Annotated in this window: 46 protein-coding genes (1 of these 46 cut by a window edge); 17 read left to right on the top strand and 29 right to left on the bottom strand. The window is 56.6% G+C overall.

Going from position 1 to position 57,671, the window contains the following annotated elements:
- Nucleotides 1–41 precede the first annotated feature (41 nt).
- The 10 genes from EAW52_RS04415 to EAW52_RS04370 form a co-directional block, all read right to left on the bottom strand.
- A complete protein-coding gene (locus EAW52_RS04415; protein WP_372238883.1) occupies nt 42–1,718 on the bottom strand; it encodes a glycoside hydrolase family 5 protein in 1,677 nt (558 codons plus the stop codon).
- Nucleotides 1,719–2,601: 883 nt separating this feature from the next.
- Nucleotides 2,602–3,363 (bottom strand): SDR family oxidoreductase, encoded by a 762-nt coding sequence (locus EAW52_RS04410; RefSeq protein ID WP_122041551.1) that lies wholly within the window; start codon nt 3,361–3,363, stop codon nt 2,602–2,604.
- A 735-nt stretch (nt 3,364–4,098) separates the two neighbouring features.
- Nucleotides 4,099–5,031 carry an ornithine cyclodeaminase family protein gene (locus tag EAW52_RS04405; RefSeq protein WP_122041550.1) on the bottom strand — a complete coding sequence of 311 codons (933 nt, stop codon included), beginning with the start codon at nt 5,029–5,031 and terminating at the stop codon, nt 4,099–4,101.
- Nucleotides 5,032–5,121: 90 nt separating this feature from the next.
- Nucleotides 5,122–5,838, bottom strand: coding sequence for an ABC transporter ATP-binding protein (locus EAW52_RS04400; RefSeq protein WP_122041549.1), 717 nt, complete (start codon nt 5,836–5,838; stop codon nt 5,122–5,124).
- Complete coding sequence (locus EAW52_RS04395) at nt 5,835–6,710, bottom strand: ATP-binding cassette domain-containing protein (protein ID WP_122041548.1); 876 nt, start codon at nt 6,708–6,710, stop codon at nt 5,835–5,837. Before EAW52_RS04395 ends, EAW52_RS04400 begins: the two co-directional genes overlap by 4 nt.
- Nucleotides 6,707–7,984 carry a high-affinity branched-chain amino acid ABC transporter permease LivM gene (gene livM / locus EAW52_RS04390; protein ID WP_122041547.1) on the bottom strand — a complete coding sequence of 426 codons (1,278 nt, stop codon included), beginning with the start codon at nt 7,982–7,984 and terminating at the stop codon, nt 6,707–6,709. Before livM ends, EAW52_RS04395 begins: the two co-directional genes overlap by 4 nt.
- Nucleotides 7,985–7,988: 4 nt before the next feature.
- On the bottom strand, nt 7,989–8,903 hold the full coding sequence (locus EAW52_RS04385) for a branched-chain amino acid ABC transporter permease (protein ID WP_010795894.1): 915 nt from the start codon (nt 8,901–8,903) through the stop codon (nt 7,989–7,991).
- Between the two features lie 99 nt (nt 8,904–9,002).
- Nucleotides 9,003–10,124, bottom strand: a complete 1,122-nt coding sequence (locus tag EAW52_RS04380; RefSeq protein WP_010795895.1) for a branched-chain amino acid ABC transporter substrate-binding protein — start codon at nt 10,122–10,124, stop codon at nt 9,003–9,005.
- A gap of 279 nt (nt 10,125–10,403) precedes the next feature.
- On the bottom strand, nt 10,404–11,684 hold the full coding sequence (locus EAW52_RS04375) for an FAD-binding oxidoreductase (protein WP_122041546.1): 1,281 nt from the start codon (nt 11,682–11,684) through the stop codon (nt 10,404–10,406).
- Between the two features lie 177 nt (nt 11,685–11,861).
- Nucleotides 11,862–13,352 carry an aldehyde dehydrogenase family protein gene (locus EAW52_RS04370; RefSeq protein WP_122041545.1) on the bottom strand — a complete coding sequence of 497 codons (1,491 nt, stop codon included), beginning with the start codon at nt 13,350–13,352 and terminating at the stop codon, nt 11,862–11,864.
- A 147-nt stretch (nt 13,353–13,499) separates the two neighbouring features.
- Here EAW52_RS04370 and EAW52_RS04365 point away from each other — a divergent pair, with 147 nt between their 5' ends.
- Complete coding sequence (locus tag EAW52_RS04365) at nt 13,500–14,399, top strand: LysR substrate-binding domain-containing protein (protein ID WP_122041544.1); 900 nt, start codon at nt 13,500–13,502, stop codon at nt 14,397–14,399.
- A gap of 83 nt (nt 14,400–14,482) precedes the next feature.
- Here the strand turns inward: EAW52_RS04365 and EAW52_RS04360 are convergent, their stop codons facing one another.
- Nucleotides 14,483–14,842 (bottom strand): DUF5064 family protein, encoded by a 360-nt coding sequence (locus tag EAW52_RS04360; protein WP_162997583.1) that lies wholly within the window; start codon nt 14,840–14,842, stop codon nt 14,483–14,485.
- A 259-nt stretch (nt 14,843–15,101) separates the two neighbouring features.
- Between EAW52_RS04360 and arcD the strand changes: the two genes are divergently transcribed.
- The 4 genes from arcD to arcC are packed head-to-tail and all read left to right on the top strand — an operon-like array spanning nt 15,102 to nt 19,786.
- Nucleotides 15,102–16,526: an arginine-ornithine antiporter gene (gene arcD, locus EAW52_RS04355; RefSeq protein WP_122041542.1), complete on the top strand. Its 1,425-nt coding sequence runs from the start codon at nt 15,102–15,104 to the stop codon at nt 16,524–16,526.
- 14 nt (nt 16,527–16,540) lie between these two features.
- Complete coding sequence (arcA, locus tag EAW52_RS04350) at nt 16,541–17,797, top strand: arginine deiminase (RefSeq protein ID WP_122041541.1); 1,257 nt, start codon at nt 16,541–16,543, stop codon at nt 17,795–17,797.
- Nucleotides 17,798–17,834: 37 nt separating this feature from the next.
- Nucleotides 17,835–18,845, top strand: coding sequence for an ornithine carbamoyltransferase (locus EAW52_RS04345; protein ID WP_122041540.1), 1,011 nt, complete (start codon nt 17,835–17,837; stop codon nt 18,843–18,845).
- Nucleotides 18,846–18,856: 11 nt separating this feature from the next.
- Entirely contained in the window at nt 18,857–19,786 is a 930-nt protein-coding gene (gene arcC, locus EAW52_RS04340; RefSeq protein ID WP_122041539.1) for a carbamate kinase, read from the top strand.
- Nucleotides 19,787–19,841: 55 nt separating this feature from the next.
- On the opposite strand, the gene putA is transcribed toward arcC, so the two are convergent.
- Complete coding sequence (gene putA / locus EAW52_RS04335; protein WP_122041538.1) at nt 19,842–23,819, bottom strand: trifunctional transcriptional regulator/proline dehydrogenase/L-glutamate gamma-semialdehyde dehydrogenase; 3,978 nt, start codon at nt 23,817–23,819, stop codon at nt 19,842–19,844.
- Nucleotides 23,820–24,257: 438 nt separating this feature from the next.
- Here putA and EAW52_RS04330 point away from each other — a divergent pair, with 438 nt between their 5' ends.
- Nucleotides 24,258–24,695, top strand: a complete 438-nt coding sequence (locus EAW52_RS04330) for a MarR family winged helix-turn-helix transcriptional regulator (protein WP_256680812.1) — start codon at nt 24,258–24,260, stop codon at nt 24,693–24,695.
- A gap of 15 nt (nt 24,696–24,710) precedes the next feature.
- On the opposite strand, the gene EAW52_RS04325 is transcribed toward EAW52_RS04330, so the two are convergent.
- From EAW52_RS04325 to EAW52_RS04265, 13 genes are all read right to left on the bottom strand, one after another.
- Entirely contained in the window at nt 24,711–26,129 is a 1,419-nt protein-coding gene (locus EAW52_RS04325) for a sugar porter family MFS transporter (RefSeq protein ID WP_122041536.1), read from the bottom strand.
- A 266-nt stretch (nt 26,130–26,395) separates the two neighbouring features.
- A complete protein-coding gene (locus EAW52_RS04320; protein ID WP_122041535.1) occupies nt 26,396–28,132 on the bottom strand; it encodes an acyl-CoA dehydrogenase family protein in 1,737 nt (578 codons plus the stop codon).
- Nucleotides 28,133–28,141: 9 nt separating this feature from the next.
- The gene (locus EAW52_RS04315; RefSeq protein ID WP_122041534.1) at nt 28,142–29,389 is read right to left on the bottom strand and encodes a thiolase family protein; all 1,248 of its coding nucleotides are present in this window, start codon (nt 29,387–29,389) and stop codon (nt 28,142–28,144) included.
- Between the two features lie 9 nt (nt 29,390–29,398).
- The gene (locus EAW52_RS04310; RefSeq protein ID WP_122041533.1) at nt 29,399–29,920 is read right to left on the bottom strand and encodes a DUF3237 domain-containing protein; all 522 of its coding nucleotides are present in this window, start codon (nt 29,918–29,920) and stop codon (nt 29,399–29,401) included.
- Nucleotides 29,917–31,815, bottom strand: coding sequence for a feruloyl-CoA synthase (locus EAW52_RS04305; RefSeq protein ID WP_256680732.1), 1,899 nt, complete (start codon nt 31,813–31,815; stop codon nt 29,917–29,919). Before EAW52_RS04305 ends, EAW52_RS04310 begins: the two co-directional genes overlap by 4 nt.
- Before the next feature lie 123 nt (nt 31,816–31,938).
- A complete protein-coding gene (locus EAW52_RS04300) occupies nt 31,939–33,390 on the bottom strand; it encodes an aldehyde dehydrogenase (RefSeq protein WP_122044717.1) in 1,452 nt (483 codons plus the stop codon).
- Between the two features lie 108 nt (nt 33,391–33,498).
- Complete coding sequence (locus EAW52_RS04295) at nt 33,499–34,329, bottom strand: p-hydroxycinnamoyl CoA hydratase/lyase (protein WP_122041531.1); 831 nt, start codon at nt 34,327–34,329, stop codon at nt 33,499–33,501.
- A gap of 103 nt (nt 34,330–34,432) precedes the next feature.
- Nucleotides 34,433–35,065 (bottom strand): DUF3237 domain-containing protein, encoded by a 633-nt coding sequence (locus tag EAW52_RS04290; protein WP_122041530.1) that lies wholly within the window; start codon nt 35,063–35,065, stop codon nt 34,433–34,435.
- A gap of 9 nt (nt 35,066–35,074) precedes the next feature.
- A complete protein-coding gene (gene mhpT, locus EAW52_RS04285; protein WP_122041529.1) occupies nt 35,075–36,322 on the bottom strand; it encodes a 3-(3-hydroxy-phenyl)propionate transporter MhpT in 1,248 nt (415 codons plus the stop codon).
- 28 nt (nt 36,323–36,350) lie between these two features.
- Complete coding sequence (locus EAW52_RS04280) at nt 36,351–37,808, bottom strand: alginate export family protein (protein WP_122041528.1); 1,458 nt, start codon at nt 37,806–37,808, stop codon at nt 36,351–36,353.
- Between the two features lie 453 nt (nt 37,809–38,261).
- Nucleotides 38,262–39,404, bottom strand: a complete 1,143-nt coding sequence (locus EAW52_RS04275; RefSeq protein WP_122041527.1) for a polysaccharide lyase family 1 protein — start codon at nt 39,402–39,404, stop codon at nt 38,262–38,264.
- A 260-nt stretch (nt 39,405–39,664) separates the two neighbouring features.
- The gene (locus EAW52_RS04270; protein WP_122041526.1) at nt 39,665–40,804 is read right to left on the bottom strand and encodes a polysaccharide lyase family 1 protein; all 1,140 of its coding nucleotides are present in this window, start codon (nt 40,802–40,804) and stop codon (nt 39,665–39,667) included.
- A gap of 167 nt (nt 40,805–40,971) precedes the next feature.
- Entirely contained in the window at nt 40,972–42,117 is a 1,146-nt protein-coding gene (locus EAW52_RS04265) for a polysaccharide lyase family 1 protein (RefSeq protein ID WP_122041525.1), read from the bottom strand.
- 472 nt (nt 42,118–42,589) lie between these two features.
- Between EAW52_RS04265 and EAW52_RS04260 the strand changes: the two genes are divergently transcribed.
- On the top strand, nt 42,590–43,810 hold the full coding sequence (locus tag EAW52_RS04260; RefSeq protein WP_122041524.1) for an RtcB family protein: 1,221 nt from the start codon (nt 42,590–42,592) through the stop codon (nt 43,808–43,810).
- 58 nt (nt 43,811–43,868) lie between these two features.
- Nucleotides 43,869–44,888, top strand: a complete 1,020-nt coding sequence (gene rtcA / locus EAW52_RS04255; protein WP_122041523.1) for an RNA 3'-terminal phosphate cyclase — start codon at nt 43,869–43,871, stop codon at nt 44,886–44,888.
- Between the two features lie 52 nt (nt 44,889–44,940).
- On the opposite strand, the gene EAW52_RS04250 is transcribed toward rtcA, so the two are convergent.
- Both EAW52_RS04250 and EAW52_RS04245 read right to left on the bottom strand, forming a co-directional pair.
- Nucleotides 44,941–45,474 (bottom strand): ankyrin repeat domain-containing protein, encoded by a 534-nt coding sequence (locus EAW52_RS04250; protein WP_122041522.1) that lies wholly within the window; start codon nt 45,472–45,474, stop codon nt 44,941–44,943.
- Nucleotides 45,475–45,672: 198 nt separating this feature from the next.
- Nucleotides 45,673–46,560: a manganese catalase family protein gene (locus EAW52_RS04245; protein ID WP_010795923.1), complete on the bottom strand. Its 888-nt coding sequence runs from the start codon at nt 46,558–46,560 to the stop codon at nt 45,673–45,675.
- Between the two features lie 719 nt (nt 46,561–47,279).
- Between EAW52_RS04245 and EAW52_RS04240 the strand changes: the two genes are divergently transcribed.
- The 4 genes from EAW52_RS04240 to EAW52_RS04225 all read left to right on the top strand — a co-directional run bounded on the left by EAW52_RS04240 (nt 47,280) and on the right by EAW52_RS04225 (nt 49,667).
- Nucleotides 47,280–47,951, top strand: coding sequence for a CsgG/HfaB family protein (locus EAW52_RS04240; RefSeq protein ID WP_122041521.1), 672 nt, complete (start codon nt 47,280–47,282; stop codon nt 47,949–47,951).
- Nucleotides 47,952–47,974: 23 nt separating this feature from the next.
- On the top strand, nt 47,975–48,334 hold the full coding sequence (locus EAW52_RS04235; protein ID WP_074821817.1) for a DUF4810 domain-containing protein: 360 nt from the start codon (nt 47,975–47,977) through the stop codon (nt 48,332–48,334).
- Between the two features lie 10 nt (nt 48,335–48,344).
- Complete coding sequence (locus EAW52_RS04230; RefSeq protein WP_122041520.1) at nt 48,345–49,022, top strand: DUF799 domain-containing protein; 678 nt, start codon at nt 48,345–48,347, stop codon at nt 49,020–49,022.
- Between the two features lie 96 nt (nt 49,023–49,118).
- Nucleotides 49,119–49,667, top strand: coding sequence for an RNA 2'-phosphotransferase (locus EAW52_RS04225; protein ID WP_122041519.1), 549 nt, complete (start codon nt 49,119–49,121; stop codon nt 49,665–49,667).
- Nucleotides 49,668–49,722: 55 nt separating this feature from the next.
- On the opposite strand, the gene rtcR is transcribed toward EAW52_RS04225, so the two are convergent.
- Nucleotides 49,723–51,330: an RNA repair transcriptional activator RtcR gene (gene rtcR, locus EAW52_RS04220; protein ID WP_122041518.1), complete on the bottom strand. Its 1,608-nt coding sequence runs from the start codon at nt 51,328–51,330 to the stop codon at nt 49,723–49,725.
- Between the two features lie 387 nt (nt 51,331–51,717).
- Between rtcR and EAW52_RS04215 the strand changes: the two genes are divergently transcribed.
- The 5 genes from EAW52_RS04215 (at nt 51,718) to EAW52_RS04195 (ending at nt 57,002) form a co-directional block, all read left to right on the top strand.
- On the top strand, nt 51,718–52,473 hold the full coding sequence (locus tag EAW52_RS04215) for an outer membrane beta-barrel protein (RefSeq protein WP_122041517.1): 756 nt from the start codon (nt 51,718–51,720) through the stop codon (nt 52,471–52,473).
- Nucleotides 52,474–52,953: 480 nt separating this feature from the next.
- Nucleotides 52,954–53,712: an outer membrane beta-barrel protein gene (locus tag EAW52_RS04210; protein ID WP_122041516.1), complete on the top strand. Its 759-nt coding sequence runs from the start codon at nt 52,954–52,956 to the stop codon at nt 53,710–53,712.
- A gap of 653 nt (nt 53,713–54,365) precedes the next feature.
- Nucleotides 54,366–54,731, top strand: coding sequence for an HdeA/HdeB family chaperone (locus tag EAW52_RS04205; protein ID WP_019366404.1), 366 nt, complete (start codon nt 54,366–54,368; stop codon nt 54,729–54,731).
- Nucleotides 54,732–54,837: 106 nt separating this feature from the next.
- Complete coding sequence (locus EAW52_RS04200) at nt 54,838–56,313, top strand: aminoacyl-histidine dipeptidase (RefSeq protein WP_122041515.1); 1,476 nt, start codon at nt 54,838–54,840, stop codon at nt 56,311–56,313.
- Nucleotides 56,314–56,558: 245 nt separating this feature from the next.
- On the top strand, nt 56,559–57,002 hold the full coding sequence (locus EAW52_RS04195) for a globin domain-containing protein (RefSeq protein WP_122041514.1): 444 nt from the start codon (nt 56,559–56,561) through the stop codon (nt 57,000–57,002).
- Between the two features lie 44 nt (nt 57,003–57,046).
- On the opposite strand, the gene hhe is transcribed toward EAW52_RS04195, so the two are convergent.
- A protein-coding gene (gene hhe / locus EAW52_RS04190; protein ID WP_122041513.1) for a DUF4011 domain-containing anti-phage protein Hhe crosses the window boundary here: on the bottom strand, nt 57,047–57,671 show its 3' end. 4,694 nt of this gene lie beyond the right edge of the window; 625 of the gene's 5,319 nt are visible here — the last part of the coding sequence; its start codon lies beyond the right edge, outside the window; the stop codon is at nt 57,047–57,049.

Genomic DNA, 57,671 nt, shown 5'->3' with positions numbered 1-57,671 from the left:
AACGGGGACTTAAACATCCCCGTTCTGTGTTTCCGGATCGGTTACTGGCTAACTACCGTCAGCGCGTTTGGATAACCAACGGCGGAACCGTTGAGAAGCGTCGTGGTGTCCAGGAAGACGCTCATGTTGCTACCCACCATCTGTACTGATTTGATCTTGTAGACCTGACCATTGGCCAAGCGTACCGAGGCACCGGTCTTGAAGGCCGACGTGTTGGCTGCCGTTGCCGGAAGCGAAATCGCAGCCGCCTTGCGCATGACACCGTTCAGCCAATCAGTATTGGTGAAATTGTTCATCGTACTGGTCGCAACAACGGCCGGAGCGGTTGGCGCAGGCGTCGGTGCGGGTGCAGTTGGGGCTGGCGTCGGCGCAGGGGTAGTCGCCCCCGTACCTGCCGCGTCCGCCACGGTCAGCTTGTTCGGGTAACCCACAACAGCGCCATCCAGTGCCGAGCTGTTTACCCAGACGCTCATGTTGCTACCCACTACCTGAACGGACGAGATTTTGGTTACGAGGCCATTCGCCAGACGCACAGAAGTACCTACCTTGAATGCTGCCGTGTTGCCTGATGTCGCCGCTACGGAGAAGCCTGCTGCCTTTCTGTATACACCGTTGAGCCAGTCTGCATTGGTGAAGTTGTTGATAGCGCTCGAATAGCCTGTGCTGGTTGAAGGCACGGTGGGTGTCGGAGCCGGAGTAGGCGTCGTCGCAACCGGTGCCGTGAACGGGCCAATCGCTGTACAGGTAGTGTTATCGATGTACTTCTTCAGGGTCGGCCACTGAGGACGATCCTGCCCATTGATCGGCTCGACCGACAGGAAGTAGCTGCCCCAGCCTGGACCTGCAGCCCAGTACGTAGCAGGAATACAGTTCTGCTTCAAATAAGCCAGCATGTTGTCCATGAGCAGATTCCAGCGCGGATTGTTATCCGGTACACCGAACTCGCCGATCATGCCCCTCTTGCCATTTTTCTTCAGCCACTCCACGAACGGCTTCACACGCTCGACGCCGTAGTTGGCGTCCAGCTTGTTCACGTCGATGGCGGTGTAGTTACCACCGGCATCCTCGTCAAAGTACGAATGCGCCTGGAAGATCAGGTTGTTGGACGGATCCTTCAGGTTCAGCAGGGAATCGTTCCACCATGGCCAACGGGTCGCTTCGGACCAGCCGTTACCTTCGATCATGATCGGCTTGACCTTGTCCACCGAACGAACGCCATTGATGCCGTACTGAGCCATGATGGGCCACTGGGTCATCGAATCATGCGGCTCGTTCATGATGTCATAGGCATACAGGGACGGCTGGCCGCTCCAGCGCTGGGCGATCAAGGTCATGATCTGCTGGTAGTGGTTGTAGCTCACGTTACCCGTACCAATGATGGTGCCGCGATACATGGTGTAGTTATGCAGGTCCAGGATGATCTTCATACCGTATTTGTTGGCATAGCCGAACGTACGGTCGATCAGCGCGGTATAGGTAGGGTCCAGTGCGCCGCCCAGGGTCGGCTGCAGGCGCTCCCAGATGATGGGAAAGCGGATCAGCTTGATACCCTTGGCGTTCCACTGCTGGAAATAGGATTCAACCGGGAAGATGTAATTGGTACCGTCGATACCCGGCAATACCTGGGCAGCAAAGCCTGCACCTGACAGGTTTAAACCTACCAGATCAACCTGTTCTGCATGTACAGCAGGGCTGGCCAAGGCTACGGCAGCAGCCAACGGAAGAACTTTCTTAAAAAGACGAGTAGCGCTAATTTTATTTAAAACAAAAGAAACTGAAGTTTTCATCTATCCACCAAACTACTAGTGATATTAGGCACAAGCGCTTCCATAGCCCAGCATTTAAGGGCTAGCGCCAAAAGACACGCTTTCACGTTGAGTTGTATCTAGGCCGAGCCAATAAGTGGCACGGGATTAACTTCATCCTTACGAATGAACTTCCCTGCACTCAACCCTGAGCTATGGAAAGTATTTGCCGGTCAAAACCAGCAGCAACAATAAACAGCGTATTAACCGTTATTGTCGGGCATTGCACTCTTATGAACTTTCTACAAGATGCAAAAAGTTCAGTCGGCAATGAAATGCCAATACCAGGAATGGCGATGAAAACATTCTTCTTTAAGCTAATTAACTGTGCCTTACTAATAACTCTTAAACTTAATAAGACTTCAAAAGTTGAATGTTCCCGGTGACCCTAACGCGGCGTCACGTCAGTACTTATTCAAGGGGCGTGCCAATTACCAAGAAACAGGCCAGCCAAAGCGATGACCGTTCGTCGCCCGTTTAATTGAGCGCCTCAAGGAAGGGGTTTAGCGAGGAGATGGGAGAAAAGAAGATAACCGGTTACTAAGGCCATTGAGCCGCAACCCATGATGGCATTATGGTTATTCCTGACGCTATTACTGCGTCATCATTCTGGCATTCTGCTCCTATGTGTCAGAATGCTGACTCCTTGCCAGCATGAGACGAAAAGCTCTTCCAAGAAGACCTTGAGCGTATAAGCTCTCAAGCATGGGACACGCCAATAAGCGGCGCTATATCGTTTCAGCTGTATCGACAGCTACCGTAGACGGCAGAGACATACTCTGCCGTCATTATGCTGTCACTCGCTTCGATGAATATTGAACCCGTTCCAGGCTTGGCAGGTCGCCATAAGCTCGATCCGATTGATATTGACATGCTTGGGCTGGTTCAAAGCCCAGTGGATCGACTCGGCGATATCATCAGGTGTCAGTGGGTCAGTTCCGGCATATACGGCGTCGGCCTTGCTCTTGTCGCCACCAAAGCGCACCACGGAGAACTCAGTCTCGGAAAGCCCCGGCTCGATGTTGGTCACACGGACGCCTGTGCCCTGCAGATCGCAGCGCAGGTTCAAGGTAAACTGTTTGACGAACGCCTTGGTAGCGCCATAGACATGGCTACCCGGGTACGGCCAGTTACCGGCAACCGAGCCCAGATTGACGATGCCAGCGCCCGCACCGTAAGCAATCAGTCTGGGTAATAACAAGCGCGTGCAATACAGGACACCTTTGATATTGGTATCGACCATGGTGTCCCAGTCATCCAGATCGCACTGCTGAGCGGGTGTAGTACCCAAGGCCAGCCCCGCATTGTTGACCAGACCACGCAGGGTCGAAAACTCTTCAGGCAACCCGTTGACTGCCGCCTCGACAGCTGCACGATCCCGAACGTCCAGCACAATCGGATGCACCTTGGTGTGCGCGGAAAGCTCTTCTGCTAACGCGCTCAGGCGATCCTCGCGACGGCCAGTAATGATCAGGGACCACCCATCCTTGGCAAAGCGGCGCGCAGTAGCCGCGCCAAAGCCGGATGTTGCGCCGGTAATGAACAAAGTCGAAGTCATCGATGCAGCTCCTTGAGGTCGAAAGGAAATACCCGGAGAGTAACGCACTCTTTGTCGCTTGAGGCGGTACAGTTATAGCGAAACAGCTCTAAAATCAGCTATTGGCATCCTGGTTGTTTTTTGATCAACCTTTCAAGAGCCAGACAGTATAAGGGCTGTGTACAACCATTCAGATGTTATTCACAGGCTTGCTCGCGTTAACCGTGCATAACGTTGAACCCAGCGATTTCTGCATGAAAAACCTGGCGTAGCGACCCTCGGAGCGTGGATAAACAGACGCACTCCAGCGTTGATCATTTTTTGAGCATGCCTCTAGAGAGACGGTGGTACATGGCGTCTGGCCATGTACTCCAAGGTTATACACAACCTTGCTCGCCGAAAACGTGTATAAAACCAGCATCCTGCATTTAAAAATAACCGCTCATTTTTTAACCAATTCTCGCTAAGCCTTGCCACATGCGGCTTGCATGGAGTCTTCCAAGTGTTATCAACAGGCTTGCTCATACTATTAGTGGGTATGTTGATAACTATCTGAGAGTGGTTACTACTGCCCTCTGTATGATTGATCAAAAAGTAACCATCTATCTGTAAGCCTTATATTTTAAGGGCAGCAGACAGGTATCCTAGGGTTATCCACAAGGTGCTCCACGTGTAACGTGGGTAAGTCAGGGCCTTGCCCAATAGAGCAGACTTTAACTGCTAACACATGGCACTAAAGGGTGTTGTTCACACAGGTCACATGTTATGCAGTACGTACTGCGCAGCCAGCAAGTCTTCTACCGCATAGCCTACGGATTTGAACAAAGTAATTTCCTGATCATCGCTGCGTACGCCATCCCCTTGCAGAACGTGCCTCAATTCTGTGTTGAGATCGCTTTCCTGGATCACGCCATCACCAAGTGCGAACAGTAAATCGCCCGCCTCCTCCAAAGCACCCTCGCGGGTATCCACTACGATGCGTGCCCGCGCAACGGCTGCTGAATCGGTCTCACGCATAGAGGGAAGAAAGGCACCGACCAGGTCCAGGTGGCAGCCGGGGTTGAGCCACTCGCCCAACACCAGCGGCTCTCGAGAGGTGGTAACACACGTAACCACATCGGCATGCCCTACGCTCTGCGCCAGGTTATCGCTTGCTGAAATCGGATAGCCCTCCCCCTGCAGGCGCTCAGCAAGGGCTTTGGCCTTGCTGTAATCACGCCCCCAGATTTCGATCCGGCTGTAATCACGCACAGCCGTATGGGCACGCACCATATGGGCAGCTAGCGTTCCCGTACCTACGATGGTCAGGCTCAACGCATCCCGCCGGGCCAGATAGTCAGCCGCCAACGCCGATGTGCAGGCGGTACGCCGAGCCGTCAGTTCCGAGGCTTCCATCAAGGCCAGGGGCTGGCCTGTCACATCATCAAACAAGGCAAACACTGCCGCAACCGAAGGCAGATCGCGTTGGCTATTTTCCGGAAACACAGTCACCAGCTTGACGCCAATGCCCTGCCCTTTCTGCCAGACCGGCATGTTCAACAGCGATGCCTGTCCCTCGGGTAGCGCGTAAGCCTGCCGGTTGGGTGCAGTGCCAGGGTGGGCCAAGCCACTGCGAAGCGCATCGATCAGCCCGGCATAATCCAGAACAGCGGCCACCTCGGCATTGGTGAAAAAGCGGATGGATGACATGCGAACTCCCCTGTTGGAAAGACATACTCGACGGCACGCGGCAACGGCCTGCGTCAGTACCATGGAGCCTGACGCAGGCTGAACGGCGGCTTAATGGCCGCCCAGGTAGGCTTCGCGCACCTGAGGATCAGCCAGCAGTTCCTGGCCGCTGCCCGTCATGCGGATCTCTCCCGTCACCATGACATAGGCCCGGTTCGATAACCGGAGCGCATGGTTGGCATTCTGCTCGACCAGAAAGATCGTCATGCCGGCCTGCGCAAGCTCACGCAGGATCTGGAAGATCTGCTTCACCACGATAGGCGCAAGCCCCAGGCTCGGCTCATCGAGCAGCAGCAGCTTGGGTCGGCTCATGAGCGCCCGGGCGATAGCCAGCATCTGCTGTTCGCCTCCAGACATGGTCATGGCTCGCTGGTTACGCCGCTCCTTGAGGCGCGGAAACAGCTCGAACATACGTTGCATGTCCTCGTCCACGTGCTTGGTGCCGATGGGGATAGTGCCCATCAGCAGGTTCTCTTCCACACTCATGTCAGGAAAGACGTGCCGCCCTTCCGGTGATTGCGCGATACCGTTGGAAGCAACGAAATGGGCGCTTTTCTGGGTAATTTCCTCGCCTCGGTAGATGATCTGTCCGTTACGCGCCCGCGGCTGTCCAAAGATGGACATGAGCAAGGTGGATTTGCCCGCCCCATTGGCACCGATCAGGCTGACCGTCTCGCCCTCATTGATGTGCAGCGAAACGCCCTTGAGCGCCTGGATCGGCCCATAAAATACGTCGACGTTTTTGAATTCCAGCAAGGGTGTAGTCATGCCACTTCCTCCTCATCCGCGCCAAGGTAGGCGGCAATGACCTTCGGATTGTTCTTGATCTCGTCCGGCAGGCCCTGGGCGATCACGTTACCGTGATCGAGCACGACGATATGGTCGGAGATGCTCATGACCATGCCCATGTCGTGCTCGATCAGCAGTACGGTGATGCTGTGCTCGTCACGCAGGTGTCTAATGATGGCCGACAGCTTCTCGGTCTCGGCAGGGTTAAGACCCGCAGCTGGCTCATCCAGACAGATCAGTTCCGGTCGGGTGCACATGGCGCGGGCGATCTCCAGACGGCGCTGCTGACCGTAGGACATTTCCCCAGCAAGGCGGTTGGCGCACTCGGTCAGCCCCACCACCTCCAGCCAGTAAAAGGCTATATCGAGTGCCTTTTCCTCTGCACGACGAAAACCCGGCGTGTTGAAAACGCCCGCTAGCAGGTTGCGGTTGATCCACATGTGCTGGGCTACCAGCAGGTTCTCGACCACGGACATTTCCTTGAACAGGCGAATGTTCTGGAACGTCCGCGCAAGGCCGGCACGGTTCACCAGGTGCGTCCCGCCAAACATCTTGTACCAGAGGCGACTGCCGAACTGGGCAGGGTTGACGAAATCGGTGGGCTGAAACGGCTCCCCCATGATTCTGCCCACGTCCGTTTCGCGCCCGTCAGCATTGCTCAAGACGATGCGACCATCGGTGGCCTTGTAGAATCCGGTCAGGCAGTTGAAGACTGTAGTTTTGCCCGCCCCGTTGGGACCGATCAGGGCAGTGATGGAATGGCGACGAATGCTAAAGGCCACATCGGAAAGCGCCTTGATCCCGCCGAAACGCATGCCCAATCCGTCAACGGTAAGAATGTTGTCGCTCATGGCGCTACTCCCTTGCGAATCGCGAATCCACTGCGGCTGATGCGGATCAACCCGCGAGGACGCCACATCATCATCACGACCATCAACACACCAAACACGAGCATGCGGATGTCGCCGAACTCACGCAGCACCTCGAACAGCAGCGTCATGACAAAGGCCGAAATGACCACCCCGACGGTCGAGCCCAGGCCGCCGAGCACCACAATGGCCAGCACCAGAACGGACTCGAAAAAGTTGAATGACGCCGGATTGATAAACCCTTGGTAGGTGGCAAAGAAAACCCCGGCAATCCCGGCGGTGGACGCACCGATCATGAAGGCGGAAAGCTTGACCAGAACATGGTTAAGGCCCATGGCGCGGCAGGCGATCTCATCCTCGCGCAACGCTTCCCAGGCACGACCAATAGGCATGCGAGTAAGGCGATGCTTGATATAGAGCACCAGTAGCACGATGAGGAATAGCACGCTGTAGATGAAGATCATCGTGGCGTTGGGGTTGTAGGAGATTCCCAGCAGCTCATGGAGAGGCACGCCGCCCTCCTTGGCCCGCCGACCGAACTCAATACCAAAGAATGTCGGCGACGGTGCTGAAATTCCATTAGGGCCGTTGGTGAACTCCAGCCAGTTGTTGAGCACCAGACGGATGATTTCACCAAAGCCCAGGGTCACGATGGCGAGGTAGTCGCCGTGCATCCTGAGCACCGGAAAGCCAAGAATTGCCCCAGCTACCGCAGCCATGACTGCAGCAAGGGGAATCATCGTCCAGAAGCCCAACCCCAAGTATTGGTAACCCAGCGCCAGCCCATAGGCACCGATGGCATAAAAGCCGACATAGCCCAGGTCCAGAAGACCGGCGAGCCCGACCACGATGTTCAGCCCCAGGCCAAGCAGCACATAGATCATGCAAAGGATGACCACGGTCAGCCAGTACTTGGTGGCTAGGAAGGGAAAGATCAGCGCGACCAGAATCACGATAGGCAGGATGTACCGCAGATTCGACTTGTGTCCGGGCGGCAGCACATGCACGCCCCCATCGTTGCGCTTGAACGACTCGATCCAGGTACGTCCCTTGGACGTCTGGCCGAACAGGCTGAGCAGAAAACGCCCCGCCATCACCACCGTCACCATGATGCCGACACGCTGAGGCTCCAGGTTGAAGCCATAACCGTCGAGCACAATACCTACGATGGGCCCGAACAGGATGAGCGAGACCAGCCCGACCATGAAGGTATCACGCAGGATGACCTTGAAATCGAAGGAAGAAGTCTGGGTCATAACATCACACCTTTGCCACGTGCGGCTTTCCAAGCAGCCCCTGGGGCCGGAAGATCAGAATCAGCACCAGTAGCGAGAAGCTGAAGACATCCTTGTAGTCGCTGTTCACAAGACCCGCGAATTGCGCCTCCGACACGCCCAGAATGATGCCGCCCAGCATGGCGCCCGGCAACGAGCCGATGCCGCCTAACACCGCCGCGGTAAACGCCTTGATACCAATGATGAAGCCGGCGTAGAAGTCGAACGTGCCGTAGTTCATGGTAATCAGTACACCGGCCAATGCCGCCATCGCAGCACCGATGATGAACACGTACGAGATCACCCGGTCGGTGTTGATGCCCAGAATCTGCGCCATCTTGCGATCCTGCTGAGTCGCGCGACACATGCGGCCCAATGTGGTCTTCTGGATCACATAGGTCAAAAGGCCCATGCCCACAATGGACGCAACGATGATGAAGATCTTGGTATAGGTGATGATGACAAAGCCTTCACCGATATGCAGGCGCAGCGCCCCATCGAGCAGCGTTGGTACCCCTTGTTGGCGAGCCCCTTGGGCCAGCTGCACATAGTTCTGCAGGATCAGCGACATCCCGATGGCCGAGATCAGCGGCGCAAGGCGGGTAGAGTTACGCAGCGGTTTGTAGGCGATTCGTTCGATTGCCCAACCATAAAGGCTGGTCACCACTACACAGAAGATAAGCGTGCCTAGGATCAGCACAGGAAAGGAATGCAGGCCGAAAAAGCTCAACAGGGCAATACCGATGGCTGCCAGATAGGCAGACACCATGTACACATCGCCGTGAGCGAAGTTGATCATGCCAATGATGCCGTACACCATCGTGTAACCGATGGCGATCAGCCCGTATACCGAGCCCAGGGTCAGGCCGTTGATGAGTTGTTGCAGGAAGATACCGTCCACGATGTCGTTCTCGCGCAAGCGGTTGAGTAAAGACGCGCCAGGACATCACCTCCGGCTTGGTCAGCCGGAGGTGAAAGACGCATGAACGCAGAAAGGGAATCAGGGCAACTGGTTGTATTTGCCTTTATCGTCCCACTCGTACATTACGTAGTCGGAGACTTTGAGGTCGCCCTTGCCATCCCAGGACTTTTCACCCAGAACGGTAGGAACGGTATGGCTCTTGAGCCATTCGGAGGCGGCTTCGCCATCCGTGCTGCCGGCGCCCTTGAAGGCAGCCGCCACGGCTTGCAAAGAGGCATAGGAATACAGCGTGTAGCCTTCCGGCTCATAACCCGAGGCGCGCAGCTTATCGACTACGCTTTTACCGGCCGGGCTTTTCAGCGGATCGGCACCAAAGGTCATCAACACCCCCTTGGTATATTGCGGGCCACCGGCGGTCGTTACCATGTCAGCCGAGACGATGCCATCACCTGAAACAAATTTGGCGTTTACGCCCTGCTCTCGCATCTGGCGGACCAGCGGGCCGGCTTCGGGGTGCAGACCGCCAAAGTAGACGACCTCGGCCCCAGAGGAGCGAATCTTGGTTACCAGGGAGTTGAAGTCCTTCTCACCGCGCGTCAGGCCTTCATAAAGCACTTCCTTCACGCCGCGCTTGGCCAGCTGAGCTTTCATGGCATCTGCCAGGCCTTGGCCGTAAGCATCCTTGTCATGGATAACGGCCACTTTTTTTGCCTTTAGCGTATCCACAATGTAGTTGGCTGCCACGACTCCCTGCTGGTCATCACGGCCACACATACGGAATACGCCTGCCAGACCGCGCTCGGTAATCTGTGGATTGGTTGATCCAGGCGTGATGGAGATTATTCCTGCCTCATCGTAAATCTCTGACGCTGGCAGCGTATTGGAGGAGCAGAAGTGGCCGATCACCGCCTTGACTCCTTCGGAATCGACCAAACGGTTAGCCACCGCTACCGCTTGTTTGGGCTCACAGGCATCGTCGCCCTGTACCAGTTTGATCTTTTCACCATTGATACCACCCGTGGCGTTAATGTCCTCAGCCGCCAGTGTTGCACCTTTCCAGAACTGCTCTCCGTAAGCGGCGTTAGCGCCAGTAAAGGGACCTGCAACACCGATGATGATATCGGCCTGAGCCAAAGCGGAAAACGAAAGAGCTGAGCCAATTGCGAGAGCCAGAATGCCTTTTCTGTAAATCGTCGACATGGGAGATTTGCTCCAGAGGGTTAGGTTGGCCCTCTCAAACCAGCAATCCACATGCCAGCGCTCTGATATCGTTAAAAATCTTCAAAATCATAGGTTTTTTTGAAAAATCAGAGGATTTTGCAAGAAATCGGCGAAATGCTCCGCTAGCCTGCGACTAAAGCAGCGCTTGCCTATGTGTAAGGTCACTCACGAAACATCGTTCAGGACAGCGAAACGGCCTAGATGCACTGTCCTGATCTTGTCATCCTCACCTCTTGCACCAATAAGTAACACTACGAGTTACACCACAATTCGCAAACACTGCCCCGCGTGGTAAAGACTAAAACCTGCTTCGTAGAGCGGGCTTCGCCATTGCCCTACCGGGTTGTGATCCCAGGGGACAAAGGGCATCGGTAGCACTTCGCTGTCACCGCTGCACAAGTAATGGGCAAAGGCCTTGCCTACAACGGTACCGGTCGTTACACCGCGCCCGTTATAACCGGTCATGGCGAGCAAACCGGGTGCCGGTTCGAACAGGCGCATCAGATGATCAGGCGTAAACGCGATGCATCCTGTCCAGGTGCATTCCCACTCGACCTTGCCAAGCGCAGGAAAATAATGCTGCTGAATGCGATCAGCCCAGGCCTCGATGAACCAGCCCGGACGGCTCGCCATATTGCCCAGGCTGCCTAGCAGCAAGCGTCCCGCTGCATCGCGCCGGATACTGCTGAGCACCGTGCGGGTATCCCAGGAGCCCTGCGCGCCGGGCAGGATAAAATCGGCTTCAGGCCCCAGCGGCCTGGAGGCGACCTGATAGTAATACCCCGGAAAGAATTGATTGCGCAGGGTAGTCCACTCGCCTTCGGTATAGGCGTTGGAAGCGATAAGCACCTGCTCGGCCAGCACGGCCCCCTGCCTCGTCACGACGCACCACTGTGAGCCCTGACGCTCAAGGCGAGTAACCGGTGACTGCTGATGGAGCTGAACGCCCTGCGCTAATGCCGCGCGGGCCAGCCCAAGGCTGTAGCCCATCGGGTTGATCGTGCCGGCACGGCGATCCAGCAGCGCGCCGGAGACATGGGCGGTGCCACAGGCCTCGATGCAGGCAGTACCGGTCAGCAATTCAACCGGTGCGCCCCGCCGTTGCCACTGCTCGGCACGGCGTTGCAGGTCAGCAAGACCCTTGCCGTTATGCGCCATGTGCAGTGTGCCCTTGTGCTGCGCCTGGCAATCTATGCCGTGGCGCTCGATCAGGGAGAAGACCTCATAGGGTGCGTTCCCCATGACCTTGAGCAGCTTTTCCCCTACCGCGGGCCCCAGCGTAGCGACCGCCTCGTCCGGCGGAATCCACATACCGGCATTGACCAGTCCGACGTTACGGCCGGAACCGCCATGCCCCACTTCATAGGCTTCCACCACTACCACACGCCTGCCCTGCTCCGCCAGGTGCAGGGCCGCCGAAAGCCCCGTAATGCCTGCACCGATGATGCAGACATCAGCCCTGGATTCGCCTTTCAAGGGTGGTGCATGGAGGGTATTAGGTGACAGGGTTTCCCACAGACATTGCTGGCGGAGCGGCATAGGTATTCCTTCACACAATGACGATATGAACCGTTAACCTTGAGGGTGAGGGTTTGGATGGGTATCGCCAGGGCCCAACCCATCCTACGACCGTACCGGCAGTCCCGCATCAACACCCTACAAAACTACCCGGTAGGGTGGATTGAGCGCAGCGATACCCATCACTTAAATCCCACCTCAATCAAACACGATCCCCTGCGCCAATGGCAGCTCGCGGGAGTAGTTCACCGTGTTGGTCTGGCGACGCATGTAGCTCTTCCAGGCATCGGAGCCGGACTCGCGGCCGCCGCCGGTTTCCTTCTCGCCGCCAAAGGCGCCCCCAATCTCGGCGCCGCTCGGGCCGATATTCACGTTGGCGATGCCGCAATCACTGCCCACCGCAGACAGGAAAGACTCGGCCTCGCGAATGTCCGTCGTGAAGATGCAGGACGACAAGCCTTGTGGCACCGCATTGTTCATGGCAATGGCCTCGTTGAACTCACGGTAAGTCATCACGTACAGGATCGGCGCAAAGGTTTCAGTCTGAACCGACTCGCTCTGCTCGGGCATCTCGACGATAGCCGGAGAGACGTAGTAACCGTTCGGGTACTGGTCCGCCAGTTGGCGCTCGCCTCCAAAAACAATACCGCCCTCTCCTTTGGCCTGTTCCAGACTGCCTTGCATGGCCTGGAAGCTTTGCGCATCGATCAGCGGGCCGACCAAGTTACCCTCTAGCGGATGGCCAATGCGTACCTTGGCATAAGCAGATTTCAAGCGAGTCACCAGCTCATCTTTGATCGACTCATGGGCAATCAGGCGGCGCAGTGTAGTGCACCGTTGACCGGCCGTACCCACAGCGCTGAACAGGATGGCGCGAACTGCCATGTCCAGATCGGCACTGGGCCCAACGATCATGGCATTGTTGCCGCCCAGCTCCAGCAGCGAACGGCCAAAGCGAGCCGCTACACGTGGCCCCACTTCACGGCCCATACGGGTGCTGCCGGTGGCGCTGACCAAGGCCACGCGTGGATCATCCACCAGCGCTTCACCGCTAGCACGGTCTCCTACGATGACTTGGCTCAGGTAGTCCGGTGCATCGCCAAAGGCTTTGACGGCGCGCTCAAACAGCGCCTGACAGGCCAATGCCGTCAGCGGCGTTTTTTCCGAAGGCTTCCATACCACGGAGTTACCGCAGACGAGGGCCAGGGCGGTGTTCCATGACCAGACCGCCACCGGAAAATTGAACGCACTGATCACGCCCACGACGCCCAGCGGGTGCCAGGTTTCACGCATGTGGTGACCGGGACGCTCAGAGGCGATCGTCAGGCCATACAGCTGACGGGACAGGCCAACGGCGAAGTCGCAGATATCGATCATTTCCTGTACTTCACCCAGCCCCTCCTGCGTGATCTTGCCGGCCTCCCAGGACACCAGCTCGCCCAGGTCGGCCTTGTGCTTGCGCAGCTCTTCGCCCAGCAGGCGGACCAGCTCACCACGACGTGGCGCCGGTACGGCGCGCCAGGCCTGGAAAGCCTTGTCGGCCCGGGTGATCTTTTGCTCCACCTCGGCGGCGCTTTCCAGCGTGACAGCGCCAAGCTGGCTGCCGTCGATAGGCGTGAATACGGCATGGTTGCCGTTCTGGTAAAGGCTTGGGTCAACGCCGAGACGGCTGAGCAGTGCATCAATCATGGCTGGCTCCTTAGGTCATTATGGGTTCAGTATTAGCCGGGAAGCGGCTGCTCAACAAACGACCTTTGCTCGGTTTATCATTCCTTTTTTTCATGAACGTTCTGCACGCAGCCTTAAATCTGCGCGCCGACTCAGGTTGGAGCTGTCATGTCCCGTCGCCACATACCCTCGATCACCGCCATGCAATGTTTCGAGGCCGTGGCACGGCACCTGAGCTTTACCCGTGCCGCCGAGGAGCTGAACCTGACTCAGAGTGCTGTGAGCAAGCAGGTGGCTCAGCTCGAAGAACAGCTGGGCCATCCACTTTTTCGACGCGTACGCCAGCGGTTGCAGATGACTCCAGCCGGCTCGCTGTACCTGTCTGAAGTCAGCAAGATTCTCACGCAGATCGAGATGTCGACCCATTACATGCGCTCCTATGGAGGTGAAACCGAGGTGCTGCGTGTAGCAACGCCTCCGACCTTTGGCGAGCGCTGGCTAATCCCACGCCTCAAGGGCTGGCGGCTACAGCATCCGATGATCCACCTGGACGTGCGTCATGAAGTCAAGAATATGGACGTCAACGAGCCGGCCTGTGACGTGGCACTGTTCGCCGGTCAGGGACGCTGGCCCGGTGCTGAATGTATTCCGTTGATGACTGAGGACATGGTGCCGGTCTGCGCACCCGGTCTCTGGCCCGAAGGGCACCTGAGCGATCCGACGCAGCTGGCCGATTACATTCTGCTCCAGAATGCAGCTCGCCCCGAGGCGTGGCACGAATGGTTCCAGAGCCAGGGCCTTCACACTGAACACAGCTACCACGGGCCGCGCTTCGACACCTTTACCATGTGCATCCGCGCGGCGCAGGTGGGCTGCGGTGTCGCCCTGGTGCCACGCTTTCTCATCGACGAGGAGCTGGCCGAGGGTAAGCTGGTCATTGCCTGGCCGCACAGCATGACCAGTCCACATACGTATTATCTCGGCTATCCCGAGCATGCAGCGGAAGTCCCCAAGATCCGAAAGTTCGTCGCCTGGATACGCGAGCGGATCGATACGCCTACCGTTTGAGTCATGCCGTTATTGGCACGGAGGTGTTGTGAAGGCCTTGAATGAGGCCGTGCAGGCCGGGGACAGAATGGGCCCAACGCACATCACCCCCGGCTCAGAAACCATTCCAGGTCCACCGGGTCACCCGGCTTGAGCTGCAGGCGCCGACGCAGATCGGCAAACAACGGATCGTAGTCATCATGCCATGAAAAGACGCAGGCAGTACACGGCTCCAGTCCATAGTCCCGAAGGCGGCGGCTGATCACTGACAGAAAATTGCAGGCCACATCGCGGCGCAACTCGAACGTTTCGCGGACGGTCTGCTCACCTACTGTGCCGTTGAGGTCAAACCGTACGACCTGTTCGCGCGACGGAGGCGTCACCTCGTAGGTCAGGCTCAGGCGAAAGGCTGGCTGTTGCGGGTTACCCAGCCGCTGCACGTCAAGACGACCCGGCTCGTACATGATTTTCACTCCTCCCGCCGCTTGGCAGATTGCGTTCACATCAGACCGTTTGGCGGTCTTCTGGCTAGCGTAATGGATCTGCACGGCCAAAATATGCGCCGCAGAGCACTTCATTGCTTCAGGTCAATCCACAACGATCTATTGAGGCATTGATCTCCAATAGCGCGTGTTCAAACAATCGTTCGTCTCCTTGATCCAGGTCATTGGCCATTTTTCCTGCAGGTTCCTAATAGGCTCAAACCCGTAAGGAAATGCCGTCATGACCACAGCACAAACACAAAAGTTAAGGCTGGGCGCGCTGACTGCCCTCGTCGTGGGATCGATGATCGGGGGCGGCATTTTTTCACTGCCGCAAAACATGGCCCAAAGTGCAGGCGCGGGCGCCGTGCTGATCGGCTGGGCCATTACCGCTGTCGGCATGCTGACCCTGGCCTTCGTTTTCCAGACCCTCGCCAACCGTAAGCCCGAACTGGATGCCGGTGTCTACGCCTACGCCAAGGCAGGGTTCGGTGACTACATGGGCTTCTCTTCCGCCTGGGGTTACTGGATCAGCGCCTGGCTCGGCAATGTCAGTTACTTCGTGCTCCTGTTCAGTACGCTGGGTCTTTTCGTTCCGGCGTTTGGCGAGGGCAACACGCCGCTGGCCATCCTGTGTGCCTCGGCCGTCCTGTGGGGCGTACATTTGCTGGTCCTGCGCGGCGTACATGAAGCCGCCTTCATCAACCTCGTCACCACAATCGCCAAGATCGTTCCGCTGGTGATGTTCATCGTGCTTGCGGGCGTAGCGTTCCGCCTGGATATCTTCACAGCGGACTTCTGGGGCACACCGGATTCAGGCAGTGTCATGAACCAGGTGCGCAACATGATGCTGGTGACTGTGTGGGTCTTCATCGGGATCGAAGGCGCCAGCGTGTATTCCGCACGTGCCGAGAAACGCCGTGATGTGGGTAAGGCAACCGTGATCGGCTTTCTTGGCACGCTGCTGTTACTCGTGCTGGTCAACGTCCTGTCGCTGGGCGTCATGAGCCAACCGGAACTGGCCGGACTCAAGAACCCCTCCATGGCAGGCGTACTGGAGCATATCGTTGGTCATTGGGGTGCGGTATTGATCAGCGTAGGGCTGGTGATCTCGTTAGCCGGGGCCTTGCTCTCCTGGACATTGCTCTGCGCCGAGATTCTCTATGCCGCCGCCCGCGACAACACCATGCCGCGTTTCCTGCGCAAGGAGAACGCCAACCATGCGCCCAGCAATGCACTGTGGCTGTCCAATGGGCTGATCCAGCTGTTCCTGGTGATCACCCTGTTTGCCGCCAGCACTTACACCAGCCTGCTGTACCTGGCCACCTCCATGATTCTGGTGCCGTACTTCTGGTCGGCGGCCTATGCCCTGCTGATCGGCGTACGAGGCGAGTCCTACGAGGCCGCCTCCCATGAACGCAGCAAGGACCTGATCATTGCCGTCATTGCCACCCTCTACAGCGCCTGGCTGCTCTATGCCGGCGGCATGAAATACCTGCTGCTTTCCGCCCTGCTCTATGCCCCTGGCGCAATCCTGTTCGCTAAAGCCAAACACGAGCTGGGCCAGCCCGTTTTCACCGCTGTTGAAAAACTGATCTTCGCCGCCGTCGTGCTGGGCGCTGCCATAGCAGCCTACGGTCTGTACGCCGGCTTCCTGACCCTGTGACAAGGAGAACAGACATGACCGTTAACTCAAGCCCGCTCGGCGTGCATTCGGAAGTCGGCAAACTGCGCAAAGTACTGGTCTGCTCGCCCGGACTGGCCCATCAGCGCCTGACCCCCAGCAATTGTGACGACCTGCTGTTCGACGATGTGATCTGGGTAAATCAGGCCAAGCGCGATCACTTCGACTTTGTCACCAAAATGCGTGAGCGTGGGGTGGAAGTGCTGGAGATGCACAATCTGCTCACCGAGACCGTGAAGAATCCCGAAGCGCTGAAGTGGATTCTGGACCGCAAGATCGTACCTAATCAGGTCGGCATAGGCTTGGTCAACGAAACCCGTGCCTGGCTCGAAAGCCAGGAGCCCCGCCATCTGGCCGAATTCCTGATTGGCGGTGTGTCCGGTTCGGACCTTCCCGACACCAGCGGCAGTGAGATGGTCAAGATGTTCCGGGATTACCTGGGCCACTCCAGTTTTGTGTTACCGCCCTTGCCCAACACCCAGTTCACCCGTGATACCACCTGCTGGATCTACGGCGGCGTCACGCTGAATCCGATGTTCTGGCCAGCCCGTCGCCAGGAAACACTGCTGACAGCGGCCATCTACAAGTTTGCTCCGGAATTCGCCGATCAGCACTTCAACATCTGGTATGGAGACCCAGATGTGGACCACGGCCTTGCCACCCTGGAGGGCGGCGACGTCATGCCTATCGGAAAAGGCATATTGCTGATTGGCATGGGCGAGCGCACCTCGCGGCAAGCCATTGGCCAACTGGCGCAAAACCTGTTCAAGGCAGGCGCAGTGGAGCGGATCATCGTGGCCGGCCTCCCCAAATCCCGTGCGGCCATGCACCTGGATACCGTGTTCAGCTTTTGCGACCGCGATCTGGTCACTGTCTACCCGGAAGTGGCCAATGCCATCGTGCCGTTCAGCCTGAGGCCGGATGAAAGCAAGCCGGGCGGTATCGACATCCGCCGCGAACCCAAACCCTTCCTCGATACCGTGGCCGAAGCGCTGGGCCTCAAGGCGTTGCGCGTCGTGCTGACCGGTGGTGACAGCTACGAAGCTGAACGTGAGCAATGGGATGACGGCAATAATGTGGTCGCCCTGGAACCCGGCGTTGTGATCGGCTATGACCGCAATACTTACACCAACACCCAGCTACGCAAGGCAGGGGTCGAAGTCATCACCATCAGCGCCAGTGAGCTTGGCCGGGGCCGGGGCGGCGGCCACTGCATGACCTGCCCGATCGTACGTGACCCTGTCGATTACTAGTCCTACCCGCCCCTACCGGAACCTCAGGAGAATTCACATGGCTTTCAACATTCGCAACCGCAACCTGCTCAGCCTGGCCCACCATACTCCGCGGGAGATCCGCTACCTGCTGGACCTCGCCCGCGACCTCAAGCGCGCCAAGTACACCGGCAACGAGCAGCAGCACCTCAAGGGCAACAACATTGCCCTTATCTTCGAAAAGACCTCGACCCGCACCCGCTGCGCCTTCGAAGTAGCCGCCCATGACCAGGGCGCGCACGTCACTTACATCGACCCGACCTCCTCCCAGATCGGCCACAAGGAGACCATGAAGGACACCGCCCGTGTGCTTGGCCGCATGTATGACGCCATTGAGTACCGCGGCTTCAGCCAGGAGACGGTGGAAGAGCTGGCCAAATACGCAGGCGTGCCGGTGTACAACGGCCTGACCGATGAATACCACCCCACCCAGATGCTGGCCGACGTGCTGACCATGCAGGAAAACAGCGACAAACCGCTGCATGACATCAGCTACGCCTACCTGGGCGATGCACGCAACAACATGGGCAACTCACTGCTACTGATTGGTTGCAAGCTGGGCATGGACGTGCGCATCGGCGCGCCAAAGGCCTTGTGGCCACACGAAGACTGGATCAAGGAGTGCAAGGCCATCGCCGAGGAGACTGGCGCACGCGTTACATTGACTGAAGACCCCAAGGAAGCGGTTCAGGGCGTCGACTTTGTGCATACCGATGTCTGGGTGTCCATGGGCGAACCCGTGGAAGCCTGGGGTGAGCGCATTCAGTTGCTCCTGCCTTACCAGGTCAACAGCGATCTGATGAAGGCGACCGGCAGTCCACGGACCAAGTTCATGCATTGCCTGCCTGCGTTCCATAATGCTGAAACCAAGGTTGGCAAGCAGATTGCCGAAAAATACCCGCACCTTGCCAATGGTATCGAAGTGACCGATGACCTATTCGAGTCGCCCGCCTCAATTGTGTTCGAACAGGCGGAAAACCGGATGCATACCATCAAGGCCGTTCTGGTCGCTACTCTCGCTGACCTGTAAGGAGTCGCACCATGCGTATCGTCGTCGCTCTGGGGGGTAATGCCCTGCTTCGCCGAGGCGAACCCCTTACCGCTGAGAACCAGCGGGAGAACGTCAGGATCGCCACCGGGCAACTGGCCAAGATCGTGGACGGCAACGAGCTGGTCATTGCCCATGGCAATGGCCCCCAGGTCGGGCTGTTGGCCCTGCAGGGTGCAGCCTATACGGATGTAAGCCCCTACCCCCTGGATGTGCTGGGCGCCCAGACCGAAGGCTCCATTGGCTACATGATCGAGCAGGAGCTGGGCAACCTGCTTCCGTATGAGGTACCGTTCGCTACGCTGTTGACTCAAGTAGAGGTGGATGCTGCCGACCCAGCGTTCCAACATCCCACCAAACCCATCGGCCCGGTCTATAGTCGGGAGCAGGCCGAACAGCTCAAGGCGGAAAAGGGCTGGGCCATTGCCGCAGATGGCGACAAATTCCGCCGCGTGGTAGCCAGCCCCCAACCCAAACGCATCTTCGAGATTCGCCCGATTAAGTGGCTCCTGGAAAAAGGCACCATTGTCATCTGCGCAGGCGGCGGCGGGATTCCCACCTGCTATGACCACCACGGACGCCTGAAAGGTATCGAGGCGGTCATCGACAAGGATCTCTGCTCATCCCTGCTGGCGCAGGAGCTGGACGCGGACCTGCTAGTGATTGCCACTGACGTGGACGCAGCCTATATCAAGTGGGGCAAGCCCGACCAGAAAGCGATTGCCCAAGCCCACCCCGAGGCCTTGGAAGCGCTCGGGTTCGCGGCAGGCTCCATGGGACCCAAGGTCCAGGCGGCCTGCGAGTTTGCCCGTAAGACTGGGAAGGCGGCTGTCATCGGCTCGCTGTCGGACATCGAGGCCATTACACAGGGTCGCGCCGGAACACGAGTCACAGTGGAGGCGGAGGGCATCCTGTATCGATAAACCCTGCAGAAACGAAAAGGCCCGGATAAACCGGGCCTTTTCATGGGCGGAGCAATCAGCTGATGGTCATCAGGCTGGCGTTACCGCCGGCTGCTGCGGTGTTGACGCTTACCGCGCGCTCGATGAGCAGGCGCTCCAGCGGAATCGCGGTTTCGCCCTGGGACAATCCCTGAACGCCCACGATCGGACCGCTACGCTGGGCTGCCTGCTGGCAGACCTGACGCAGCTGATCGGAGTCACCGTGATGCAGGATGGCATCGAAGTGCTCCTCGTCCTTGGTCCAGTCGGACGTCGTCTGGATACGAGCCTGAACAGCCTTGGGCAAACGACCACGCAGCGCACGAGACAGATCGTTCTGCACCCACAGCGCGGTGCTGCCGACTGCCAGTACCGCTGCCAGCTGGGTCATCAGATCCGCTTCGTCATCCGCCAGACAGAGCACACGCTCACGTGGCAGCAGGCTGTAGGTGTTGCGCTCACCCGTCGGACCGGCCAGCAAGCGAGTCACACCGCTGACGGTCTGCCTGGCGAATGCCTGGCACAGCTCGGCCAAATCGGTGTTGTTCTGCTCGCTTGCCCACTTCTGCAATGCTTCGAGCGGCTTGCCCTGGCGCTGTTCCATTTGGGTACGCAGGGTCAGGTCAGATGGACTTTCCTGATCGTCACGGGCAAATGCCTGGGCCACTCCGTCTACCGGACGGGTAGACAGGAGGCGGTACAGGTACACCGGACCACCGGCCTTCGGACCTGTACCGGACAAGCCTTCGCCACCGAAAGGCTGCACGCCGACCACTGCGCCTACCATGTTGCGGTTGACGTAGAGGTTACCGGCCTGAGCCTTTTCCACAACCTGGGCAATGGTTTCGTCGATGCGGGTATGCACACCCAGCGTCAGGCCATAACCCGTAGCGTTGATCTGATCCATCAGGCGGTTCAGGTCCTGACGGGCATAACGCACCACGTGCAGCACCGGACCGAAGATTTCACGCTCCAGCTCATCCAGACTTTCCAGCTCGATCAGCGTTGGCATTACAAAGGTGCCGCGATGGGTCGCGCCATCGTTGTTGCGTGCAATCTGGTAAACCGTACGGCCTTTGGCGCGCATGCCCTGGATGTGCTTGTCGATGTTGGCCTTGGCTTCGGCATCGATCACCGGGCCGATGTCTACCGGTAGGTTATCTGGATTGCCGATGCGGCATTCAGCCATCGCGCCCTTGAGCATCTCAAGAATGCGATCCGCCACGTCTTCCTGCACACACAGGACGCGCAAGGCGGAGCAGCGCTGACCGGCGCTGTCGAACGCTGATGCCACGACGTCGGTTACCACCTGCTCGGCCAGTGCCGAGGAATCCACGATCATTGCGTTCTGGCCACCGGTTTCGGCGATCAGCGGAATCGGACGGCCATGAGCATCCAGGCGACCGGCAATGTTACGGGAAATAATGTTGGCGACTTCGGTCGAACCGGTGAACATCACGCCTTTCACACGCTCATCGCTGACCAGTGCCGAACCTACGGTATGACCCTGGCCTGGCAGCAATTGCACGACGCCTTCCGGCACACCGGCTTCCAACAGGATACGAACAGCCTGAGCTGCGATCAGTGGTGTCTGCTCGGCAGGCTTGGCCAGTACGGTATTACCCGCTGCCAGTGCGGCTGCAACTTGACCGGTAAAGATCGCCAGCGGGAAGTTCCACGGGCTGATGCATACGACCGGCCCTAGCGGACGGTGGGTGTCATTGGCGAAATCACGGCGCACCTGAGCGGCGTAATACCGTAGGAAGTCGACCGCCTCGCGCACTTCGGCAATGGCGTTGGCAAAGGTCTTGCCGGCTTCACGAACCAGCAGGCCCATGAGTGGCTGAATTTGCGCTTCCATCAGGTTGGCCGCGGTTTCGAGCACGGCGGCACGCTGGTCCGGCGGTGTGGACTGCCAGATCGGTGCAGCGGTCAATGCACTGTTCAGCGCATTGTCCACGTCCTGGACGCTGGCGTTCTGCACATAACCCACCACGTCACGGTGATCGGCTGGGTTCTGGATGGCCTGGGGAATGCCTACTTCAGCCGGGCAGCCCAGCATGGGCGCTGCACGCCATTCGGTGTTGTTACTATGTAACAACGCACCTGACAACGAGCCCAGTCGATGCTCATTGGCCAAGTCAATACCGCTGGAATTCAAGCGGCCTTCGCCATACAGCTGGCTGGGCAGCGGAATGCGTGGATGTGGCAGGCCTAATTTACCTTCTTGTGCTGCGATCTGCTCGATCGTCACGACCGGATCGGCTACCAACTCTTTCAAGGAGATAGAGTGGTCGGCAATACGGTTGACGAAAGAGGTGTTCGCGCCGTTTTCCAGCAGGCGACGCACGAGGTAGGCCAGCAGGGTTTCATGCGTTCCCACCGGCGCATAGATACGGCACGGGCGGTTCAGCTTGCCATCGGCCACCTTGCCGACGACCTGCTCGTACAGCGGCTCGCCCATGCCATGCAGGCACTGGAACTCGTACTGCCCGGGATAGTAATTCTGACCTGCGATCTGGTAGATCGCCGCCAGGGTGTGGGCGTTGTGAGTAGCGAACTGTGGGTAGATCACTTCCGGCACGGCCAGCAGCTTGCGCGCACACGCTATGTAGGACACATCGGTATACACCTTGCGGGTGTAAACCGGATAACCTTCCAGACCTTCAACCTGGGCACGCTTGATCTCGCTGTCCCAGTACGCGCCCTTCACCAGACGGATCATCAGGCGATGACGGCTGCGGCGCGCCAGATCGATCACATAATCGATCACGAACGGACAACGCTTCTGGTAGGCCTGGATGACAAAACCAATCCCGTTCCAGCCAGCCAGGCTGGACTCGAAGCACAGGCGCTCCAGCAAATCGAGGGAAATTTCCAGGCGATCAGCTTCTTCGGCATCGATGTTGATACCGATGTCGTACTGCTTAGCCAGCAGGGTCAAATTCAGCAGGCGCGGATACAGCTCGTCCATGACGCGCTCGTACTGTGCACGGCTGTAGCGCGGATGCAGGGCGGACAGCTTGATGGAGATGCCCGGGCCCTCATAGATGCCACGGCCATGAGAGGCTTTGCCGATGGAGTGAATAGCCTGCTCGTAGGACGCCAGATAACGCTGGGCATCCTCCTCAGTCAGGGCCGCTTCACCCAGCATGTCGTAGGAGTAGCGGAAGCCCTTGGCTTCAAGCGCGCTGGCATTGGCCAGGGCTTCGGCAATGGTTTCGCCGGTGACGAACTGCTCGCCCATCAGGCGCATCGCCATGTCTACACCCTTGCGGATGACCGGCTCGCCGCTCTTGCCGATGAGGCGATTGAGCGAGCTGGAAAGACCCGCCTCGTTGTGGGTGGAGACCAGCTTGCCCGTTAGCAACAGCCCCCAAGTCGCTGCGTTGACGAATAGCGACGGGCTGTTGCCCAGGTGTGGCTGCCAGTTGCCCTTGCTGATCTTGTCGCGGATCAGGGCATCACGGGTGCCCTTGTCCGGGATACGCAGCAGCGCTTCGGCCAGACACATCAGCGCCACGCCTTCCTGAGAAGACAGGGAAAATTCGCGCAGCAGGCTCTGGACCATGCCGGAGCGGCCACCAGCGCCCTTCTGGTTACGTAGCTTTTCAGCAATGCTGTACGCAAGCTTGTACGCGGCATCGGCAGTAGTTGCGGGGAGACGCGCCTGCTCAAGCAGCATGGGCACCATCTCTTCTTCCGGACGGCGATAGGCGGCCGTCACGGCAGAGCGCAGCGCAGACTGCGGCAGGATGCTTTCGGCAAATTCAAGGAATGGCTGATAGACCGGATCAGCCAGGGCTTCTACTACTTCGTTGTCACCTTCGCCCAGTCGTGCCGCAATATTCTGCAACTCGTCGACACTTACACCTTTTTCCAATGTCTCCAGGTACGTGTAGATTGCCTGTTTGATCAACCAATGGGGTGTACGGTCGATAAGGCGAGCGGCCTCTTTCAAACGTTCACGGGTGGCTTCGTCGAGTTTCACGCCTAGCGTAGTAGTAGTTGCCATTGAACAGCCTTTTTTAATTGGAAGTGCTACACGGTGGCGGCAAGCATAGAGGCTACCTCTGCATGGTGCAACCAAGTGCAACCCAGGAAACCGACAAAGGCGCAACCGTCTGTCTCTTGACCGCCGGAAGACGCCGCCCCATCTCGTTAGAACCTGTCTACATCAAGGCTTCAAGCCTGCCAGTACAAAATAGCCTGCTCACTCTTGCGTTGTGTTGATTTGCCGCTTTTATGCTGATTCGGACGAGCCGCAAAGGCCGGGTTGCACCTAAGCCTGCTTTGACCTTCTGGAAAGCACTGGTGGTAGCGACAATACCCCTACGATGTATAAGAAAATACGTGACTTGTATATTGTCTGCCCGCATTATTCGATGATCATGACGAAACCGTTTCTCATTCAATGAATAAAAAACAGCAGGTTGCAGTCGATACGACCGATATGGAAGAAAGCAGCGAAATCAACTCGCCATTTCTGGACGAGGTGATCGGCTATGCCTTGCGTCGGGCTCAGCTGAAAGTCTTCCAGCATCTGATCAATGAGCTGGAAGCCTATGATCTTCGCCCCGCCCAGTTCACCGCCCTTACGCTGATCGAGCAGAACCCGGGCCTCATGCAGGCCGAGCTGGCGCGCGCACTGGCCATCGAGCCACCGCAGATGGTTATCATGCTGAACAAGCTGGAAGCGCTGGGCCTTGCGCTGCGCATACGCTGCAAGGCCGACAAGCGCTCCTATGGCATCTTTCTGAGCAAAACCGGCGAGACCCTCCTCAAGCAGCTCAAGGACGTGGCTATCCGCAGTGACAACGAGGCCACCGCCGCCCTGAGTACCGAGGAGCGGCAGCAACTGCTGCACTTGTTGCACAAGGTCTACCGGTAGCCCAGCGCATTACATTTACGCGGGCTGCTTGTGGGTGCGATGGGGCAGGAAGGAACCGGCCTTCAGTGACCGCTCGATGTCTTCCAGGCTTCGTCCACCCGTTTCCGGGACCAGGAAGAAGATGAAGACCCAGCCCAGGACATTGAGTCCGGCGTAAACCCACATCGCACCGCCTACACCCAGCCATTGCGTCATGGTCAAGGCAGTCCCGGTCAGCAATAGATTGGACCCCCAGAGCATGGCGGCATGAGCACCAGTCGCCTGATCCCGAATAGCCAGCGGATAGATTTCTGATCCGGTCAGCCAGCCTACCACCTGGATGCCGCCTGCGTTGAAGATCATGAAGACGATCAGGCACCCCACTACCCACCAGCCCTGCGAATCGCCCGCCAAATTGAAGTGCAGCACGGCGCCCAATACCAGAAGCGCCACCACTGCCCCCGGAATCATCGCCAGGCTCAGCGTTCGACGTCCGACCTTATCGACAATCAGCTTACCGATTACCGTCATGACCAGATAAGTAATTGCCACGCCAAGAGCTGACCACAGCGCAGCGGACGCGCCAAAGCCGGCATCCTTCAGAAACGTCGGCGTGTAATAGATCATCATCTCGATACCGCTGAGTTGGGTAAACGCCGCTACGCCCAGGCCGGCCACAAGCGCCGGTCGTAACCACGGTTGGCGCATGGCCCGCCAGCCTGTTACCGAATGCTCCTCCTTCTTGTCCACGACCTCCTGAATATCCGCAATCTCTTCGCGCACCTCCCCCGTAGTATCCCGCACCTTAGACAGCTCATGCCTGGCCTCTTTCGGACGGTCCTGCTCGACCAGCCACCGTGGACTTCTCGGCATTCGGGTCATGCCAAACAACAGCACCAGCGAAGGTACAAGCGCAACCCCCATCATCCAGCGCCAGGTAAAGAGGTTCTGGCCAGCCACCCCCACAATCGCAGCCAGGAGAATCCCTACACCAATGGAAACGTTGAAATAGGTCACCAAGCGACCCCGCTTTTCAGGAGGTGCCAGCTCAGCGATGTAGGTGGGGACAATTTGTGTCGAGCCGCCGACTGCAAAGCCCAGCACCAGGCGAGACAGTCCTAGGCACCAGACATTGGGAGAGATGGCAGCAGCAACCACCCCCACACAATAGATACCCGCCACGATCACGATGGTCAGCCGACGCCCAAGCCTTGCCGACATACGTGTCGAACTCAGGGCACCGATTACCGCACCCAGCAAGATGGCGGCCGTGACAAGCTCCTGGGCACGGTGATTAAGCTCGAAGTCCTGGGCAATTTGTGGAAGGGCACCGGAGATGATGCCTGTATCATAGCCGTACAACCCTCCGGCGATGGCTGCAACGGTAGCCACCATTGCCATATAGGCCTTGGGCTTGATATGGCTCTCGTTTTCGGAGCTAACAGCGTCTGCCATGAAGTTACCTGTCATATGGGAGGGATATGAAGGTATGGAGAGAACCGTTACCCATGTGGTTCCGCCTGCCGCATGACGCTTGCGGTCAGCCTTGACACGATCAAGGTCTTACAACCGCTCAGACATGGCGCTTTCAGCGCTCAAGGGCCATAAAACGATAAACAACCCCTACAAAGAAAAGCTGACGAAATGCCTGCCATCGCCCCATTATGCCTGCCGTTTTCACACCAATTACTGCCAGATCCCGACCGTTTCGCCACTATCTCCTATAAAGCAGGTAAAGGTGCCCGGCTCACCTTGATAGCGTCCGCGGTCTGCGCAACATTGAGCAGCAGATAGTCAAACGCGAAGCGGGCCGTTTCGCTTTTGGTTCTATAAAATGCATCTTCCTGACGGGACTCGGCCAGCCGAGCCGTACGTGCCCAGACAAATGCCAACCCTAACCAGCCCTGCAAGCGCAGATAATCCAACGCAGCGCGGTAGGGCCATTCCGAATCGCTGGAACTCATCAAGTCCGCTGTCACCTGCCAAGTCTGGTGGCAGGCCTGTCTTAACGCCGCACCATAAGACTTGCACGAAGGCGTTGCTAAACACCGCTCGGCTTCTGTCTGATAGTGCTCCAGGAGCCTCCCCAGCGCTGCTCCTTTGTCGCCAATGACCTTGCGCACGAGCAGGTCATTGGCCTGAATTTCATTGGTGCCCTCATAGATCATGGCGATCCGGCTGTCGCGCAGGGTCTGCTCAATGCCAAAGTCTGTCACGTAGCCATAACCACCCAGCACCTGCAGCGCCGCACTGGCCTGCTGAAACCCCTGCTCGGTAAAGAATGCCTTGATGACCGGTGTCAGCAGCGATGCCAGTTGATGGGCACGGGCGCGCTCATCGGCCTCTGTCGCATGCTCGGCCAGATCCAGCAGATGCGCTCCCCAGTACCCCAGCGCCCGCATTCCTTCACTACAAGCCCGTAGTTCCAGCAAAACGCGTCGCATGGCCGGATGATGGACAAGCAGATCGGCTGCTTCAGCCGTCTCTTCAGAGCGCTTCGGCGCGCGCATTTGCCTTCTTTCCGAGGCATAGGCAAGTGCCTGTTGATAGGCCGACTCGACATGTCCCAACCCTTGCAGCCCTACATGCAGGCGTGCCGAATTCATCATGACAAACATTGCCGCCAATCCCCGATGGGGCTCGCCAATCAACCAGCCGCAGGCCCCCTCGAAACGCAAGGCACAGGTTGCACTGCCCTTGATACCCATCTTGTGCTCCAGGCTCTCGCAGTACACGCCATTAGCCGTGCCCTCAAGCACCTTGGGCACCAGGAACAGGGACAACCCGCGGCTACCGACAGGCGCATCAGGAAGGCGAGCCAGTACAAGATGCACGATGTTGGATGTCAGATCATGTTCGCCACCCGAGATGAACAGCTTGCTGCCGTCGAGCAGATAGCGTCCCTCCTCTATCGGCTCTGCCCGGGTACGAATCAGGCCAACGTCACTGCCGGCCTGGGGCTCGGTGATGCACATGGTGGCAAGCCACTCGCCACTTACAAGCTTGCCAAGGTAGGCATCCTTGAGCGCTTCTGAGGCATGGGCACGCAGGCATTCGTATGCACCATGGGCAATACCGGGATACATGGCCCAGGCATGGTTGGCGGAAACCAGCATTTCCTGAAGCGCCGCGTCCAGTAACTGTGGCAGGCCCTGCCCTCCCCAGGCCGGGTCACAAGCCAAGGCGGGCCAGCCACCCTCGACATAGGCCTGATAGGCCTCGGCAAACCCGGACGGCGTCGTCACCTGTCCATCCTGCAGCTGGCAGCCCTGACGATCGCCCGAGGTGTTAAGCGGCGCCAACCTGTCGGCACTAAAACGCCCCGCTTCCTCCAGGATTTGCATGGATAGATCAGCGTCCACTTCGCTAAAGGCTGGTATTACAGACCAAGTCGAAGGAGCATCGAGCCATTCATTAATAACGAACCGCATATCGCGCAGCGGAGGGTGATAGGCCATGGCATCCTCTTAACGATAGTTCGGATTTTCAATCAGCACCGCCATGCCTTGCCCGCCGCCCACACACGCGGCGGCAATGCCATAGCGTTCGTGGTTGGCCTGTAGCTGTCGCGCAAGGGTAAGCGTCAGGCGCAGGCCGGTTGCGGCCAGGGGATGTCCCAGCGCAATCGCACCGCCACAGGTATTCAGCCTTTCCGGATCGATATCCAGTTCACGCTGGACAGCTAACACCTGAGCGCCCTGCGCCTCGTTGATCTCGAAGCGAGCGATCTCCGCCAGCGTCAGCCCACTGCGCTCGAGCAGCAGGCGAATGGCCGGCGCCGGACCGATACCCATTACTTCTGGAGCAACCCCGACCGCGGTAGCGGCCAACAGGTTGGCTAGCGGTGGCCCGTCTGTCCGGCTCGACCTTCTGGCCACGACCATCGCCGCAGCACCATCAACCACTGCACAGCTGTTGCCTGCCGTCTGCACACCGCCCTCGTGAATCGCGGCGAGCCGGGCCAGGGCCTCGAGTGACGTAGGCCGCGGATGACTATCGACAGCGACAGAGGCGATACGACGTGGCAATTGAATACCCCGTGCGCGATACCCTTCCAGCCGGAATTCTTCTGTTTGCACAGGGACAATTTCATCCGCAAACCAACCGGCCTCCTGTGCTGCCAGCGCCCGGTTGAAGCTTGCCAATGCATAAGTATCAACCTCGGCACGCGTAAGGCTGTAGCGACGGGCCAGATTTTCAGCGGTGCCAATCATGTCGATACCCGGTGCCGGGTCCATCAGGGCCTCCCAGAGAAAGTCCTTGAACTCCACCGAGGCTCCCAGGCGAAAACCGCTCCGGTGCGTATAGGCCGCAATGGGATTGCGAGACATGGACTCGCTGGCGACGCACAAGGCGATCTCGGCCTGACCCAAGCCAATCTGTTCACCCGCCTGACGCAGCAACTCGAAACCGGTGCCACAGATACGCTGGACTTGCAGGGCCGGCACCTCTAAGGGAACGCCCGCATAAAGGCCGATGTGTCGGGGTAACAGGTAAGCATCGAAACTGGCCTGAGCGACAGACCCTGCCAGAACGCTATCGACCTGATCCGGCGCCACGCCACTGCGCGCTAGCACCTCACGCGCGACCTTGATGCCCAGGTCAATCGGTGAAACCTGCCCCAGCGCGCCGCAGTAATCTACCCAGGGTGTACGGACACCCCCAAGCAGCACCACGTCGTCGAATGCAGAATACAAGCCCTGTTGTCGCGCCATGGCAGTTTCCTATTTGAGGCGGTACACGCGAATCAGTACGGCATTGCGCTGCAAGGGTGCCCTTTCGACGGTTCCGGCATAAACGTAGCGATTCAACCAGCCGTAAGGGCCGTCCGGAGCGGTAATGGTTAGTGTGGAGAAGGCGTAGGGCTTGGTATCCAGCTCGTGGATCAGGGCCTGATTGTGGATCGTCAGGATCGCGCCATCATGGGTGCGCATCTCATACAAGGCATCGAGCTGCTGGACGCCATCGGCACGGACCAGCTGCCGATCCGCCCCGCCCGGCAAGACCTTGCCACGCAGCCTGGGACCAACGAAACGTCCGCCGGTAATCGGTACGATGCGACGCTCCCCCAGGGGGCCTTTACCCAGGGACACGGTATCGGCAATCTCCACGGTCGCCTCGTAAACCAGCTCCGTCTGGGGAGCCACACCGGTGGCCGCTTGGGCAGTGGTCATCATCGATAACAGCATCCATCCGGTGACGAGTCCCATCACGGTACGCGCCTTGATCCCCACAGAATTGTTCATCGCGCTGCCTCCATCGCCTCGAAACGAACAACCGAGGCGTCATTGCCCTGGCAGATTGTCTTGATCCGATCCGCTCGCCACTGCAACACGGCGCGCTGGTTGATCGAACCCTTGTCCGTAATTTCACCTCGATCGATAGAGGGCGGCTCATCGAGCAGGCAGGCCCATTCCACCCGGCTGGCACTGCCGGTTGCCTCTCGATTGAGCCGCCTGAGCAGCCCGGCAAGCCAGGCGCGTACTGAAGGTGAGGCCAGCACATTGGCGGACGAGGCATCATCACCCAGGCCGGACAAGGCTCGGCACTCAGGCAGACGGGGAAAGATCAGCAGGCCAAGACAGTCGTGGTCCGGGCCGACAATGACCGCATCTTGCACATAGGGCGCGCCTTCCAGCACCACGCGTGTGCGTAACGGCCCCACGCTGACAAACACACCGGACGATAGCTTGAAGTCTTCGGCGATCCGCCCATCGAACATCAGCCCCAGGTGCGGCTGCTGCGGGTCCGCAAACTTGAGCGCATCGCCGGTACAGTAGAAGCCTTCTTCGTCAAAGGCCTGGGCGTTGTGCTCTGGTGAGCGCCAATAGCCCGGCATCACGTGCGGTCCGCGAAAGCGTGCCTCGAGCTTGCCATCCACCGGCACCAGCTTGACCTCACAGCCCGGCGCCGGTAGCCCGACATAGCCTGCCATGGACAGTGGCCCGGTAGTAAAGGTGCAGGACGGCGCCGTTTCGGTCATGCCAAGCCCGGCCATCATGCGGATACGCTCGCCGCAATGCCGCTCCGCTACACGATCCAGACGGTCCCAGACACTTTGGGAAAGTCCTGCGGCGGCAAAGAAGAACAATTTTATTTTGGCAAAAAATCGCTCGCGCAACTCAGGATCATTTTCCAGCGCAGTGACTAATTCCTCCCAGCCCTTTGGCACCGTTAGATAAGCCGTAGGCGATATCTCCCTTAGATTGCGCAAGGTTTCGGCCATGCCTTGTGGCGTAGGCTTGCCCTCATCCAGGTAGAAGCTGCCACCGTTATAAAGCACGATGCCGATGTTATGACTGCCGCCAAAGGTATGATTCCACGGCAACCAGTCCACCAGTACAGGGGGCTCCTCGCCAAAGGTGGGAAAGGTTTGCAGCAGCATCTGCTGATTGGCGCAGAGCATTTGCTGAGTAGTGACTACCGCCTTTGGCAGCTTGGTAGAGCCGGAGGTGAAGAGAAACTTGGCAATGCTGTCCGGCCCTGTGGCCTCAAAAGCCGCATCCGCCTCGGCGCCGCCGGGCTGGGCGAGCAACTCCTCGAACGCAATACAGAGCCGCCCGTCAAGATCACCCCGCGTCAGGATCACGGGCACCTCCGCAGGCACACGCGCCTCGATGGCGCGGCGGTACAGCTCACCGTCACAGGCGAACACCATGCCAGGATCAAGCAGATCGATTACATGCTTGAGCTTGCCCAGATCCTGGGAAAGCAGCGAATACCCTGGTGAGACCGGGCAATAGGGAATACCTGCATAGAGCGCGCCCATGCACAGCTGAAAATGTTCAAGATCGTTCCCGGACAGGATGACCAATGGGCGCTCGGCAGAAAGCCCAAACCCCAGCAGGGTCTGTGCGATGGCACGTGCGCGCTGGAGCATGTCGGCGTAGGTGATGTGCCGCCACTCCCCGCCCTGTTCACGTGCCGCTACAAAGGTTTGATCGGGCCGTACCTTGGCCCAATGGACCAGGCGATCAAGCAAACGCTGCGGTAACGGCGCTAGGGGTTCCAGAGCCTGCATGCGGATAGTGCCATTCTGCTCATGGCGGATGTCTACGGCCGGATGGCCGATCGACACCGAACGGTATCGGGGCTTGGCCGCACCGACCTTTTCAATGCACAGCTCGGACTCGCAGTTCACGTCGCATACCTCCTGTTGGCACGCAGGGGGCCGAGCACGACTGAATTCGCGCATCAAGCCCCATGCATGGCCAGCCTGTTTCAGGCCGGTGTTGTCATTGTTGTTGTCAGGAATAGCGTGGGTTCAGATGGGATAATGTCGGGGCGTTGTCTGGAGCGTAATCCAGCGCAGCTGGGTAAAATGCTCGACCGAAGCCGCCGAGCCAAAACTGCCATAGCCGCTGCCTTTCACACCGCCGAACGGCATCTGGGCTTCGTCATGCACTGTCGGCCCATTGATATGGCAGATGCCGGACTCGATCCGCTGAGCCAGCCCCAGAGCGCGGTTCACGTCGCGGCTGAACACGGCGGCAGACAGGCCATACTCGGAGTCGTTGGCCACGTGCAGCGCCTCTTCGTCATCCTTTACCCGAATGACTGACACCATCGGGCCAAAGGACTCTTCGCGGTAAAGCTTCATGTCGGGCGTTACGCCATCGATCACAGTGGCCTGCATCAGGCAGCCATTGATCTCTCCGCCTGCCGCCAGACGCGCGCCCTTGGTCAGGGCGTCATCCATCAGGGTTTGCAGGCGCTCGGCCGGGGCCCGGTCGATCAATGCCCCCAGGACCGAGGTGCTGGCCTGCGGGTCGCCTGCAAGCAGCGTTCTGGCCTTGTCGGCCAGCTTGCTCACGAACGTATCGGCAATGGACTCGTGCACGATTAGCCGCTCGGTCGACATACAGATTTGACCTTGGTTGAAGAAAGCACCAAAGGCAGCAGCCTCTACCGCAGCATCCAGGTCCGCATCGTCCAGCACCAGAAGCGGCGCCTTGCCGCCCAGCTCCAGCACCGCCGGGGTGAGATGGCGCGCTGCCAGCTCCCCGATAATCTTGCCTACTCTTGTGGAGCCCGTGAAATTGACGCGGCGTACCGCCGGGTTTGCAATCAGTCGCTCGACGATAGCCGGCGCATCCTCTGGTACGTTGTGGATAACGTTAATCACTCCGTCACCCAGCCCGGCTTCATGAAGCACATCACCGATCAGGGCATGCACGGCCGGGCACAGTTCGGAGGCTTTTAGCACTACGGTATTGCCGCAGGCCAGCGGCATGGCGATCGCACGGGTCGCCAGGATGACCGGCGCATTCCATGGTGCGATGCCGACGACCACGCCACAGGGCTGGCGCACCGCCATGGCCATCGAGCCCGGCAGATCGGAAGGGATGATCTGTCCGGTGATCTGGGTTGTCATGCAGGCCGCCTCACGCAGGATGCCGGCGGCCAGATGGACATTGAAGCCATACCAGTTGGGCATGGCGCCCGTCTCGCCTTGTCCAGCCGCCACGAACTGATCCGCGCGACTGGCCATGAGTTCAGCAGCCTTGAGCAAGCGTGTCCGGCGCTCATTAGGGCCCAGCGCCGCCCAGGCCGGGAACGCTGCCTGGGCCGCCGCGACAGCAGCATCAGCGTCTTCAAGGCTGGCTGCGGCTGCGCGAGTGACGGCTTGCTCGGTCAGCGGATTGCGACGCTCGAACTGACGCCCATTGGAAGCCTGCACGTGACGGCCACCAATCAGCAGGGAAACCTCGTACATGATGCGATCCTCGTTTTTGTAATTGTCAGGAACTGCACATAACAGCATACGTCCGAACGCCCGCCTGGGCAGCTCAGTGGCTACACAGGCGCAAGGGTATCCGGCGTTTTAACGACGGTAGGTTTGCAGACCCGGCTTGATGCTTTTCTCATCGAGGAACTGCTTCATGCCTTCTTCACGGCCATGCTCGGGATCGCGCAGGCGAGCCTGGTCAAGCTTGGCGTACAGGTAGTCTTCGTTCTGCTCCCAGTTGAGTTCACGGCAGCGCTTGAAGCCGATCTTGGCCGCGCGCAGCACGACAGGATTCTTTTCGAGTAGCTCACGCGCCAGGGTAACTGTTTCTTCACGCAGTTGAGCCAGCGGCACACTCTTGTTGACCAGCCCCATCTGAGCGGCTTTTACACCATCAAACGTGCGGCCGGTCATGATGTAATAAAGGGATTCACGATGGCCTACGGTGTCCGCCATGGCTTTGCTGACCAAATTGCCGGGCGGGATACCCCAGTTGACTTCGGAGAGACCAAACGTGGCCTCATCGGCGGCAATGGCCAGATCACACGCCACCAGCGGGCTGAAGCCACCGCCAAAGCACCAACCGTTAACCATGGCGATAGTAGGCTTGCTGTACATGCGCAACAGCTTCCACTGCCACTCAGAGGCTTCACGACGGATCTTTTCCTGAAGGATTTCGGGCCCTGCATCTACCTCGCGGAAGTATTCCTTGAGGTCCATGCCTGCGGTCCAGGCGTCACCTGCGCCGGTTAATACCAATACACCCGCATCGGCATCCTGCTCCAGTGTCTCCAGAATCTCGCGCATTTCCCGATTCAGCGTCGGGCTCATGGCATTGCGCTTTTCGGGACGATTAAGGGTCACCCAAGCAATGCCCTCTTCGACCTTTACCTCTACCGTTTTCCAGCGACCTTCGTAATTGCTCATGGCGGAACCCTTGTTGTTGTGCTTCTTGTGAGTCCAAGCTAAGGCAGAAAAATAGTTATGTCAATTAACTATTTTTAGCTTTTTACAATTATTTATGCCCCTCCTATGCCGCCAAGATCCGGTCTCCTATAGGCATGTTTTGAGGCGTCATCCAAATAGTTAATCCAATCAACCACTTGAGAAGATAGGCGTCATACACCACAGCCTTGCCCAGGCGCATGGCACTGCCAACGCCGATGGCCCGATTGAGCCAGTCATACTTCTCGGCGCTGGTTTCAAATGTCATCGTGACCTTGAAAAAGTATTTGCTCGGATCGACAGGCTTTCCGGCGGCCACATCCTTCATCACCTCTGGCGGACCGTAGCGGTACCCCTTGGTTTGCAGGTAAACAAGCGCGCCGTCATCGGTCTTGAGCAGATAGCGTGTATCGATGATGGCCAGCCCATCGTCGGTCACGACCTGCCAATCTGCGCCGTTGTTAAGAATTTCCCCCTTAAACGATGGCCCCTCGAAGTGGCCACCGGTAATCGGGATGATTCGGCGCTTGCCCAGCTCGCTCGTCTTGCCAAGCTCCCAGACAGGCGCCGTCAGATCGACCTCAAACCGGGCCAATCTTTCCAACCCAAGCGGCGGCGGATCAAAGGCAGGTTTTTCCCGCGCTTCCTCTGCCTGCGAGACGCCTGACAGTAACGTGCTAGCCGTCAACAAGGCGGCTATCCATAGGGATCTGAACATGGTTTCTCCTTAATGAGCCGGTTCACCTGCCAGCACACCTGTGCTGACCGGCTTGGCGGCCTGTCGGTTGAGTAGGCAGAGCACAGACGCCGCAGCGATCAGCACGCCGGGGGCTGTTGCGATGACCAGGGTCGATGCCGCGCCGCCCATGGCCAGTACCTGACCGGCCAGGAGCGGACCGGCCATGGCGCCTAATCGTCCGATCGCCACGGCTGAGCCCACCCCGGTCGCTCGTACGGCCGCCGGATACACCAGAGGCGCCAGCGCATACAGCACCAACTGGCCGCCCACTACAAAGAGGCCCGCCAGGAATCCCGCCATGATGACTCCGGCAAAGCTGCTCGAAAGCCCAAGCCCCGCGAGTCCGGCCAAGATACCGGCGTAGATGGCGACCACGACGATTCGAGGCTTCCAGCGGTCCATCAGCAGACCGAACAGGACCGAGCCGATACCGCCACCGATATTAAACAGGATCTGAACCGTCACGGCCTGGCTGCGGCTGAACCCTTGCCCAACCAGCAGCGATGGCAGCCAGTTGAGCAGCATGTACATCACCGTCAGGGTAAAAAAGTAGCTGACCCACAGCATCAGCGTGGTGGATGCCCTTACCTGATAAAAGAGGCCATCCCAAGTGCGAATGGACTGCTCGGTTGCCCGGGCCGCCTGCCGGCTTTTGACGAACGCCGATGACTCCATCAGATACACGCCCAGCAGGGGCGCCACCAGAAGCGGCGCAAAGCCTCCTACATAAAATACCGTCCGCCAGCCCAGCCCGGTCTCCAGCAGACCAACAATGGCCGCCAGCGCACCACCCAGTGGTACACCGCAATACATCAGGCTTACCGCTGTATTGCGGGCACGCTCGCCGGCCGACTCGGAGGACAGGGCAATCAGGTTGGGTAACGCCCCACCCAGCCCGATGCCGGTCATGAAGCGTGCGATCAACAGGCTCTGCATATCCCAGACATGAGCGCTGGCCAGCGAAAAGAGACCAAACAGTACAACCGAGGCAATCAGCACCTTTTTGCGCCCGATCCGATCGGCGCACCAACCTCCTAAAAAGGCCCCCGGTAGCAAGCCCAGAATGCTGGCACTAAAGACCAGCCCCATCTGCGCCGGCTTGAAGCCAAACGCGGCAGCCATACTGGGCGCTGCGATGCCCATGGCCTGCAGATCCATTCCCTCCAGCAGAGCCACCACAAAGCACAATCCTATGGTCAGGCGTGTACGGGCATCAGCCATCTCGAGCGTAGTCATAGCGAAACCTCCTCATGGGTCAGGCGCATCAGAAACGGAACGTTGTTGAAACCATGCCGAAATGGGTATCCGAGCCATCGGCCTGCCGCACGGCCTTACCCGCCTGGAAATAGCTGTATTCCAGGTCCACGGTCAGGTTGGCGGTCGGTAGCCAGCGCAGATTGTTGCGGAACAGGTTGCCTGTCTTGGGCGATGAGCTGTTGGGGGTTCCCGGCACATAGGACATGCCCGGCAGATAAACGCCATCGCGGGTGCTTTCACGCCAGACGGCAAAGGCACCGGCTTCCAGCTGCAGGTACTCGCGTGGGGCGAATGTCAGCAGCGGGCCGATCAGATACATGTTCGAAAGGGTGGTCAGTCCCGAATCTCCATAAAAACCATTCTTGGGAAACAGCGGGTCGAACGTGCCAACCTTGTCATCACCAAAGCGGTCATCACCGCTGGCGGCATCGAAACGCACCGCCAATCGTGGCTTCCAGGGCTGCCTGAAGGTATATCCCGTCTCGCTGCTGATACCCCAGGCACGAATACGCGCCCCTTCCAGATGACCACCTTGGTAGGCCAGATCCCACGACCAGTCCCAACCGGCCTGCTTGCCAAACAGCCGCACGCCTCCGGTGTAGCGCTTTTCGCTTCCAGTCAGCCCATCCAGGGTGCGCTCGTTGGTTTCCAGGCCAAATCCGTATACATCCATTTTCAGGATGGCTGTCAGCGGTAGCGTGCCGTACAACCCATAAAACTTGACGTTATTGTTGGAGCCATCATCAAAGCTGTCTTCGCCTGTCTCGACGGGACGCAAGCCAAAGGCATCGAGCTTGTAGCCGCCGGGACGGGAATAGCTCAGGCGTACCCCATCGAAATTGAGCCGGATATTGCGTGCATCACGGTAGGTAACAAACGCCTGGTTGCCGTAACCCAGCTCTTGGCGCCCTACCCGCGTCATCAGCCGCCCGCCCAGGGTATTGGTATTGATGTCAATAAAGGCCTGATGCAGCTCCGTCCTGCTCTGGTCATACGGCCCGTAAAGCGCCTTGCTCCAGGCCCGGGTGTTTTCCAGCTGGACGAACGCACGGACTTGGTCATCCAAGAGATGCAGATCACCATGGACCTGAAGCCGTTGCTGAATGTAGGAATCCTTGTTCACACCACGCAGCCCAAAGACGGGGTTATTGATGGTATCCGCACGGTAGCGCGCTTCCGCACCAAACTGGACCCAGGCCGAATCGGACAGCCGCTGATAACGGAGCGGATCAAAAAAGTCGCTCCGCTTGGACGCATCGTCCAGAAACCGATAGTCCTCCGCCCAGCGAGGCGGCCCGGGTGGTAGAGGACGTGCTTTTTCCAGAGCATTATCGAGCGGCGCAGGACGCGACTGCTCCAGTACCACCGAAGGGGCAGCCTGAGCCGCCAGGGAAACTCCGGATAACGCAACAGCAAGGCATGAGGGCGCCAGCGCGCCGGCACGCCAGGAAAGCGATAAGGACATGACCGATACCTGTTTATTGTTGTTGTGGATCAGTGCTGGGAAACGAAAGGTCTTGGTCAGCCGGAGAGCAGCGACACGTCGTTAACGTGCCGAGGTAGCCGAAAAACGGTATGAATACGGAAGGTGAATAACGCAGGGTAAGCGGGTGAATCGGTACGAATGAACATAGACTAGCCCCATATTGTTTTTATTATTAACTTTTGGATGAATGCCGTTGGCTTCATCTCTATGTGCTTGCCTTCTGGATACTTGACGTCAGCCTGCCTACCGTCAAGACATTAACGGTCTTAACGATCGATTATAGAACGTTATAATTATTAACTATTTAGATGGCTAAGCATGCAAATGGATGTATCGCGCGCAAAGCAGCATGCCAGACAGGAAGGGATAGAAAAGGCGAGAAGATAGGCAAAAAACCGCCACCCCCTTAAAGGCAGATGGCGGTCAGACGGGTCAGAAACTGATCTTGCCTGCGCCAGCCTCGGAAGGCACCTTGGAGGCCACGAGGGAAGCCGCCATCTTGGTGTACTTGTAAGGGGGCGTCCAACCGATATTGGAATCCCATGAGCATTTCATGGAAACGCCATTGATCAGCGAGCCGGCGTCCTTGTAGACAGAGCCGCCATTCTTGGCGGTGATCTTGTCACAACTGCTAATGCCGCTGATGTTGAAGGCATTGGCCTCGGACAGGATAGCCGATGATTTGCCTACTCCATGGGCGGAGTAGAACGGATAGACCGCGTCCTTTGTGTTACCTGTGTGCAGGTTGTTGTACAGGTGAACCTGACCAAACCGTACACGCGGCGCACGCTGCGTAACGTTCTCGAAAACCGAGTTATGGATAGTGACCTTCAACTTGCCCTTGTCGGTCGAGCTGGCACTGTCGCTGGAGCCGATCAGGATGTTCTTGTCGTGCAGCTTGAACACGGTGTTGGAGATGGTGACGTAGTTGGCGCCCTTCTTCACGTCCAGCGCCCCGTCATGATGCTGCACATGGCGACCCTTCTTGATCTCGCTCGGATCATCAGGGCGGCTACCGTCGGTAAACGTCATATGGTCGATCCAGACGTTACTCGCGCCGTGCACCGTGACGCCGTCGTACTCGGAGTTCCAGTTACCGGCATCGCCATCATCCGGATCGAAAACCGGCGTGGGGTCCCACGGATTTTCGATGGTCAGGTTGCGCATGATCACGTTGTTCTCCTTGATCATGAAAAACCCGTTGACGATCTGCGCAGTAGAGCCCAGGCCCACAATCGTGGTGTTACCAGGCACAACCAGCTCAGCGCGCTTTTTCATCTCGCTGGTACTGGTATAGGCCTTGCCTTCACTGATATCGATCTTGCCAGAGACCTTGATAATGCGGCTGCTGGCCGAGGCCTTCAACGCGTTCTTCAGGTCATTGGCGGTGCGTACGGTATAGATATTGGCGGAGGCTGCAGCTGCGCCACCCTTGGTTCCCCCGTTTTGCGTAGCCCAGCCTGTACTGGCCGCTTCACGCATATCCGCTGCAAAGGTGCTAGCGGCCGCGGTCAACAGCACCACGCCTGCGCCCAGTAAAGCCGGCTTCTTGAGCGAGCCTGATTTCATGGTCATGTACACGTCCTTACTTTTTAGTGTCTGTAACGCGCACGCAGGCTCAACGCAAATGAGTTTCACTGCAATAATGTCATATTGGAATTTTTAGATTTCTAAAGATAGCTCTCACCCAAAATGAGTAGCGTCTCTGCTTTCCTCTGTCGACGCGTCGAGGTTCCATAACATGCAGGCCGATAAACGACGCACAACGGCCTGTGTGGTAGACAAGAAACCCCTCTAGCAAAAGCACCAGAGGGGCCAGAATCGTCAGCACTCAATCAGAAACTGATTTTGCCTGCGCCAGCAGAAGACTGAACGCTGGAAGCTACCAGCGAAGCGGCCATCTTGGTGTACTTGTAAGGGGGCGTCCAACCAATATTGGCGTCCCAGGAGCAGGTCATCGTGGCGCCGTTGATCAATGAACCAACGTCCTTGTAGACAGAGCCGCCGTTCTGCGCAGTGACCTTGTCGCAGCTGCTAATACCACTGATGTTGAAAGCATTGGCCTCGGACAGAATCGCTGAAGACTTGCCGACACCATGGGCCGAGTAGAACGGGTAGACGGGATCCTTCGTATTGCCGGCATGCAGGTTGTTGTACAGATGTACCTGCCCGAAACGCACACGTGGGGCACGCTGAGAAACGTTTTCGAAGATCGAATTATGAATGGTGACTTTGAGCTTTCCGCTGTCCGTCGAGCTGGCGCTATCACTGGAGCCGATCAGGATATTCTTGTCGTGCAGCTTGAAGATGGTATGGGAGATGGTCACGTAGTTCGCGCCCTTCTTCACATCCAGCGCACCGTCGTGATGCTGTACATGCCGCCCGTTCTTGATCTCGTTTGGATCATCCGGACGGCTGCCATCGGTAAAGGTCAGATGATCAATCCAGACATTATTGGCCCCTTCGATGGTGACGCCATCGAACTCCGAGTTCCAGTTACCCAGACTACCATCATCCGGATCCCAGACCGGCACAGGGTCCCACGGGTTCTCGATAGTCAGGTTGCGCATGATCACGTTGTTCTCCTTGATCATGAAAAACCCGTTAACGATCTGCGCAGTAGAGCCCAGGCCCACAATGGTCGTGTTAGCCGGTACGTTCAGTTGTGCGCGGCTTTTCATGTCGCTGGTCGTGGTGTAGGCCTTGCCGTCACTAATATCAATCTTGCCGGAGACCTTGATGATACGGCTGCTGGCGGAGGCTTTCAGCGCATTCTTGAGCTCTGTTGCATTGCGTACGGTGTAGACATTAACCGACGCCGCCGCCGCGCCCCCTTTCGTACCGCCATTCTGCGTAGCCCAGCCGGTACTGGCGGCTTCCAGTACGTCGGCGGCAAAGCTGCTTGAGGTCATGACAGACATCAACAGACCCGCGCTCAACGTTAATACCTTGAGTTGCCCACACTTCATCTTCATCTTGTTTTTCCTACGTTGGGTTCACTGCTACTCATCTATAAATCTAAATACCGGCATATTGCTATTAGGCTGAGCAAAGACATCTTCGAGAAACACCTGAGCCATAACGCTCAGGCATTTAATGTTCAAAAGGATGTTTAAAGCCAATCGAGACGAACGCTGGCTCGCTAGAAGTTAATCCTGCCTGCACCGGCTCTTACAGGCACGGCAAGCGGTACGAGTGAAGCTGGTAATTTGGTGTATCGATACGGCGGAGCCCAACCGATATTCGGATCCCACGAGCAGGTCATTTTCCGACCATTGATAAGCGAACCGACATCCTTGTAAACCGTGCCACCCCAATTGGCCGTTACCTGGTCACACCCACTGATACCGGAAATCGCGAAGACATTAGCTTCCGAGAGAATGGCGGAGGACTTACCTACTCCGTGGGCGTAAACAAAGGGATAAACAGCGTCCTTGGTGCTACCAAGATGAAGGTTGTTGTACAGATGCACCTGCCCGAACCGTACCCGTGGTGCGCGCTGGCCTACATCCTGAAAAACGGAATTATGGATAGTGACTTTCAGCTTGCCGCTATCTGTATCCGCGCGGTTATCGCTGTTACCGATCAGGATGTTCTTGTCGTGCAGTTTGAATACGGTATTGGATACAGTGACGTAGTTCGCACCCAACACTACATCAAGAGCGCCGTCGTGGTGTTGGATATGAACACCATTGCCGATCTCATTCGGATCGTCCAGGCGCCCGCCGTCCGTAAAGGTCAGATGATCGAGCCAGACGTTACTGGCACCGCTGATCGTGACGCCATCGAACTCCGAATTCCAGTTACCCAGATCACCGTCATCCGGATCCCAGGTAGGCGAAGGGTCCCAGGCATTTTCGATTATGAGATTACGCATGATCACGTTGTTCTGCTTGATCATGAAGAACCCATCCACAATACCGGCCTGCTTGCCCAAACCAATAATGGTCGTATTACCCGGAACATTCAGTAGGCCGCGTTCGGCCATGTCGCTCGTACTGGTAAAGGGTTTCCCGTCACTGATATCGATCGTTCCGACAATCTTGATGATGCGCCCACTGCTTGCAGCGTTTGCACTTAGCGCCTGTTTGAGCTCAGTGGCAGAACGTACAGTATAGATATCGGTTCCCATGGCGGCAGAGCCTCCGCGTGTACCACCGTTCTGGGTTGCCCAGCCGGACGTCGCCACTTCGCGCATATGGGCTGCCAGACTGCTCGTGCTGACTGCCAGCAACAACACGCCTGCCACCCATGTAGACCTAGCCTGCAGAATAGACTTAGTTGTCATACCAGCTTCCTGTTTTTATTAGTATGGAATTGCCGCTTACAACAAAATTACGCAATAAAACCTTAGATGTTGCTCTAGACGATAGTTATATGCTGTATGTCGTCATACCACAATAGTCCATCTTAATTTCTCGTAAAGCAACTGCCTGAGATAAGTTTTATCGACAGCTGGTCGGCTGATGAACGAACAGAGGCGTCATCTCAAGATGCCGGATGACTAAATCATGAGACGTAAAATAGAGGGAAGCCATGGCTATATAAATGTATAGGGTGATAGATAAAAATATTGTAAATCGGAAGAGACCAAGCAGTCCCCTCTCAAAAAAATTTCACTAAAAATCTTAAATTTCAATAACTTAAAGTTAAAGACAAGCGTTTTTAAAACAATGGCACGCCCTCTGCTATACCCAGGGATATGAAGGTTGCAGCGTGTTTGCCTGCATCTCACAGACAACCCATGGAGTAGCGTAGAAATGGACAAGCAGAACTATCAGCTTCTTGAAGTAGCCAACGGCAAGCCTATCAAGATGTGGACCGAAGGCGTCCCGGTCGAAGGCGATGCCAAACAGCAACTGATGAATACAGCCAAGATGCCGTTCATCTTCAAACATCTGGCAGTAATGCCGGATGTCCACCTGGGTAAAGGCTCTACTATCGGTAGCGTTATCCCAACTGTAGGTGCCATCATCCCTGCGGCGGTGGGCGTCGACATCGGCTGCGGCATGATTGCGGCGCGGACGTCCCTGATGGCTTCAGACCTGCCCGATAACCTGCAACCGCTACGCAGCGCCATCGAAAAGGCCGTCCCCCATGGCAAGACTTTTGGCCGCCGCGACCAGGGTGCCTGGCAGAACGTACCTGATATGGCCGATCATGCCTGGTCCAGCCTGGCCAAGCGTTTCAAGGCCATTACCGATAAATACCCGAAACTGGAAAAGACCAACAACCGCAACCACCTGGGTACCCTAGGTACCGGGAACCATTTTATCGAGGTTTGCCTGGACGAAGCCCAGCGGGTCTGGTTCATGCTGCATAGCGGCTCGCGCGGGGTAGGTAATGCCATCGGGAACCTGTTCATTGAGCTGGCAAAAAAAAACATGCAACAGCACATTGCCAATCTTCCCGATAAAGACTTGGCGTACTTCGAGGAGGGCAGCAAGCACTACAACGATTATGTCGAGGCTGTCGCCTGGGCGCAGGATTTTGCCAAACAGAACCGCGCCCTGATGATGCACGCAGTGATCGATGCGGCCCGAAAGGTCATCACCAAGCCGTTTGAGGCAAACCTGGAAGCGGTCAACTGCCACCATAACTACGTGCAGAAAGAACAGCATTTCGGTCAGGAGGTACTGATTACCCGCAAAGGGGCGGTATCAGCCAAGAAGGGCGAATTGGGCATCATTCCCGGCTCCATGGGTGCCAAGAGCTTTATCGTTCGCGGCCTGGGCAATGAGGAGTCATTCTGCTCCTGCAGCCATGGCGCTGGACGAATCATGAGCCGGACCAAGGCCAAGAACCTGTTTACGGTCGAGGACCAGGTACGCGCCACCGCACATGTGGAATGCCGAAAGGATGCCAACGTCATCGATGAGATCCCGATGGCCTATAAAGACATCGACCGTGTAATGGAAGCCCAGCGCAGCTTGGTGGAAGTGGTGCATACCCTGCGTCAGGTGGTATGCGTCAAAGGCTGATCAGCCTTACTGGACGAATGAAAGCAGACTGAACTGCATGATAAAGAAGGTTTTAACCATGGAAGAACTACAATTAGACGGGTCGATCGGCGGTGGTCAGATCCTGCGTAGCGCCTTGAGCCTGTCCATGATCACCGGACAGCCGTTCAGTATCATCAATATTCGTGCGAAGCGGAGCCGCCCTGGCCTGCTTCGCCAGCACCTGACGGCCGTGCAAGCGTCCGCCGCGATATGCGATGCGACGCTTGAGGGTGCAGAGCTGGGCTCGCTGAGCCTGCGTTTTCAGCCTGGCGCAATCAAGGGTGGTAATTATGAATTTATCATCAGTACAGCAGGCAGCTGTGTACTTGTCCTGCAGACCGTGTTGCCTGCCCTGCTCAAGGCACCTGCTCCCAGTCGCCTGAGACTGAAAGGCGGAACGCACAATCCTGCTGCACCACCAGTCGACTTCCTGCAAAAAGCATGGCTACCGTTACTGAAACGGATGGGCGCCCATATAGAGCTGGACCTCATCCGTCATGGCTTTGCTCCTGCGGGTGGAGGTGAGATGACGGTAGTGATCCAACCCAGCAGGTTGAGTCCGCTGATATTGGAGGACCGTGGTCAATTGGTCAGCCAGCAGGCGCAAGCGCTTCTGGCAGGCCTGCCCGAGTCGATAGGCACGCGCGAGCTGAACCAAGTAACACAACGTTTGGGCTGGTCTCAGGACAACCTGCATACCGTTCAGCTACAGAAGGCGCAGGGGCCTGGAAATGTAGTGCTAATCGAGCAACAGTACGAGGCGGTTACCGAGGTGTTCGCTGCGTTCGGGCAAAGCCGCGTCAGGGCAGAACAAGTCGCCAATCACGCCATTGATGAACTGCTCGCCTTTGAGCACAGCGGTGCTGCCGTAGGCGAACATCTCGCGGACCAGCTCTTGCTCCCTCTAGTGTTGGCAGGCAGCGGCCGCTTTACCTGCCTGCATGCGTCTGAGCATTTGCTTAGCAACGCCGAAGTCATCCAGCGGTTCTGCCCGGTCCGCATTGTGATCGAACCCTTGAGCGGTGACTGCTATCAGGTACGGTTAGAGTCACACTAGGCCCGAAACCAAAAAAGGCGCCTGACAGGCGCCTTTTTCATAAACAGGCTGCCTACTTTTGCAGCTCTTGAATTCGTTCCAGCAACACAACCGTTTCAGGCGCGCCCATACGTTGTGCAGCTGCAAGAGGCGTTACACCGTTAGCATCCTGGGCGTTAATATTGGCGCCTTTTTCGATCAGGTATTCGGCGATTTCGGCCCGATTGAACATCGCAGCCATCATCAGTGCGGTCTTGCCATCCGGGGACACACCTTCCACATCGGCACCCTGCTCAACCAACAGCTTTACCATTGGCAGATTGCCCTTGAAAGCTGCACCCGCAATAGGACTCTGGCCGTTATCGTTGCAGATATTCGGGTCAGCGCCATGATCGAGCAATGTACGTACCGCATCGAGCTGTCCATGGTAGCTGGCCAGCATTAGCAGTGTGTCACCTTTGCTGGTGCGTAAGTTGGGGGGCAGCCCCTTGTCCAGCAGCTTGCCCAATGTGACTGCATCGCCACTGCGCGCCAAATCGAGTACTTGATGGGCGAACTCAATCGCCTGGTCTTCGGAAAGTTGTGCGTCGCGGTTTTCTTCAGTCATCTCGCTTCCTTGATATGCGGTAATAACAGTGCCGTTGATTGCGACTGCGTTCCGCCATTTTAATTCGTCCTGATGAGTGCCGGGGTGAAGAACGTATCTATCGGCTCACGCAAGGTTTTACATAAGAACCCTGCATGGCAGGGTGTGGTGTCAGACCACAGCCAAGCCATGCACGGGTAATCATCTGGCAGAAAAGCGTCAGACTTCTTTCTTCTGCGTAGCCATACCAGAGCCCAGATCAGCCCCAGTCAGAGGGTTGCTGGCCGGATCGGACGCCGTGCGCTTGACCATCTGCTCGACCACTTTCATGTCTTTGGCAGGCAGATTGACAGTAGCCAAGCCATCACCGCCATCAACAGCAGGTTGCGGGCTTTCTACGTATTCCCACTCGCCACCCTGGTTCCAAGGACCACGCATATCGCCTTCGCCCTGGGACATACTGAAGTACACGTTGGCGAATTCCGGCTTGCCTGGCAGCTTGCCCTGAGGGAAGTTGGGCTGCATGGAGTGCAGAGCTTTCTCGAAGGACTTCTGGTGAGCGATTTCGCGCGTCATCAGGAACTGTAAGGCATCTTTCACGCCTACGTCGTCAGTGAGGTTGATCAGGCGCTCATACACAATCTTCGCACGCGCTTCGGCGGCGATGTTGGAGCGCAGGTCAGCAGTCGGCTCAGTGATGGTATCGATATAAGCTGCTGTCCACGGTACACCTGCAGAGTTGGTAAGCGGTGCGCCGCCACCGTACAGAACAGATGTAATGTGAGAATCGTTACCCGCTCCGGTGATGCTACGGTACAACTCGGCTTCTTCTTCGATGCCTTCGGCCAGTTGGCCTTTGTTGCCCTTGTTCAACATACCGACGATGGAGCCAATAATTTCCAGGTGGCTAAGCTCTTCGGTCGCGATATCCATCAGCATATCTTTACGACCTGCATCGTCTTCGGCCAGACCCTGGGTGAAATAGCGCATCGCAGCCGCGAGTTCGCCTTGAGGACCGCCAAACTGCTCAAGCATTAGATTGGCCAGGCCCGGGTTGGGACCAGCTACACGAACGGTATACTGAAGTCGTTTGTTATGAACGAACATACAGCTCTCCTATCCAGATTTAATCACGCTGTCCTTATCCCACTACTTCCTTTTTGATTTTGATAACACCAATGGTGTAGGAGCCTGCTTAACGACGTCATGTACAGGCTCTGTAGAAGTGGAGGCAGTTTGGCTCCAGATAGTTCAGAGCAGGCGACCATTAGCCTGAATGCTTTTATCTATCAAGCTAATTAGAAAGTCTTATTGAGCAAACGCAGCGAAGCGGCTTTAGGCCAGTATTTTCGGAGCCTGCAAGGCGTTTCCGTGTCATTACAAGCAGGCTTTAAATGGCGCTTTTCATCCTTTAGTTATCTCTGCCGCTGGTCGGCTAAAAATCTTTCCCTACCTTGTGACTCACTCGTTCGAAAACAGACCTATCAGTCACTGATTGAGACAAACCTTTCACGGCTTCTCCTATTGCTGCTCCGTCTATGACTTCATCTGCTCCATTCGTCGAAGCACAACCTAATATGATTTAAGAAGATTGATAGACTTCACAAATTCACTTCTCTAGCAGGATGCTAATCAGCCAAGGATTGGTCAGGTTTCTTGATTCTCGATTGCCGCTTATCCTTGGGCAATTCCAGCGAATACATCCCTACCTCTCTTTCTTCGTTGCATACGGCAAACGCTAGAGCAGTGTGATCTGCTCGCCTACGGTTATTACTACGCACAGACGGAGTGACGGTAATAGCCTCAACTTCAGTAAAGAGAAGTACATGAAAAAGAAGGTTTTGATTGCAAGCGCCATTAGCTTTTCGGCTCTAATGTCTGGCTGCGCAACCGAAGAATCCCGGACCCTGGAAGTTGCCAAGGTGACCTCCGCTCAAAGTGTCTACCAAGGCGTACGCCAGCCTGTTTCCGTAGGTAAATTCGACAACCGCTCAAGCTATATGCGGGGCTTGTTTTCAGATGGTGTCGATCGTCTCGGCGGTCAAGCTAAAACCATTCTGGTGACCCACCTTCAGCAGTCCAACCGGTTCAATGTACTGGACCGTGACAACATGAGTGAAATAGCGCAGGAAAGTGCCCTCTCGAAAAAGGGCCAGCAGCTGCGTGGTGCTGATTATGTAGTTACCGGCGACGTAACAGAATTTGGCCGCAAGGAAGTAGGCGACCAACAGCTCTTTGGCATTCTTGGTCGCGCCAAATCACAAATTGCCTATGCCAAGGTCAACCTCAATATCGTCAATGTTCGTACGTCCGAAGTGGTTTACTCAACCCAGGGTGCCGGTGAGTACAGCCTGTCCAACCGGGAAGTGGTTGGCTTTGGCGGGACAGCCAGTTACGACTCGACGCTGAACGGCAAGGTACTGGACCTGGCCATTCGCGAAGCAGTCAACCGCCTGGTTGAAGGGATTGATAGCGGTGCCTGGAAGCCCGTGCAATAAGCTTTACGTTCTAAGGAATGGATATGAAAAGCGTTTTACAGCCCTGCGCTGCATTGTTGTCGCTTACCTTGATCGCGCTGTTGAGCGGCTGCGCTGAACAGCCCAAATCGCTTTATTACTGGCCTGGCTATCAGGATCAGGTGTATCAGCACTTCACCAAAGAAACCGGCCCTGAACAGCAAATCATCGCGATGGAGGCCGGTTTGCAACAAGCCCGCTCCAAAGGCCTAACGCCTGCGCCTGGTTATCACGCACAGCTAGGCATGCTCTACGCCGAAGTAGGCAAAATGGATCAGGTCCGCCAGCAATTTGAAACTGAAAAGACCTTGTTTCCAGAGTCCACTGCGTACATGGACTTCCTGATGCGCAACTTCAAGAAGTAGGAGCTATCCCATGCGCAGTTTTTATCTCAAAGCGTTGTTTATCCTGTCTGCTTTCGGCTTGCTGGCAGGTTGCGCTAACCAGCAGCAGCCCTATGACTACACGGCCTTTAAGGAAAGCAAACCGGCTTCCATTGTCATTCTGCCGCCCGTAAACAAGTCGCCCGATGTGAAGGCGACATACAGCGTACTTTCACAGCTGACCTACCCTCTGGCCGAAGCCGGTTATTACGTTTTACCTGTCGCCCTCGTGGATGAAACCTTCAAGGAAAATGGCCTGCTAACCCCTGACGAAATGCAGGCGGCACCGCCTGCCAAGCTTCGTGAAATCTTTGGCGCAGATGCTGCCATGTATGTAGAGGTCAGCCGCTATGGCAGTACATATGCCATCATCAGCAGTGAGACGGTTGTAACGGCTTCCGCCAAACTCGTCGATTTGCGCAGCGGCAAATTGCTTTGGCAAGGTGCAGCAAGCGCAAGTACAGCTGAGCAGCAGCAGAACAGCGGTGGCGGTCTGATTGGTTTACTGATCACAGCCGCTATAAACCAGATTGCGAACTCGATCAGCGATAAAGGCCATGAAATTGCCGGAATCACTAGCCTTCGTTTGCTGTCGGCTGGCCGTCCCAACGGCATCCTGGTAGGCCCGCACTCGCCCAGCTACGGCCATGAGCCCATGGCAGGACGCTAGTCAGAGCCTCTTATTGGGCGGATTGCCAAGCAATACCGCCCAATGCCTGTATTACCCCGCCTACGCTGAAATACACGCAGCTGAATGGAGGACTCGATGAGCAATCAGAGGCTTATCGAAACGAGCAAATTTCTGAGTTACGTCCTTAGGCATGAACCTCAGGCAATCGGCATAGCGCTCGATAGCGAAGGTTGGGTTGAGATCACCACGTTGATCGCAGGCGCAGCCAGACATGGCCGAGAACTCAACGAGCACCTGATACGAGAAGTTGTAGTTGGCAACGATAAAAAGCGCTTCAGCTTATCGCCCGACGGAACGCGTATACGGGCGGCTCAAGGTCACTCCACCTCACAGGTCACTCTTCAGCACATCCAAAAAGTACCGCCCGAACGCTTGTACCATGGTACAGCTGTCCGTTTTCTGGAATCGATACGAAAGAAAGGTTTGATTCCAGGCTCACGCCACCACGTTCATCTTTCTGATGATACCGATACTGCCATCAATGTCAGCAAACGTTATGGCCAGCCGGTAGTGCTGGTTATCAGAGCCCTGGATATGCATCAACAGGGCCATCGATTCTTTCAGGCTGACAATGGCGTCTGGCTGGTAGAGCATGTGCCTGCTGATTTTATTTCAGAGCCATGAGCACAGCTGGCTGACAGCATGCCTCACGGCTCATTTTGGGAAATACATGTCCGCTTCACGTCCCCTTTTTTACCTGCCCCCACTCCAAGCCGAACTTCGCCAGATATTTGCGTAACCGATCGGCATCGTTCGGCTGGGCCTTGGCCTGTCGTGAGACGCCGAACAGTCGACGCCCCGCGTCAGACAAGCTATCCGCCTGCTGGCAGATGCGGATGACAGACACGAGCTGCAGACGATCAAAGAGGTCCATTTCCTCGGCCCGCTCGCCCAGAAGCAGATCCAGCCCATCGCTTGACGACTGAAGCCCCCAGGCACGGCGCAGCCGGTCGGTCTCCTCCTGCACGTTTGCCTCATCGATTCGTCCGCTGTCCGCCAGAGTCGCCATGCGTGTAATGGAGGCGGATAGCTCGCGGAAGTTGCCGCTCCATGCAGCCTCGCTGGAAATGGCAAAATTCAGGTAACGACGTCGCGCTTCCAGATTGAAGCGCACCAGGCGTCCTTGCTCCCGAGCGTGACGCTCCAGCTCAAAGTCAATGTTGGGCTCAATGTCCTCTCGCCGCCCCGCCAACCCGGGTAAGTCGAACGTCCAGAGATTGATGCGGGCAAACAGATCTTCACGGAAAAGCCCTTCCGCTACGCGGCTGCGCAAGTCCCGATGCGTGCCCGCCATCAGTAGAAAATCACTGGTCACTTCTCTATCCGAGCCCAGCGGAAAGAAGCGCTTTTCCTCGACCGCCTTGAGCAACATGGCCTGCTCATCGAGGCCCAGTTCACCAATTTCATCCAGAAACAATACACCGCCGTCAGCCGCACGAAGTAGCCCTTCGCGCGCGCGCTGTGCGCCAGTGAAGGCCCCCCTTGCATGACCAAACAGGGTAGACATCGCACCGTCGCCCCTGAGCGTGGCACAGTTGACCTCGACAAAGCGTCCATCCACCTGATGTCGGCTGCGCTTGAGCTCATAAATGCGGCGCGCCAGAAAAGATTTGCCAGCCCCTGTAGGCCCTATTAGCAACAGAGGTGCCTTGGAACGTAAGGCGACGCGCTCGATCTGCTCGATGGTCCGGTTAAAGGCCATATTCCGTGTTGCAATGCCTGACTTGAGAAAGGCCAGACCCTCCAGGCGCTCATGCTGAAACCGGGTAGCGATACGGTCATAGCGAGACAGGTCAAGGTCGATCAGCGCATGGGTTCCTGATACCTCATTGCCTTCGTCACGACGCCTGGCGGGTGACGTTTGAATGAGTCTTGCAGGCAAGTAGCGGGCCTCGGTCAACAGAAACCAGCAGATCTGCGCGACATGTGTGCCCGTCGTGATATGCACGAGATAGTCCTCATGCTCGGTATCAAAGGCATAGCCCACCGCAAAGTCATGCAGTGCGCCATACACCTCTTCGAAATCCCAGGGATTACGTAGCGACAAGGCATGCAGGTGTACCTCGGTTTCCGGCGATACCTGATGGATATCTTCTCTCAGCCGCTCGGCAAGGTTCACATCTCGCGCATCAGTGCCATGAATCAGCTCAAGCCTGTGGACAAGCAGATCCTGCTGCTGGCATAGCCCAACCGTTGGACGCCATTTACTCCAGCGATTGGCGCCCTGGCCTACCCGATCCAGCGTCGAGCCGATAAAACCAATGGCAACTGTTCTTTTGCCTGACATCCCTATCTCGTCTATTAAGCGAAGTGACCAATACTAAACAGGTTCCGACCCTGGCATCTCAATGGATCAATCGGCCGGGCTTAGCAGAACTGACTCCAAGCCTATCAGGCACCCGTCGCTTCTGCGCAAAACAGGGCCATAACCTCCTGTCTCTCTTACTGCCGCGAAGCAGAGAAACCTGGAATGCTTCCTGCCGAATGCCACTCTCGTGTTACTTGCATCAAGGCACTATCGCTCCGGCGCTAGCGGTATAGAAGCACCGACATTCAGCCAGCTAATCAATAACCACCCATCAGTTAGCCAGCTAACAATTATTGTCATTAACCTAAATCTAAATTAAAGCGAACTTGACACGTAATGTTATAGCGTTGTGTTCAGGAGCATTTTATGACTATCAAAGCACGCAATCGCTGGATTCATTCTTCTATTTTTTCTGTATTGGCTGCCTTTTCTTTTCACGCTATGGCAGACACTAGCAGTCCTATTTCTACAGCCGGTATCACTGGCAGCTATGATCAGTACAAGCTGAAGTCCAACCTGGGCTCGCAAAATGGACATTTGCCTAAAGCTGGCGTGTTCTATAACTACGGCAACAAGATGACCGGCGGCGAAGGCCTTATCTATCAGGCAGGCGTTGAAGCCACGTTTGGCGAGAAGCACAGCAATCGCCTTAAGGAAGGTCGTGGCCAGGCTGATCTAGGCTGGAGAATGGCAATCGATAACCAGAATTATGTCGATGCGCTTGTCGGTGCAGGTTACGACTGGTCTCGCTATGAGCCTGATACCAGCGGCAATGATCTACGCCTGAGCGCGAAAGGGCCTTTCGCCAAGGCAGCCCTGGGTTATAACCATGCCTTCGACAACACCACCGTGCGTCTGGAAGGCGGTGTGCGTCGTCAGCTGAATGAGCGCGCCCGTTTGCATGTCCAGCATGAAGGCAGCGAAAGTGTAGATATCCATGACCGCACCAACCCTTATGCGGAGATGGATATGCTGTTCAACCAGAATGGCAAAGGTCTGCCGATTACAGCAGGTCTGTACTACGAGCACCACAAGGACAAGTTGAAGGATCGCCTGGCCTTGGCCGATAACGTCAAGCTCAAGCATGACGAATACGGTGCAAAAGTCGGCGTAGCGTTCTAACGCTTCAGTCCTCTTCTGGATGCTGACCATAGCGGTGGCATCCAGAAGGAAACGATACCGATCAACCACGTACTCTTTCTGTTCAACCTCAGCTTTCTTCACCCCCGGTATTCCGCTTCTCTCCGTTAGCCTCTCGCGCCATTCGTCGCGCGATTACCTTTAGTTAACGTTTTGCCGCTTGTGTTTGCACTTAAATGAACTGTCCGGTTCATGGCTAATATTCATTAATTATGTTGCTCTTTATAAGCGGCACTCTACTTGATTTTAATGTGTATGCAGCCATGCGTGTAACTGTACAGAGCAAATCATTTTGACATCAAAATAAATAGCAGAAACCTATTTAACCATACCATAAGTTAAATATTAACTATATCACCTTGATTATTAGCGCATATCGTCTAGTTTTTTGAACTTATAGAAACACCGCTATTCGCAACACGCGCCTTTTGCGATTTACTGCTTTGCCTAGGAGAGTTGATCATGTTTCCTTTTTTTGGAGCCCGCTGGGTTCAGACCTCTGCCGTAGCCGCTCTTACCATTGCTTCATCCTATGTAATGGCCGCTGATACCGGCCCCATTTCTAATCTGGGTGTATTAGGTAGCTACAGCAAATATAAACTTGAGTCTGACGTAGGCTCCGATAAAACCCATATGGGCAAAGGAGGCGTCTTCTATAACTTTGGTAACAAGATGACCGGTGAGGAAGGCTTCATTTATCAAGGCGAAGCCAAGGTTAAGTTTGGTGAAAGACACAGCAATAAACTCAAGGAAGCTCAAGGCGATGTCGATCTTGGCTGGCGCATGGCCATCGACAACACCAACTATCTTGATGCTCTGGTAGGTGGCGGCTATGGCTGGACACGCTATGAGCCTGATACCAGTGGCGAAGATGTCAAGCTGACCACCAAAGGTGCATTTGCCAAGGCTGCACTGGGCTATAACCATCAATTTGATGAGGCGACAACCTTCCGCCTGGAAGCCGGTGCACGCCGCACGCTCAACGCCCGGGCTCGCCTCAAAGTTGAAGATGTAGGCAGCGACCGCGTTGATCTTCGCGACCGCACCAATCCATACGCCGAGATGAGCGTACTGTTCAACCAAGGTGCCAACTCCATGCCTGTCATGGTCGGCGTTTACTATGTTCATAATGAATACAAACTCAAGAACAACCTTGACGTCGCCGACGATGTCAAACTCAAGGCCAATGAATACGGTGCAAAAGTAGCGCTGGCTTTCTAACGCTTGGCTATACGCCTATCGTATTCGACGAAACCCGAGGAAACTCGGGTTTCGTTCTTAATGAGATATCGCTTACTCTGCCGAAAGACTTCGATCAATAATTAATTGAATCACCATTTTACAAACAACATTATAAAAGTTTTACATTACTGATACACGCCGATCTAATTGATATCGACTGGCCACCGCATTATAAACAGCGTGCTGGCTTACCGAGGCCACAATTGCTTGTCTGATAATGCTTACCCAACTCGAAAAAAAAGTCGCTAACGATTCAGCGATCAACTATATCGTCTAGTCCTTGTTAAGGCTTTTGCCATATGAGGGTGCCATACGCTTTCTTAAGCTATAAACGCCCCTTAATTCATTGCTGAAGGCTTCGCTTAAATCACGAAATATTTAAAATATTTTACCATCTTCTTCCACTGGGATATCTAGAACATGTTTTTCCGGCCCATGTCAAATGGCAGAAGGCATTAGTTTCCTAGATGACCGTTTCTGAAATACTGTGTCGTTAAAGTATAGGCCAGCGCCTCGTGTAAATGAACAAAGCTGCAAACTTGAAAGCAGATTTTAGACGTTACGATTGCCAGCGAATCCTTCACTCTTTATAAGGTCCAAGCGCTTTTTGCTTCCAACCCATGAGGACGACCATGAAACGAATGACAGGGATAGCCATGACGCTGGCACTGGTGAGCAGCTTGGCGCAAGGGGCGTTTGCTGCTGATGGGGATGAGCCCATCAAGGCGTTGGGTATTGGATCCAAGACCTGCCGCGACTTGCTCAGTACCTGGAGCGCTGATAAGCCGTATGCCAGTGAGTGGGTGTCGGGTTATTTCACCTTCTTCAATGAGTCCACCCGCAGTGGAATCAAGAATATTTCAGAAGGCATGGATGACGGCCTGCGCATGCAGTGGATCAGTGATTATTGCCGCAAACGTCCGATCGATACGCTTCAGGATGCCACCGAGGCGCTGGGCAAGGAGCTGGTGGATTATCGCCAGCGCATGAACCAGTAAGCCGCCCTTCTCATGAGGCGCTCTGGCGGGTGCTTCATGGGTAAAACTGCTTGACTCGCCAGCAGCATCAGCCGACGCTCAACGTTTTCCTTTTTCTGGAGCCATCATGTCGGCCTCTGTTGAGCATCTTGCCCCGGCTGCAGTTTTCCGTCATTTCGCAGCGCTTTCCGCTATTCCCCGCCCCTCTTTCCACGAGCAGGCTGTTGCCGATCATTTGATGGCATTTGCTGATTGTCATGGCCTGCAGGCCGAGCGCGATGCCTTGGATAACGTCATTATCCGCAAGCCAGGTAGCGCTGGTTATGAAGATGCGCCTGTGACCATCCTGCAGGGGCATACCGATATGGTGTGCGAGAAGAACGAAGGCAACCCCATCGACTTCAACCGCGACCCCATCTCGCTGCGTATTGAAGGCGACCTGCTTAAGGCTGATGGTACTACCCTAGGCGCCGATAACGGCATTGCCGTAGCGTTCATGCTGGCGTTGCTGGAAAGTCGTGACACTCCGCACCCTCCACTGGAAGCCATTTTTACATCTCAGGAAGAGGTAGGCCTCAGAGGCGCCTCGAAGCTCGACACATCTACCTTGAAGGGTCGTCTGTTCCTCAATATCGATAGCGAAGAAGAGGGCCTGCTGTTTACCAGCTGCTCGGGTGGCAATCGCAGCGATATGCGTCTTCCGATCCAGTGGAGCGACGTTCCTGCTGGCTCAAGAGCCATGAAGCTGCACGTACGTGGCCTTAAAGGGGGACATTCGGGCCTGGATATTCATACGCCACGTGGTAATGCGATTCTGTTATTGGGGCGCATCCTGAGTGATCTGCTGGCAAGACACGATGTCCGCGTTGCGCATGTACAGGGAGGCTCGGGCAAAAGCAATGCGATACCCCGCCGCGCTGAAGTCACGCTGCTTATCTCTCCAGACAGCCTTGATGCTTTCGATGCTACCTTGAAGACATGGTACGAACGGCTTTCACAGGAATACGTGACGGCCGATCCTGGCCTTGAGCTCGCATTGGAAGCCGCATCCATGCCGGAGCGCTGCTTTGCCAAAACCACGACCACGGCCCTTAGTGAGGCCTTGATCCTGATGCCCCAAGGTGTTCAACGCATGAGCCCGGACATAGCCGGCCTTGTAGAAACCTCCACCAATCTGGGCACCCTGGACATCGTAGGCGATGAGATCAGCTTTGGTAGCGCCAGCCGCAGTTCGCAGCCTTCGCAAATGGAGGCGACCGTTACCAAGCTCGAAGCCCTGGCACGTGTGATCGGTGCGCGCTTCGAACTGCATGACGGCTATCCTGCCTGGCCCTTCCGGCCGGAATCTCCGTTACGCGACCTGTTTGTTGAACGTTTCACCGCTCAATATGGCCGTGCTCCTGAAGTGGCAGGAATCCATGCGGGACTGGAGTGCGGTGTGTTCAGCGCCAAGCTGCAGGATGTTGATATGATCTCGTTCGGCCCGGACATCCGTAACGCACATTCACCCGATGAATGCCTGAGCATTTCGTCTACCGAACGTACCTGGACACTTTTCCTGGATCTGGTGGCGCACATCAAGCCGGGCTTCAAGATTTCCTGAGCCGCGTTGAGCCTGACCGCTCGTCATGGTGTCTGGCCTATTGCAGGCGCCATGACATATATCAATACCTTTGCCTCGCAACCTTATTAGGCTGCGTCCATCGATTCGTGTCTTTGCAGCGGTATCAGCGCAGTGGTCTATGCTGCAAGCAAGCCCCCCGCCGAGAGGCGCTGCTATCGATAACACTAGCCTGATGACACCTGGGCCGCCTTTTGCAGCGGTCTGAGAATGCGGTAGGAAGTCTTATGAGCCAGCCTTTATCACCTGACACCATTGCCATTATCAAATCGACGGCGCCTGTCATTCAGGAGCATGGCGTTGCCATTACGACCCGCATGTACGAACGTCTGTTTATCGACCCAGACATAAAGGCGCTGTTCGACGAAGCCGCCCACAAGTCGGGCGAACAACCCAGACGCCTGGCTGCCGCCATCCTGGCCTTTGCCAAGAACGTGGACCATCTGGAAGCGATTCAGGGTGCAGTGGACAAGATCTGCGCACGACACGTAGCCACACACGTCAAGGCCGAACACTACCCTGCAGTTGCCAATGCCCTGCTACCAGCCATCAAGGATGTACTGGGTGATGCGGCCACTGACGAGATCCTGAATGCCTGGGGCGAAGCCTATTGGTTTCTGGCAGATATCATGATCAACCGTGAGAAAACGCTGTACGGCGAAGCCTGCTAACAGGCAGGCTCCAGCAAAAGGCCCGCGCTTGGCGGGCCTTTATTTTAGTGGACGTGCGGGTTCATATCGTCCGAGCCGTGATTTGCTCTCTCTGTAACAGGAGGCTCAGCCAGCAGGTGGGTCCCTACGCTTGCATCTAAAACCTCATGCTCCATGGTCTTTTCCTCTTCGCTCAACTGCTTGGCAGAGACAGGACTTTCCCTTCGTAGTTGATCAAGCTCATGAATAATGGGATCGAGCTGTGTACGAGGGTTACGGAACCAGTCCACTGACCAGATTCGGCGGATCCGCCAGCCTAATTGCTCCAGGACGCTTTGACGCAGCCGATCCCGGTCCCGCGCGGACTTGGCTGAGTGGTAAGCCGCCCCATCACATTCAATTCCCATCAGGTAACGCCCTGGCTGCTCAGGGTCACGCACGGCCAGATCGATGAAAAAGCCTGCCACACCAACCTGCGGCTCGCAGGTGTAGCCGTGGCGGGACAAGGCGTCCATGACGGCAATCTCGAAGTCGCTGTCCGGGGCGCGTGCGGTTTCTTCCACGCGCGGCAGATACCCCGTCTCGGCATAGTGTAGGAAGTTACGCAGCGCGTGTACGCCACGACTCGACGTACCGGTAACAAGCACATCCGACGCCGTGAACGACGTAAAAATGTGCATACGCTTCTTG

The organism is Pseudomonas sp. LTJR-52, from assembly GCF_003691465.1.
GTDB classification, from domain to species: domain Bacteria; phylum Pseudomonadota; class Gammaproteobacteria; order Pseudomonadales; family Pseudomonadaceae; genus Chryseomonas; species Chryseomonas luteola.
This window is presented reverse-complemented; position numbering and strand designations above follow the sequence as displayed.

Coding starts and splice junctions, on each gene's coding strand:
- EAW52_RS04410 (WP_122041551.1), bottom strand. CDS start 3,363: ATGACTTCGACTTTGTTCATTACCGGCGCAACATCCGGCTTTGGCGCG.
- EAW52_RS04405 (WP_122041550.1), bottom strand. CDS start 5,031: ATGTCATCCATCCGCTTTTTCACCAATGCCGAGGTGGCCGCTGTTCTG.
- EAW52_RS04400 (WP_122041549.1), bottom strand. CDS start 5,838: ATGACTACACCCTTGCTGGAATTCAAAAACGTCGACGTATTTTATGGG.
- EAW52_RS04395 (WP_122041548.1), bottom strand. CDS start 6,710: ATGAGCGACAACATTCTTACCGTTGACGGATTGGGCATGCGTTTCGGC.
- livM (WP_122041547.1), bottom strand. CDS start 7,984: ATGACCCAGACTTCTTCCTTCGATTTCAAGGTCATCCTGCGTGATACC.
- EAW52_RS04380 (WP_010795895.1), bottom strand. CDS start 10,124: ATGTCGACGATTTACAGAAAAGGCATTCTGGCTCTCGCAATTGGCTCA.
- EAW52_RS04375 (WP_122041546.1), bottom strand. CDS start 11,684: ATGCCGCTCCGCCAGCAATGTCTGTGGGAAACCCTGTCACCTAATACC.
- EAW52_RS04370 (WP_122041545.1), bottom strand. CDS start 13,352: ATGATTGATGCACTGCTCAGCCGTCTCGGCGTTGACCCAAGCCTTTAC.
- EAW52_RS04365 (WP_122041544.1), top strand. CDS start 13,500: ATGTCCCGTCGCCACATACCCTCGATCACCGCCATGCAATGTTTCGAG.
- EAW52_RS04360 (WP_162997583.1), bottom strand. CDS start 14,842: ATGTACGAGCCGGGTCGTCTTGACGTGCAGCGGCTGGGTAACCCGCAA.
- arcD (WP_122041542.1), top strand. CDS start 15,102: ATGACCACAGCACAAACACAAAAGTTAAGGCTGGGCGCGCTGACTGCC.
- arcA (WP_122041541.1), top strand. CDS start 16,541: ATGACCGTTAACTCAAGCCCGCTCGGCGTGCATTCGGAAGTCGGCAAA.
- EAW52_RS04345 (WP_122041540.1), top strand. CDS start 17,835: ATGGCTTTCAACATTCGCAACCGCAACCTGCTCAGCCTGGCCCACCAT.
- arcC (WP_122041539.1), top strand. CDS start 18,857: ATGCGTATCGTCGTCGCTCTGGGGGGTAATGCCCTGCTTCGCCGAGGC.
- putA (WP_122041538.1), bottom strand. CDS start 23,819: ATGGCAACTACTACTACGCTAGGCGTGAAACTCGACGAAGCCACCCGT.
- EAW52_RS04330 (WP_256680812.1), top strand. CDS start 24,258: ATGGAAGAAAGCAGCGAAATCAACTCGCCATTTCTGGACGAGGTGATC.
- EAW52_RS04325 (WP_122041536.1), bottom strand. CDS start 26,129: ATGGCAGACGCTGTTAGCTCCGAAAACGAGAGCCATATCAAGCCCAAG.
- EAW52_RS04320 (WP_122041535.1), bottom strand. CDS start 28,132: ATGGCCTATCACCCTCCGCTGCGCGATATGCGGTTCGTTATTAATGAA.
- EAW52_RS04315 (WP_122041534.1), bottom strand. CDS start 29,389: ATGGCGCGACAACAGGGCTTGTATTCTGCATTCGACGACGTGGTGCTG.
- EAW52_RS04310 (WP_122041533.1), bottom strand. CDS start 29,920: ATGAACAATTCTGTGGGGATCAAGGCGCGTACCGTGATGGGACTCGTC.
- EAW52_RS04300 (WP_122044717.1), bottom strand. CDS start 33,390: ATGTACGAGGTTTCCCTGCTGATTGGTGGCCGTCACGTGCAGGCTTCC.
- EAW52_RS04295 (WP_122041531.1), bottom strand. CDS start 34,329: ATGAGCAATTACGAAGGTCGCTGGAAAACGGTAGAGGTAAAGGTCGAA.
- EAW52_RS04290 (WP_122041530.1), bottom strand. CDS start 35,065: ATGTTCAGATCCCTATGGATAGCCGCCTTGTTGACGGCTAGCACGTTA.
- mhpT (WP_122041529.1), bottom strand. CDS start 36,322: ATGACTACGCTCGAGATGGCTGATGCCCGTACACGCCTGACCATAGGA.
- EAW52_RS04280 (WP_122041528.1), bottom strand. CDS start 37,808: ATGTCCTTATCGCTTTCCTGGCGTGCCGGCGCGCTGGCGCCCTCATGC.
- EAW52_RS04275 (WP_122041527.1), bottom strand. CDS start 39,404: ATGACCATGAAATCAGGCTCGCTCAAGAAGCCGGCTTTACTGGGCGCA.
- EAW52_RS04270 (WP_122041526.1), bottom strand. CDS start 40,804: ATGAAGATGAAGTGTGGGCAACTCAAGGTATTAACGTTGAGCGCGGGT.
- EAW52_RS04265 (WP_122041525.1), bottom strand. CDS start 42,117: ATGACAACTAAGTCTATTCTGCAGGCTAGGTCTACATGGGTGGCAGGC.
- EAW52_RS04260 (WP_122041524.1), top strand. CDS start 42,590: ATGGACAAGCAGAACTATCAGCTTCTTGAAGTAGCCAACGGCAAGCCT.
- rtcA (WP_122041523.1), top strand. CDS start 43,869: ATGGAAGAACTACAATTAGACGGGTCGATCGGCGGTGGTCAGATCCTG.
- EAW52_RS04250 (WP_122041522.1), bottom strand. CDS start 45,474: ATGACTGAAGAAAACCGCGACGCACAACTTTCCGAAGACCAGGCGATT.
- EAW52_RS04245 (WP_010795923.1), bottom strand. CDS start 46,560: ATGTTCGTTCATAACAAACGACTTCAGTATACCGTTCGTGTAGCTGGT.
- EAW52_RS04240 (WP_122041521.1), top strand. CDS start 47,280: ATGAAAAAGAAGGTTTTGATTGCAAGCGCCATTAGCTTTTCGGCTCTA.
- EAW52_RS04235 (WP_074821817.1), top strand. CDS start 47,975: ATGAAAAGCGTTTTACAGCCCTGCGCTGCATTGTTGTCGCTTACCTTG.
- EAW52_RS04230 (WP_122041520.1), top strand. CDS start 48,345: ATGCGCAGTTTTTATCTCAAAGCGTTGTTTATCCTGTCTGCTTTCGGC.
- EAW52_RS04225 (WP_122041519.1), top strand. CDS start 49,119: ATGAGCAATCAGAGGCTTATCGAAACGAGCAAATTTCTGAGTTACGTC.
- rtcR (WP_122041518.1), bottom strand. CDS start 51,330: ATGTCAGGCAAAAGAACAGTTGCCATTGGTTTTATCGGCTCGACGCTG.
- EAW52_RS04215 (WP_122041517.1), top strand. CDS start 51,718: ATGACTATCAAAGCACGCAATCGCTGGATTCATTCTTCTATTTTTTCT.
- EAW52_RS04210 (WP_122041516.1), top strand. CDS start 52,954: ATGTTTCCTTTTTTTGGAGCCCGCTGGGTTCAGACCTCTGCCGTAGCC.
- EAW52_RS04205 (WP_019366404.1), top strand. CDS start 54,366: ATGAAACGAATGACAGGGATAGCCATGACGCTGGCACTGGTGAGCAGC.
- EAW52_RS04200 (WP_122041515.1), top strand. CDS start 54,838: ATGTCGGCCTCTGTTGAGCATCTTGCCCCGGCTGCAGTTTTCCGTCAT.
- EAW52_RS04195 (WP_122041514.1), top strand. CDS start 56,559: ATGAGCCAGCCTTTATCACCTGACACCATTGCCATTATCAAATCGACG.